This window comes from Mycobacterium sp. shizuoka-1 (assembly GCF_002723835.1).
Lineage (GTDB): Bacteria > Actinomycetota > Actinomycetes > Mycobacteriales > Mycobacteriaceae > Mycobacterium.
Genome location: NZ_BEWG01000029.1, coordinates 7,691 through 65,361 on the forward strand (window position 1 = coordinate 7,691; position 57,671 = coordinate 65,361).

Annotated in this window: 54 protein-coding genes and 1 pseudogene (1 of these 55 cut by a window edge); 27 read left to right on the top strand and 28 right to left on the bottom strand. The window is 64.5% G+C overall.

The features are described 5' to 3' along the window. From MSZK_RS32885 to MSZK_RS10165, 7 genes and pseudogenes are all read left to right on the top strand, one after another. A pseudogene (locus MSZK_RS32885) lies at positions 1–142 on the top strand (ABC transporter ATP-binding protein); the annotation flags it as partial. Further along, positions 123–1,622, top strand: coding sequence for an ABC transporter permease (locus tag MSZK_RS10140; RefSeq protein WP_011767904.1), 1,500 nt, complete (start codon positions 123–125; stop codon positions 1,620–1,622). The pseudogene MSZK_RS32885 and the gene MSZK_RS10140, both read left to right, overlap by 20 nt. Continuing rightward, positions 1,622–2,029: a hypothetical protein gene (locus tag MSZK_RS10145; RefSeq protein ID WP_011767903.1), complete on the top strand. Its 408-nt coding sequence runs from the start codon at positions 1,622–1,624 to the stop codon at positions 2,027–2,029. Before MSZK_RS10140 ends, MSZK_RS10145 begins: the two co-directional genes overlap by 1 nt. A gap of 148 nt (positions 2,030–2,177) precedes the next feature. After that, positions 2,178–2,705, top strand: coding sequence for a pyridoxamine 5'-phosphate oxidase family protein (locus MSZK_RS10150; protein WP_011767902.1), 528 nt, complete (start codon positions 2,178–2,180; stop codon positions 2,703–2,705). Between the two features lie 227 nt (positions 2,706–2,932). Then, on the top strand, positions 2,933–3,226 hold the full coding sequence (locus MSZK_RS10155) for a metal-sensitive transcriptional regulator (protein WP_011767901.1): 294 nt from the start codon (positions 2,933–2,935) through the stop codon (positions 3,224–3,226). 162 nt (positions 3,227–3,388) lie between these two features. Then, positions 3,389–3,631: a heavy-metal-associated domain-containing protein gene (locus tag MSZK_RS10160; protein WP_011767900.1), complete on the top strand. Its 243-nt coding sequence runs from the start codon at positions 3,389–3,391 to the stop codon at positions 3,629–3,631. A gap of 40 nt (positions 3,632–3,671) precedes the next feature. Continuing rightward, on the top strand, positions 3,672–6,020 hold the full coding sequence (locus MSZK_RS10165) for a cation-translocating P-type ATPase (RefSeq protein ID WP_011767899.1): 2,349 nt from the start codon (positions 3,672–3,674) through the stop codon (positions 6,018–6,020). Between the two features lie 81 nt (positions 6,021–6,101). Here MSZK_RS10165 and MSZK_RS10170 read toward each other — a convergent pair whose 3' ends face one another. The 3 genes from MSZK_RS10170 to MSZK_RS10180 form a co-directional block, all read right to left on the bottom strand. Beyond that, positions 6,102–6,356: an SHOCT domain-containing protein gene (locus tag MSZK_RS10170; RefSeq protein ID WP_011767898.1), complete on the bottom strand. Its 255-nt coding sequence runs from the start codon at positions 6,354–6,356 to the stop codon at positions 6,102–6,104. 142 nt (positions 6,357–6,498) lie between these two features. Continuing rightward, complete coding sequence (locus tag MSZK_RS10175; RefSeq protein WP_011767897.1) at positions 6,499–8,055, bottom strand: multicopper oxidase family protein; 1,557 nt, start codon at positions 8,053–8,055, stop codon at positions 6,499–6,501. Further along, positions 8,052–8,279, bottom strand: coding sequence for a hypothetical protein (locus MSZK_RS10180; RefSeq protein ID WP_041322078.1), 228 nt, complete (start codon positions 8,277–8,279; stop codon positions 8,052–8,054). The genes MSZK_RS10175 and MSZK_RS10180 overlap by 4 nt, the downstream gene beginning before the upstream one ends. 126 nt (positions 8,280–8,405) lie before the next feature. On the opposite strand from MSZK_RS10180, the gene MSZK_RS10185 reads away from it, so the two are divergent. After that, positions 8,406–9,146: a response regulator transcription factor gene (locus MSZK_RS10185; RefSeq protein WP_011767895.1), complete on the top strand. Its 741-nt coding sequence runs from the start codon at positions 8,406–8,408 to the stop codon at positions 9,144–9,146. Continuing rightward, positions 9,143–10,288, top strand: a complete 1,146-nt coding sequence (locus MSZK_RS10190; RefSeq protein WP_011767894.1) for a cell wall metabolism sensor histidine kinase WalK — start codon at positions 9,143–9,145, stop codon at positions 10,286–10,288. Before MSZK_RS10185 ends, MSZK_RS10190 begins: the two co-directional genes overlap by 4 nt. A 61-nt stretch (positions 10,289–10,349) precedes the next feature. Here MSZK_RS10190 and MSZK_RS10195 read toward each other — a convergent pair whose 3' ends face one another. Then, a complete protein-coding gene (locus tag MSZK_RS10195) occupies positions 10,350–11,063 on the bottom strand; it encodes a DUF305 domain-containing protein (RefSeq protein WP_011767893.1) in 714 nt (237 codons plus the stop codon). A 219-nt stretch (positions 11,064–11,282) separates the two neighbouring features. Between MSZK_RS10195 and MSZK_RS10200 the strand changes: the two genes are divergently transcribed. Beyond that, a complete protein-coding gene (locus tag MSZK_RS10200) occupies positions 11,283–11,696 on the top strand; it encodes a DUF302 domain-containing protein (RefSeq protein ID WP_011896107.1) in 414 nt (137 codons plus the stop codon). A 36-nt stretch (positions 11,697–11,732) separates the two neighbouring features. Here the strand turns inward: MSZK_RS10200 and MSZK_RS10205 are convergent, their stop codons facing one another. From MSZK_RS10205 to MSZK_RS10245, 9 genes are all read right to left on the bottom strand, one after another. After that, the gene (locus tag MSZK_RS10205; protein WP_011896108.1) at positions 11,733–14,120 is read right to left on the bottom strand and encodes a cation-translocating P-type ATPase; all 2,388 of its coding nucleotides are present in this window, start codon (positions 14,118–14,120) and stop codon (positions 11,733–11,735) included. Between the two features lie 781 nt (positions 14,121–14,901). Next, positions 14,902–15,402, bottom strand: coding sequence for a hypothetical protein (locus MSZK_RS10210; RefSeq protein WP_011767890.1), 501 nt, complete (start codon positions 15,400–15,402; stop codon positions 14,902–14,904). Positions 15,403–15,479: 77 nt separating this feature from the next. After that, the gene (locus MSZK_RS10215) at positions 15,480–15,821 is read right to left on the bottom strand and encodes a DUF3703 domain-containing protein (RefSeq protein WP_011767889.1); all 342 of its coding nucleotides are present in this window, start codon (positions 15,819–15,821) and stop codon (positions 15,480–15,482) included. A gap of 33 nt (positions 15,822–15,854) precedes the next feature. Beyond that, entirely contained in the window at positions 15,855–17,987 is a 2,133-nt protein-coding gene (locus tag MSZK_RS10220) for a cation-translocating P-type ATPase (RefSeq protein WP_011767888.1), read from the bottom strand. Next, positions 17,980–18,363 (bottom strand): metalloregulator ArsR/SmtB family transcription factor, encoded by a 384-nt coding sequence (locus tag MSZK_RS10225; protein WP_011767887.1) that lies wholly within the window; start codon positions 18,361–18,363, stop codon positions 17,980–17,982. The genes MSZK_RS10220 and MSZK_RS10225 overlap by 8 nt, the downstream gene beginning before the upstream one ends. A gap of 155 nt (positions 18,364–18,518) precedes the next feature. Then, a complete protein-coding gene (locus MSZK_RS10230) occupies positions 18,519–19,487 on the bottom strand; it encodes a sterol desaturase family protein (protein WP_011767886.1) in 969 nt (322 codons plus the stop codon). A gap of 47 nt (positions 19,488–19,534) precedes the next feature. After that, positions 19,535–20,317, bottom strand: a complete 783-nt coding sequence (locus MSZK_RS10235) for an AraC family transcriptional regulator (RefSeq protein ID WP_011767885.1) — start codon at positions 20,315–20,317, stop codon at positions 19,535–19,537. A 190-nt stretch (positions 20,318–20,507) separates the two neighbouring features. Then, complete coding sequence (locus tag MSZK_RS10240) at positions 20,508–21,104, bottom strand: isoprenylcysteine carboxylmethyltransferase family protein (RefSeq protein ID WP_011767884.1); 597 nt, start codon at positions 21,102–21,104, stop codon at positions 20,508–20,510. A 46-nt stretch (positions 21,105–21,150) separates the two neighbouring features. Beyond that, a complete protein-coding gene (locus MSZK_RS10245; RefSeq protein ID WP_233211213.1) occupies positions 21,151–21,852 on the bottom strand; it encodes an adenylate cyclase in 702 nt (233 codons plus the stop codon). Between the two features lie 513 nt (positions 21,853–22,365). On the opposite strand from MSZK_RS10245, the gene ripB reads away from it, so the two are divergent. Beyond that, complete coding sequence (ripB, locus tag MSZK_RS10250) at positions 22,366–23,136, top strand: NlpC/P60 family peptidoglycan endopeptidase RipB (protein ID WP_011767882.1); 771 nt, start codon at positions 22,366–22,368, stop codon at positions 23,134–23,136. Between the two features lie 410 nt (positions 23,137–23,546). Here the strand turns inward: ripB and MSZK_RS10255 are convergent, their stop codons facing one another. Further along, a complete protein-coding gene (locus tag MSZK_RS10255; RefSeq protein ID WP_099247459.1) occupies positions 23,547–24,308 on the bottom strand; it encodes a tat pathway signal sequence in 762 nt (253 codons plus the stop codon). A gap of 433 nt (positions 24,309–24,741) precedes the next feature. Between MSZK_RS10255 and MSZK_RS10260 the strand changes: the two genes are divergently transcribed. Then, the gene (locus tag MSZK_RS10260; protein WP_011767880.1) at positions 24,742–25,401 is read left to right on the top strand and encodes a thioredoxin; all 660 of its coding nucleotides are present in this window, start codon (positions 24,742–24,744) and stop codon (positions 25,399–25,401) included. Between the two features lie 70 nt (positions 25,402–25,471). On the opposite strand, the gene MSZK_RS10265 is transcribed toward MSZK_RS10260, so the two are convergent. The 3 genes from MSZK_RS10265 to MSZK_RS10275 form a co-directional block, all read right to left on the bottom strand. Further along, entirely contained in the window at positions 25,472–26,065 is a 594-nt protein-coding gene (locus MSZK_RS10265; protein ID WP_011767879.1) for a DUF305 domain-containing protein, read from the bottom strand. Continuing rightward, positions 26,062–27,987 (bottom strand): bifunctional copper resistance protein CopD/cytochrome c oxidase assembly protein, encoded by a 1,926-nt coding sequence (locus MSZK_RS10270; RefSeq protein WP_011767878.1) that lies wholly within the window; start codon positions 27,985–27,987, stop codon positions 26,062–26,064. Before MSZK_RS10270 ends, MSZK_RS10265 begins: the two co-directional genes overlap by 4 nt. 115 nt (positions 27,988–28,102) lie before the next feature. After that, entirely contained in the window at positions 28,103–28,873 is a 771-nt protein-coding gene (locus MSZK_RS10275) for a cytochrome c biogenesis CcdA family protein (RefSeq protein WP_011896111.1), read from the bottom strand. 174 nt (positions 28,874–29,047) lie between these two features. Here MSZK_RS10275 and MSZK_RS10280 point away from each other — a divergent pair, with 174 nt between their 5' ends. From MSZK_RS10280 to MSZK_RS33565, 6 genes are all read left to right on the top strand, one after another. After that, a complete protein-coding gene (locus MSZK_RS10280; RefSeq protein ID WP_011767876.1) occupies positions 29,048–30,004 on the top strand; it encodes an Ig-like domain-containing protein in 957 nt (318 codons plus the stop codon). Positions 30,005–30,232: 228 nt separating this feature from the next. After that, a complete protein-coding gene (locus MSZK_RS33560; protein WP_371411314.1) occupies positions 30,233–30,376 on the top strand; it encodes a hypothetical protein in 144 nt (47 codons plus the stop codon). A 489-nt stretch (positions 30,377–30,865) separates the two neighbouring features. Next, complete coding sequence (locus tag MSZK_RS10290; RefSeq protein ID WP_011767874.1) at positions 30,866–31,147, top strand: hypothetical protein; 282 nt, start codon at positions 30,866–30,868, stop codon at positions 31,145–31,147. Positions 31,148–31,238: 91 nt separating this feature from the next. After that, positions 31,239–31,580 (top strand): hypothetical protein, encoded by a 342-nt coding sequence (locus MSZK_RS32890; protein ID WP_081437717.1) that lies wholly within the window; start codon positions 31,239–31,241, stop codon positions 31,578–31,580. Between the two features lie 170 nt (positions 31,581–31,750). Next, on the top strand, positions 31,751–32,347 hold the full coding sequence (locus MSZK_RS10300) for a hypothetical protein (RefSeq protein WP_011767872.1): 597 nt from the start codon (positions 31,751–31,753) through the stop codon (positions 32,345–32,347). Between the two features lie 750 nt (positions 32,348–33,097). Then, the gene (locus MSZK_RS33565) at positions 33,098–33,814 is read left to right on the top strand and encodes a hypothetical protein (RefSeq protein ID WP_371411315.1); all 717 of its coding nucleotides are present in this window, start codon (positions 33,098–33,100) and stop codon (positions 33,812–33,814) included. Here the strand turns inward: MSZK_RS33565 and MSZK_RS10310 are convergent. The 3 genes from MSZK_RS10310 to ctaD all read right to left on the bottom strand — a co-directional run bounded on the left by MSZK_RS10310 (position 33,700) and on the right by ctaD (position 38,843). Continuing rightward, positions 33,700–36,258 carry a heavy metal translocating P-type ATPase gene (locus MSZK_RS10310; protein WP_099247461.1) on the bottom strand — a complete coding sequence of 853 codons (2,559 nt, stop codon included), beginning with the start codon at positions 36,256–36,258 and terminating at the stop codon, positions 33,700–33,702. The two genes, MSZK_RS33565 and MSZK_RS10310, sit on opposite strands and share 115 nt — an antisense overlap. A 182-nt stretch (positions 36,259–36,440) precedes the next feature. Then, complete coding sequence (locus MSZK_RS10315; protein ID WP_041801146.1) at positions 36,441–36,935, bottom strand: hypothetical protein; 495 nt, start codon at positions 36,933–36,935, stop codon at positions 36,441–36,443. 162 nt (positions 36,936–37,097) lie between these two features. Then, positions 37,098–38,843, bottom strand: a complete 1,746-nt coding sequence (ctaD, locus tag MSZK_RS10320) for a cytochrome c oxidase subunit I (protein WP_011896139.1) — start codon at positions 38,841–38,843, stop codon at positions 37,098–37,100. 510 nt (positions 38,844–39,353) lie between these two features. On the opposite strand from ctaD, the gene MSZK_RS10325 reads away from it, so the two are divergent. The 3 genes from MSZK_RS10325 to MSZK_RS10335 all read left to right on the top strand — a co-directional run bounded on the left by MSZK_RS10325 (position 39,354) and on the right by MSZK_RS10335 (position 41,940). Further along, a complete protein-coding gene (locus MSZK_RS10325; RefSeq protein ID WP_011896140.1) occupies positions 39,354–40,373 on the top strand; it encodes a M23 family metallopeptidase in 1,020 nt (339 codons plus the stop codon). A gap of 239 nt (positions 40,374–40,612) precedes the next feature. Beyond that, positions 40,613–40,996, top strand: a complete 384-nt coding sequence (locus MSZK_RS10330; RefSeq protein ID WP_041801148.1) for a BlaI/MecI/CopY family transcriptional regulator — start codon at positions 40,613–40,615, stop codon at positions 40,994–40,996. Beyond that, positions 40,996–41,940 (top strand): M56 family metallopeptidase, encoded by a 945-nt coding sequence (locus MSZK_RS10335; protein WP_011896142.1) that lies wholly within the window; start codon positions 40,996–40,998, stop codon positions 41,938–41,940. The genes MSZK_RS10330 and MSZK_RS10335 overlap by 1 nt, the downstream gene beginning before the upstream one ends. A 755-nt stretch (positions 41,941–42,695) precedes the next feature. Here MSZK_RS10335 and MSZK_RS10340 read toward each other — a convergent pair. The 4 genes from MSZK_RS10340 to MSZK_RS10355 form a co-directional block, all read right to left on the bottom strand. Further along, a complete protein-coding gene (locus tag MSZK_RS10340) occupies positions 42,696–43,586 on the bottom strand; it encodes a cytochrome c oxidase assembly protein (RefSeq protein ID WP_233211219.1) in 891 nt (296 codons plus the stop codon). 133 nt (positions 43,587–43,719) lie between these two features. Then, positions 43,720–44,337 (bottom strand): TlpA disulfide reductase family protein, encoded by a 618-nt coding sequence (locus tag MSZK_RS10345; protein ID WP_041801095.1) that lies wholly within the window; start codon positions 44,335–44,337, stop codon positions 43,720–43,722. Positions 44,338–44,718: 381 nt separating this feature from the next. Continuing rightward, positions 44,719–44,988, bottom strand: coding sequence for a hypothetical protein (locus tag MSZK_RS10350; RefSeq protein WP_233211215.1), 270 nt, complete (start codon positions 44,986–44,988; stop codon positions 44,719–44,721). Between the two features lie 71 nt (positions 44,989–45,059). Then, a complete protein-coding gene (locus MSZK_RS10355) occupies positions 45,060–45,653 on the bottom strand; it encodes a heme-copper oxidase subunit III (RefSeq protein ID WP_011896146.1) in 594 nt (197 codons plus the stop codon). Between the two features lie 293 nt (positions 45,654–45,946). On the opposite strand from MSZK_RS10355, the gene ripC reads away from it, so the two are divergent. The 5 genes from ripC to MSZK_RS10380 all read left to right on the top strand — a co-directional run bounded on the left by ripC (position 45,947) and on the right by MSZK_RS10380 (position 51,189). Beyond that, positions 45,947–47,038, top strand: a complete 1,092-nt coding sequence (gene ripC, locus MSZK_RS10360) for a peptidoglycan hydrolase RipC (protein WP_011896147.1) — start codon at positions 45,947–45,949, stop codon at positions 47,036–47,038. Positions 47,039–47,325: 287 nt separating this feature from the next. Next, a complete protein-coding gene (locus MSZK_RS10365) occupies positions 47,326–47,961 on the top strand; it encodes a copper resistance CopC family protein (RefSeq protein ID WP_233211216.1) in 636 nt (211 codons plus the stop codon). 166 nt (positions 47,962–48,127) lie between these two features. After that, a complete protein-coding gene (locus MSZK_RS10370) occupies positions 48,128–48,892 on the top strand; it encodes a CPBP family intramembrane glutamic endopeptidase (RefSeq protein WP_041321994.1) in 765 nt (254 codons plus the stop codon). 580 nt (positions 48,893–49,472) lie between these two features. Then, positions 49,473–50,201, top strand: coding sequence for a lytic transglycosylase domain-containing protein (locus MSZK_RS10375; protein ID WP_011767854.1), 729 nt, complete (start codon positions 49,473–49,475; stop codon positions 50,199–50,201). 196 nt (positions 50,202–50,397) lie between these two features. Then, positions 50,398–51,189, top strand: a complete 792-nt coding sequence (locus MSZK_RS10380) for a CbtA family protein (RefSeq protein WP_011896150.1) — start codon at positions 50,398–50,400, stop codon at positions 51,187–51,189. Between the two features lie 348 nt (positions 51,190–51,537). On the opposite strand, the gene MSZK_RS10385 is transcribed toward MSZK_RS10380, so the two are convergent. Further along, positions 51,538–52,203: a thioredoxin gene (locus tag MSZK_RS10385; RefSeq protein ID WP_011767814.1), complete on the bottom strand. Its 666-nt coding sequence runs from the start codon at positions 52,201–52,203 to the stop codon at positions 51,538–51,540. A 477-nt stretch (positions 52,204–52,680) separates the two neighbouring features. Between MSZK_RS10385 and MSZK_RS10390 the strand changes: the two genes are divergently transcribed. Continuing rightward, positions 52,681–54,225 carry a fused MFS/spermidine synthase gene (locus tag MSZK_RS10390; protein ID WP_011896151.1) on the top strand — a complete coding sequence of 515 codons (1,545 nt, stop codon included), beginning with the start codon at positions 52,681–52,683 and terminating at the stop codon, positions 54,223–54,225. A 31-nt stretch (positions 54,226–54,256) separates the two neighbouring features. Here MSZK_RS10390 and MSZK_RS10395 read toward each other — a convergent pair whose 3' ends face one another. The 3 genes from MSZK_RS10395 to MSZK_RS10405 all read right to left on the bottom strand — a co-directional run. Next, on the bottom strand, positions 54,257–55,528 hold the full coding sequence (locus tag MSZK_RS10395) for an Ig-like domain-containing protein (RefSeq protein WP_371411316.1): 1,272 nt from the start codon (positions 55,526–55,528) through the stop codon (positions 54,257–54,259). Between the two features lie 371 nt (positions 55,529–55,899). Continuing rightward, positions 55,900–57,261 (bottom strand): hypothetical protein, encoded by a 1,362-nt coding sequence (locus tag MSZK_RS10400; RefSeq protein WP_011767811.1) that lies wholly within the window; start codon positions 57,259–57,261, stop codon positions 55,900–55,902. After that, positions 57,258–57,671, bottom strand: partial view of a hypothetical protein gene (locus MSZK_RS10405; RefSeq protein WP_011767810.1) — the 3' portion only. Its footprint extends 36 nt past the window's final position; only the last 414 of its 450 coding nucleotides appear in the window; its start codon lies beyond the right edge, outside the window; its stop codon occupies positions 57,258–57,260. The genes MSZK_RS10400 and MSZK_RS10405 overlap by 4 nt, the downstream gene beginning before the upstream one ends.

Sequence of the window (57,671 nt, forward strand, 5' to 3'; positions counted from 1 at the left end):
CGACGGACGGTCGGTGCTGATCATTAGCCACTTCGTCGCTGACGAGCACCGCTTCGATCGCATCGTCAAGCTGTGTGACGGGCGGCTATGCGAGGGACAGTACGGAGGGCAGGGGGTCCCCAGTGACGACCGCAGCCCATGAGCAGTGGCGGCCGACGCTGCTGCTGACCCGCAGCTTCATCGCCGACTATGTTCGCAACCCGGTGAACCTGATCATGCTGGTCCTGGTGCCGCTCGTGTTCGTGCTGGTCGCGGCCGGTTCGATCGCCGACGCGATGGAACTGTTACGGGGACGACCCGGCATCGCAACCCAAACGGCGACCGCCGGCTGGGCAGCTGGCTTCCTGTCGGGGCTCGCAATGTACTTCCAGATCCGCTCGGCGCGACGCGCGGACAAGCGGTTGCAACTGGTCGGCTTACCAGCGGCGCGGTTGCTCGCTGCCCGGGCCGGCACCGGTCTGCTCATGGCGGGACTCGTCTCGGGAGTGGCGCTCGCCGCGTTGGCCGTGCGTGTCGGTATCGACCATCCGGTCCGGGTGATCGTCGGTACGCTGATGTTCTCGGTCATCTACCTGGCGATCGGTGCGCTAGTAGGGATAGCGGTTGCCAATCCGGTCAACGGTGCGGTGATCATCTTGTTGATCTGGATGATCGACGTGTTCGTCGGGCCTGCCGGCAGCGGCGGCGATTACGTGTTCACTCGCTGGTTTCCCACTCACTTCGTCACGTTGTGGATGGTCGACACGCCCTCGCACCACGCTGGACGGCTCGGCGATCTCGGCCTCGCCTCGGTTTGGATGCTCGGCGCTCTTGCTGTGGCCGGCGCGTTGGTGGCGGCGGGTTCTCGCACCGCGCGACGGCGTCAGCGCACGGCCGGCCAGTTACCGACTGCGCTGAGGTTCGGTCTGGTCGATCTGCGGCGAAACGGCGTGCTGCTGGTGCTGCTAGTTATTGTGCCGGCGGCGTTCGTGCTGCTGGCGAAGGTGACCACGCCGGGGCGATCTCTAATGGTGTCGGTCACCGAGAACGGCGCCGTTTCAAACCAGTCGTTCTGGTTTCCCGAGGTACACGCCGGAGCGATGGCCCCGATCGGCATCGGTGCGCTGGCTGCACTGGTTGGGATGTTCGTAGTGGTCGATGCTGCCGGCGGGGACCGACGCCTGCGGCTGGCCGGCTACCGCACTGGCGTGGTGCTGGCTGCCCGATTGGGCGTGGTCGCCGTAGCCGCCATCGTCATCACGGCGGCCACCATGGGGGTTACCGCGACCGTCTTCGACGCCAGGCAGTGGCCGGGCTACATTGCCGCCAACCTGCTGATCGCCGCCATCTACGCCCTGATCGGTGTAGTCATCGGGCCACTGCTGGGCAAGGTCGCGGGGGTGTTCGTCGCATTCTTGATCCCTTTTCTCGATCTGGGAATCATCCAAAGTCCGATGCTCCGCCCTATACCTCAGGAGTGGGCCCAGTTTCTTCCCGGGTACGGCGTGACCAGGTTGCTATTCGATACCAGTCTCACCTCACGTTTCGACGAAACCTGGCCATTACTAACTGGGTTCGTCTGGCTGGGTGGGCTATTGATCGTGGCCTCAGTGGTCCTCACCCGCGGCGGGAAGTCGACCTGATGATCGCCGCCGCATGGCTGTTCGGCGTCGGTGGCGCGATCCTCGTCGGGATTGGCGGGTTCTTTCTGTTGGCCCGGCCTGCACTGCTGCCCGAGGACTTGCGCTATCTACGCCGCACCGCGGGCGAGATCGATGCTGCCGTACCGAGCCTGCGTGAGTGGCTGCGTCTGGTGTTCATCGTCCTCGGCGGATACGCAGTGGCTACCAGGACACTCACCATCTACCTGGCAGCCACCGACATTCGTAATGCCGAGTCGTCGGCAGTGGCGGTACTGGCGGTCGCCGGCGCATCGTCGAGTGGGGTCATGGCGTTGGTAAATTTCGCGCTGCACTCGACATTTCGGTGGCTGCTTTCCGCTGCGGCGGCACTCTGGATCGTGGCGACGCTGGTGGCGGTGGTGTCGTGACCTTCCGGGAGTGGGCCTGGCAGGTGCCTCGTCCCTGTAAGCACCCCGGCGTCCACGCCACGGGCTCTTTCCAACAAGTCCCGGAACACATGGGTCGGCGGGTGCACATGAATACCGCGCTTCGTCGGTCACCGAGTCGCCGGGCGTCATGGTGAAGGATCACCCTGTCACGTTCGAGCTGGTTCTCGGCCATCTACGGAAGCGAACGTTTGCGGTACTTTCGACGACTGACGAAGAGGGCAAACCGTGCTCAGCGGGAGTCAACTACCGCGTGTCTGAGCTCGGCGGTGCCATCTCCATCTTCGTTATGACCCGCCGGCACCTGAAGAAGGCGCGCAATGTCGTGCGGCATCCGCGGGTCTCGCTCGTGGTTCCGCTGCCGAGGCGGCTCCTGTGGTTCCTCCCACCAGCAACCCTCCAGTTGAGCGGACACGCGAAGATCCTCGACTGGACTGACGACGAAGGGCGGGATGCCTTCCGCCAGTTCTGGATAGGCCGCCGAATCCTCAAGGCTTACGAAGAGTCTTACCGCCGCGGCGAAACGCGAATCTGCTTCTTGAAGATCACACCAGATCCTGCGATCAACACCTACATGGTCGGCTCCAACATCTGGCAGCTCAGGAATCACATGGAATCAGGTGCGGCCAAAGTAATCGACCCGCGCGGGAACCCATGAGCAACGGGGCGGGTCGGCTTGATGATCATGCGGCGGGCTGATGCGCCGCACGCGGGAGGGCCAGTCGGCGCGCTGAATTGCACACCCTCGACGCCCACGCGGGCGGGCCCGGTTATGCAGCTGAGGTATCCGTCGCACTTCTGGTGACGTTGGCCCCTTGACAGATTGATACCCCATAGGGGTATATTGCTTCTTATACCCCTATGGGGTATTAGGGAGGAGGAGTCATGGATACGGCGACACCCGGGTATACAGCCTCGAAGGACGCACATCTCAAGCGACTGCGCAGAATCGAGGGGCAGGTCCGCGGCCTTGCGCGCATGGTCGACGAGGACGCCTACTGCATTGACGTGCTCACCCAGATATCGGCGGCAACCAAAGCGTTGGAGTCGGTGGCGTTGTCGCTTCTAGACGAACATCTGTCCCACTGCGTCCGTGACGCAATCCACCAGGGCGGCGACATGGCCGAGCAGAAGATCAATGAAGCCTCGGCAGCAATCGCGCGGCTCGTCCGCTCCTGAGCACACATCCGAAACCGCCCATCCCGCAAGCGAAAGTGGACAGAAATGACCCGACAGCTCATCGTCACCCTGCCCCTGGTCCCGTCCACCTCCTCGGGCTGCAGTTGCTGCGCACCGAGGTCCTCGGACACACGCCCACCAGCAACGCTCGAGGAGAACGCCATGAGCACCACCACAACCACCAAGTCCTACTCCGTGACCGGCATGACCTGCAGCCACTGCGTCGCCGCGGTGAGCGCAGAACTCGGTGCACTCGCCGGTGTCACCGACGTTCATGTCGATCTGGTTGCCGGCGGCATATCCACAGTGACGGTTTCCAGCGACACACCACTGACCACAGCGCAGATCACCTCCGCACTCGATGAGGCCGGCGACTACCGCCTATCCAACGATCAACCTCGCTAGCGCTTCGACCCTGCGCCGTACCCGAACCAAAGGACAGAGCATGAGCCTGCCGAATCACGTCGTCGGTGTCGATCAACCCCACAGCATCGAGTTGTCGATCGGCGGGATGACCTGTGCATCGTGTGCAGCCCGGATCGAAAAGAAACTGAACAAGATCGATGGGGTCGAGGCCAGCGTCAACTACGCGACCGAAAAGGCCAAGGTGGACTACCCCAACTCCGTCGATCCGGCAGTGTTGATCGCCGCGGTGGAAGCGACCGGCTACACCGCAACCGCCCCCGCGGCGCCGAACGACGCGGCCCCGACCGATTCCGGCCGGGACGCGGGCGAAGCCGACTCCTTGCGGAGCCGATTGCTGATCTCCCTGGTGCTGACGGTGCCCGTGATCGCGATGTCGATGATCCCCGCGCTGCAATTCACCAACTGGCAATGGCTCGCGCTGACCTTGGCCTCTCCCGTCGTGGTGTGGGGCGCCCTGCCGTTTCATCGCGCAGCCTGGGCCAACGCCCGTCACCGCGCCGCCACGATGGACACCCTGATCTCACTGGGCGTCAGCGCCGCGTACCTGTGGTCACTGTGGGCGCTGTTCATCGGACACGCCGGCATGCCGGGGATGAGGATGGCCTTCAGTCTGCTACCCGACGCGGGTTCCGAGACCGAGCACATCTACCTCGAAGTCGCCGCCGCGGTGACGGTGTTCATTCTGGCCGGCCGCTACTTCGAGGCGCGCGCCAAGACACGATCCGGTGCCGCGCTGCGGGCCCTGCTCGACATGGGCGCCAAAGACGTCGCCGTCGTGCGCAACGGTACCGAAATCCGCATTCCAACAGCAGAACTTAGCGTCGGAGACGTGTTCGTGGTGCGACCGGGTGAGAAGATCGCCACCGACGGGGTGGTGACCGACGGCGCATCAGCGGTCGACGCATCGATGCTCACCGGGGAATCCGTGCCCGTCGAGGTCCGTCCCGGCGACCACGTCACCGGTGCCACCGTCAACGCCGGTGGGCGACTGCTCGTCCGCGCCACCCGAATCGGCGCCGACACCCAACTCGCGCAGATGGCGCGCCTGGTCGAAGACGCCCAGAACGGCAAGGCATCGGTACAGCGCCTGGCCGACCGGGTCTCGGCGGTCTTCGTGCCCATCGTCCTGGCGCTGTCGGTGGCAACGCTGGCTGTCTGGCTGCTCACCGGCCATTCGGCGACAGTCGCGTTCACCGCGGCGGTCGCCGTCCTGATCATCGCCTGCCCGTGCGCGCTCGGTCTGGCCACCCCCACGGCCCTCATGGTCGGCACCGGCCGCGGCGCCCAACTGGGCATCCTGATCAAAGGGCCGCAGGTGCTCGAGTCCACCCGCCGGGTCGACACCATCGTGCTCGACAAGACCGGAACCGTCACCACCGGCCGCATGAGTCTCGTGGGGGTGTACCCGGGCGCAGGCCAGAACTCCGACGAGCTCCTCGAGTTCGCGGGAGCCTTGGAGAGCGCGTCTCAACACCCCATCGCGGAAGCGATCGCCGCTTCGGCCTCCGCCGGCGGCGCGTTGCCAGCGGTCGAAGACTTCTCCAACCACAACGGCTACGGCGTCAGCGGCGTCGTCGCCGGCCATGCGGTCCTGGTTGGACGGCTCAGCTGGCTTAATGACGACTGGTCGCTGACAGCCCCCGACGACCTCGCCTCCGCCGCCGAACACGCTGAGTCCCAGGGCCACACCCCAGTGTGGGTGGCGTGGGACGGGGCGGTGCGCGGCGTGATCGTCGTGGCCGACACGGTGAAGCGCACCTCCGCGGACGCCATCGGCCAATTCCGCAAGCTCGGCCTACGTCCGTTTCTGCTGACCGGCGACAATCGGCGCGCCGCCCTCGCAGTCGCCGCAGAGGTCGGTATCGACGCCGACGACGTGATCGCCGAGGTCCTCCCTGCCGGCAAAGTCGACACCATCAAAAGCCTGCAAGCGCAGGGGCGAACCGTCGCCATGGTCGGCGACGGCGTCAACGATGCCGCCGCACTGGTACAGGCCGATCTGGGCCTGGCGATGGGCACCGGATCCGACGTCGCCATCGAGGCATCCGACCTGACACTGGTACGTGGTGATCTGCGCGCAGCCGCCGACGCCATTCGATTGGCCCGGTCAACCCTGCGGACCATCAAGGGAAACCTGTTCTGGGCCTTCGCCTACAACGTCGCCGCACTTCCCTTAGCGGCGCTGGGCCTACTCAATCCGCTGATCGCCGGCGCCGCAATGGCCTTCAGCTCGGTCTTCGTGGTCAGCAACAGCCTGCGGCTTCGCCGGTTCACCAGCAGCGCATCCCCTGGGCAGACGGAAGACGTCCACGTTGCGACAGTGCCGCCAGGGGGCGACGAGTACCGCAGGGCCCACACCGCACCATAACCCCAGGCTGGGCACCTCACGCTCAGCAAATACGCCCGCGGCGCGGGACTCCCCCGCCGCGGGCTTGGGTGCTGGCGTCAGTTATCGGCGGACAGCCTCGCGCAGAATCGCCAATCGTTCGCGGTACTGCGTTTCGTCGATCTCGCCACTGGCGAATCTCGCCGCTAGCAGTTGTTCGGCTGTGGGCGCGTCACCGCGTGGCGCTTGTGAGCTGCCCGTCGTGTATCTGATCAGAGCGACGATACCGACGATGATCAAGCCCCAGAACAGCACCATCCCGACGCCCATCCCCGCGTATCCCCACCAACCCATGTCGTGGTCGTACCAAAACATCATGACCGTTCCTCCTCTTGATGTATCCGTGGCCGATCGGCCACAGTCTTACGGTTTGCGTCTCGTCCCGACAGAGTCAAGAGCACTGCGCTTCAAGGTCTTTGGGCCTCATTGCCGCTGACCGTGCGAAGGGCGCGGCACCGGGCTAGGGCGAGTAGTTCAGGCTCGTCATCATGCCGGCTTCCTGGTGATAGGTGTTGTGGCAGTGCATCATCCAGACGCCCGGGTTGTCGGCGGCGAGCGCCACCGTCAGCTCCTGCATCGGCAGAACGATGACGGTGTCCTTGCGTGGGCCCGGAGTCCCGTCCGGCTTGATCACTTGAAAGGTGTGGCCGTGCAGGTGCATGGGATGCCACATCATGGTGGTATTGGCGAAGGTCAACGTCGCCTTCTGGCCTTGCCTCACAGTCAGTGGGACGGTGTCTTCGAACGGTCTGCCGTTGATCGTCCAGTCGTAGGACGCCATGGAACCGGAAAGCCGGGCCGACAGAGCGACATCGGCCCTGCTGACATCCAATACCGCCTCGGGCGCGGCGGTGAACACGCCGACGGTGCCGACCCGGCGCTGCAGTTCGGGTGGCATGAACGTCGGATCGGGTGCGGCACCGGCACCGGTCGACAGTATGGCTCGCGCGAGCGCGTTCTTCCCTTCGGCCGAAGCGACAAAGGAGAACACGCCGTCACCGGTGGTGATGAGCACGTCATAGCGCTCACCCATGCCGATCAGAAGCGCGTCCACCTCGGTCGGCACCACAGGGAAGCCGTCGGTGTGGGTGACGGTCATCCGATGCCCGGCCAACGCGACCCGAAAAGCGGTATCGGACGCGGCGTTGATGATCCGCATCCTTATCCGCTGCCCAGGGCGAGCGGTGAGAGTGGTCGGTGCCGCCGGAATACGACCGTTCGCCAGGTAGAAGGGGTAGCTGACGTCACCCGCGTCGCCCCCGAGAAGCGGGCTCGCGCCCACGCCGCCGACACCGGGAACCCCTGGCATTCCAGGTGTTCCGCTCATGCCGGGCATGCCGGGCATGCCGGGCATGCCTGGCATGCCACCCGAGTGGCCGCCGACTCCCGAGATGGGACGCAGCCCCTCGTAGAGCTGCTGCGGACTGGAGCCGATGCCGTCGGTCCAGTCATCGAGCACCACGATCCACTCGGCGTCGTAGCCTCCCGGTTCGGCCGGATCGTCGATGATGACCGGCGCGTAGAGTCCGTAGTCGGCGTCGAGGCCGGTGTGCGGATGCGCCCAGTAGGTACCGGGATGAGGCGCAGAAAACCGGTAAGTGAAGTTCGAGGACGGGTCGATGTTCGGGGTCGCCGGCGTTGCCCCATCCATATCGTTGCGCAGCGCGATGCCATGCCAGTGCAGCGAAGACGGGTGGTTCAGACCGTTGGTGACGCTAATCGCCAGTTCGTCGCCGACGTTGGCGCGGATCAACGGTCCGGGAACAATGTTGTTGTACGCCAGTGTGCGGGCGACGGGTCCGCCCAGATCGATGTCCGCCGGCCCAGGTGTCAACGCCGCAGTGACAGTGCGCCCGGTGTGGGGCCGCGCGGCTTCGGCGGCGCCGATCGGATCCGTAGCCGGGTTGACACTTGTGGGCTTTCCGCACGCAGCCATGGCGGCGGTACTGGCAGCGAGGGTGGCCGCGAGAAACGTGCGTCGTGTCAATATCGTCGTGCCGACGCTCTGACCGTTCATGGTCGTTGCGGGGGGTTCGTCGTCGCGACGCAATCGGCGGCGGTGAGGCCGGGCAACGGAGCGTCGCGCTGGATTTCAATGTCCTGGCGGCGCTGCGGTGTCTTCCCCCCGAGCAGTGCCGCCAGCGCGGCGATCACGGCTCCCCAGAACGCAACCAGCATCATCATTGCCAGCAGGCAGCCAGCCCACCCCCACAGAGCGCCGGCTTCGTTCCACCACGTCATCGGGGTCACCTCCTTCGCGTTCCACACTCGTGCGGTCGAGTAGCGAATCGACGATGGTTTTATGAAGATTCGCTCAAGACCTGGGTCGCGGGTTCCTGAATCCCTTCGGGGCGGCACGATGAGGACATGGACAAGCCTGCGGCCACCCCTTCTGCGGGTTATCGAGCGTTGGTGGTCGACGACGAGGTACCGCTGGCCGAAGTCGTGGCGAGCTACCTCCGACGCGAGCAGTTTGACGTCAGCCTCGCCCACAGCGGAGCGGACGCCTTGGCGCAGGCCCGTGAGATCGACCCGGACGTGGTCATCTTGGACCTCGCGTTGCCGGGCATCGACGGCGTGGAGGTATGCCGCCAACTTCGCACGTTCTCCGATGCCTACGTGGTGATGCTGACCGCACGCGATACCGAAATGGACACCATCGTGGGCCTGTCGGTCGGTGCCGACGACTATGTCACCAAACCTTTCAGTCCCCGCGAACTGGTCGCGCGGATCCGCGCCATGTTGCGCCGGCCTCGCACCGTCGCAACGCCGACCAGTGCTGCGACCGCGGCCGACGAACCCCCGCCGCGGGCCTTCGGGCCGTTGTCCATCGACGTTGCGGGCCGACAGGTATTCATCGACGACGAACCAGTTCTGCTCACCCGCACCGAGTTCGACATCTTGGCCGCGTTATCGTCGCGACCGGCCGTGGTCTTCAGCCGCCGCCAACTCCTCGAGGCCGTCTGGGGAGACTCCTGGGGCGGAAACAAACATCTAGTCGACGTCCACATCGGACATCTGCGCCGCAAATTGTCGGATGACCCCGCCGGTCCCCGCTACGTGATCACCGTCCGCGGAGTCGGATACCGAATGGGAAGCGGCCAATGAGGACAGACACGAGCATTCAACCCAGGTCGCGGCGCAGTCCTGGAGTCGGGGCGCGACTCCTGCTGGCGCAAGCCTTGGTGCTCCTCGCCGGCGGCGCAACCACCGGGGTCGTCGCCGTCATCGTCGGTCCACCGCTGTTCCGAGAACACCTGAACCGCGCCGGACTTCCTCACTCATCCAATGAACAGTTCCACGCCGAGGAGGCCTACCGGTACGCCACCGCAATCTCCATCGCGGTGGCGATCGGCGTAGCCGCATTGACCGCCCTGTTTGTGACCTGGTACTTCAGCCGTCGCCTGCAGCACTCCATCGCCGAGGTCGCATCGGCCGCCACTGCAGTCGCCGACGGCCGCTATGACATCCGTGTGTCGCCGCTGCGCTTGGGGGAGGATTTCGCGAACCTGTCCCGCGCGTTCAATCGGATGTCCGAACGGCTCGAATCGGTCGAGACCACCCGGCGCCAACTCTTCGGTGACCTCGCCCACGAGATTAGGACACCCGTCTCGGTACTCAAGGCCTACATCGAGGCCGTCGAGGACGGAGTGAAAACCCTTGACCCCGAGACGGTTGCCGTGCTCAACGATCAAGCCAGCCGGCTGGTGCGCTTCTCCGATGACTTCGCCGCGCTCGCTCAAGCCGAGGAAGGTCCCGGCGCGGTCACACCGCAGTGGATCGACCCCCAGGCCGCGATCGTCACCACCGTGTCTGCCGCAGCCGACCGATACGCCCAGAAGGATGTCGCGCTGACCTTCGATGCCGCGAACCCGCTGCCCGAGGTGTGGGTAGACCCTCTGCGCCTCGCACAGGTGATCGGGAACCTTCTCGACAACGCTCTGCGCCACACCCCCGCGCGAGGCCGCGTCGAGGTCGACGCGGCGGCAAAGCCCGGCGAAGTGATCATCACCGTGCGCGACAATGGTGATGGCATCGCTGCCGAGCACCTCCCGCACGTGTTCGAACGCTTCTACCGCGCCGATGTGGCCCGCGATCGAAGCCACGGCGGCGCGGGGATCGGGTTGGCCATCGCCAAAGCACTCACCGAAGCCCACAGCGGCCGCATCACTGCGGCCAGCCGCGGACCAGGCCTGGGCAGCACCTTCACCATCGAGCTACCCGCACGCACGGACCGCCATGACCACTAATCGAACTCGACAACGCTGTCATGAAACATGACTCGCGCGACACGCAGCCATGCCCTGACTTCTACAACGAGGCCAGGATCTTGTTCATGGTGTCGATCTCCTGCTGCTGGCTGGTGACGATCGAGCGTGCCAACGCGACCGTATCGGGGAACTGGCCGTCCTTGATCTCATTCTGCGCCATAGTAATTGCACCCTCGTGATGCTTGACCATCTGCGTCAGGTACAACTTGGAGGCTTCCACCCCCTGGGCGTTTTGCAATGCGGCCATGTCCTCCTCGGACATCATGCCCTCCATCCCCGGCATATCACCCATACCGGGCATGCCCGGCATTCCAGGCATCATCGATTGAGTCGGCGTACCGGATTCGCTGGGCGCGGCACTGGCGCTGGGCATCCCACTGTGACCGGGCATGCCGTCCATCCCGGGCATCATCGGCATCGTGGACATGCCCCACTGCGTGAGCCAGGCCTGCATCTGTTCGATCTCGGGCCCCTGAGCAGCTTTGATCTGCTTGGCCAGGTCCACCACTCGCGGGTCGATTCCCTGCTTACCCAGCAGCATGTCGCTCATCTCGATGGCCTGTTGGTGATGCGGGATCATGTGCTGGGTGAACATGGCATCAGCCTGATTGTGGGCTTCGGTGGCCGATGTCGACGAGGGCGCCGACACCGACGACGACGAATCTCCCTGCGTAGTGCTGGTATCACTACATGCACCAACGGTGACCAGCGCCGCCAAGGTGGCCGCACCGACGGCCAGCGTCTTCCTCTTCATCACAACAAGTCCCTTCCTGGGTCTCACGGTCGATGCGGCTGCAGCGCGCCCAGTTGACGCGCGGGTATCCCGACCTGTCTTCGAGCATTCGCGGCGCCGGTATGGCCCGACTAGTCGTTCTATGAAGATTCGATAAAGAACGGCAACCGCCCTTGGCGTCGGGAGGTCCGCGGCGCAGCCTTGGCTGTGTTCGCCCCACAGGACCATTGAGAGGACCGCATGACCATCGCACTGTCGACAGCGCTGCACACGTCGTTCGCCGACGCCGTTGCGCGCACCCGAGCCGCCCTGACAGAGCAGGGTTTTGGCGTCCTGACCGAGATCGATATGAAGGCGACTCTCAAGGCGAAGCTGGGCGAGGACGTGGAGGAGTACCTCATTCTGGGTGCCTGCAACCCACCATTGGCTCACCGGGCAGTGAATGTGGACCGTCAAATCGGCCTGCTGCTGCCCTGCAACGTCGTTGTCCGAGCCGACCGTGCAGACGACACCTCCGTCATCGTCGAGGCGATGAACCCGCAGATACTGGTCGAGGTGACCGGAGAGCCGGCTTTGCGTGACGTCGCCGACGAAGTGACGCGAAAGATGCAGGCCGCCATCGACTCACTTCAGACTGCGGCCGCACCCGCCTAGTCCCTCAAACACAGAACAGCGACGGCACGCGGAGCGTCACGACTTGGCGCCCGCCTCCGCTGACGCCGGTACGGGAAGCTTCAATCTCTTCAGCATCAACGCATTGACGGCCACGATGAAGCTGGAACCTGACATCGAGAGGGCAGCGATCTCGGGCCGCAGCACCAAGCCGAGCGAAGGTACGAAAACCCCAGCCGCGATGGGCAATGCGATCACGTTGTAGCCGACCGCCCATCCAAGGTTCTGCCGCATCTTTCGTAGCGTGCCCCGTCCAATCCGCAGCGCGATCGCGACGTCGAGCGGGTCTGATCGCATCAACACCAGATCTGCGGTTTCGATGGCGACGTCGGTGCCTGCACCGATCGCCACGCCGAGATCAGCTTGGGCGAGCGCCGGTGCGTCGTTGACGCCGTCGCCGACCATGGCGACCTTCTTGCCCTGTCGTTGCAATTCAGCGACCTTGGCTGCCTTATCACCTGGCAGCACCTCGGCGATGACCGTGTCGATTCCCAGTTGCGCGGCGATGCGATCGGCAGTGGCCTGATTGTCGCCACTGAGCATGACCACCTCGACACCGAGGTCGTGCAGCGCGGACACCGCTTCGGCAGACGTCTCGCGCACAGCGTCCGCCAAGGCGATGACACCGACTCCCCGGCCGTCGACGCTTACCAAGACCGCCGTGCGTCCGCTGGCGGCGAGTTCGTCGCGGCGTTGCATCAACACGCCGAACTCGACGTCCTCCTCGACCATCAGCTTGCGATTGCCGACGGCAACGCGGCGCCCATCTACCGTCGCGACAGCTCCGTGACCGGGCACGTTACGGAAACCAGTCAGTGACGCCGAAGCGATCCCGTGCGCGGCCGCGTAACGCACGATCGCCCCCGCCAGCGGATGCTCGGACTCAGTTTCGACCGCAGCCACCATGGCGAGTACTTGATCCTCTGGAATGCCGTCGACGACGACGTCGGTCACTTCAGGCTCGCCCTTGGTCAACGTGCCGGTCTTGTCCATGACGACGGTATCGATGCGCGCCGACGTCTCCAGCGCGGTCGCATTCTTGAACAACACTCCCCGCTTGGCGCCCAACCCGGTGCCCACCATGATCGCGGTCGGAGTCGCGAGTCCCAGCGCATCGGGACAGGTGATGACCACGACGGTGATGGCGAACAGCAACGCGGTCTGGACACCGGCGCCGACCGCCCACCACACTAGGAAGGTGGCAGTGCCGCCGATCAGCGCCACCAGAACCAGCCAGAACGCTGCCCGGTCGGCGAACCGCTGCCCTGGGGCTTTGGAGTTCTGCGCTTCCTGAACCATCGCGACGATCTGAGCCAAGACCGTGTCGGAGCCGACCTTCGTAGCCAGGACCCGCAACGTGCCGGTGGTGTTGATCGAGGCGCCAATCACCTTCGAGTCCGGCGCCTTTGACACCGGCAGGCTTTCCCCGGTGACCATCGACTCGTCGACGTCTGACGTTCCCTCGGCCACCGTGCCGTCGACGGGAATCTTGGCACCTGGGCGGATGAGCAGGAGGTCACCCACTGCCACCTCGGCGGTGGGAGTTTCCACCGGCTCACCGTCGCGCAGCACAACTGCCACCGGGGGCGCCAGCTCGAGCAGGGTGCGAATTGCATCGTTCGCGCCACCGCGAGCTCGCATCTCGAACCAGTGGCCCAACAGGACGAACGCCGTCAGCACCGAGGCGGCCTCATAGAACACCTCACCGCCGCCGGTCAGCGTCACCCCGAGGCTGTAGAGCCAGCCTGCGCCGACCGCCACGGCAACGAGCACCATCATGTCCAAGGTGCGGGCCCGTAGCGCTCGCCAGGCACCGTCGAAGAAGATCCACGCCGAGTAGAAGACGACCGGCAGGCTCAGCAACAGGGTGAACACGTCATCGCGGAGCCCGAACGGCGCAGGCACGGTGAACCCGAACATGTCGCGGCCCATCGGCGACCACAGCATGATCGGGATCGACAACGCGAGCGCTACTAGGAATCGGTTGCGCATATCGCGGACCATGTGATCCATCGACATGCCGGCGTGTCCGCCGCCGTGACCCATCGCTTCTTGCGGAGTTCGTGCCGGCGCGGCCTCATGCGCATGCACCTCCCCGGCTGTCGGCGACGGAGCCGACGTTGGCTGCTCGTCCAGGGTGGCCGATGGGTGGTGATGGGGCTCGGACGGATCGCAGACGTGGTCCGGCACCGACCGCCCCGCGCAGTGGAAGCCGCAGTCACGTATCCACCCGGCCAGGTCAGCGACCGAGGTCGTCGTCGGGTCGTAAACAACTGTCGCCGTTTGATTTACCGCATTGGCTTCGACCGACGTCACGCCCGGACGTCTAAGCAGAGTGGCCTCCACCACCGCCGTCGAACTTGCCCAGTTCAATCCGTGTACGTCGAGAATCGTCGACTTCGTCATAGCGTCTCTCGTTCAGTGTTACCGGAGCGGCTCCGATGTCCTGCGACCTGCGCTGTCCTCGCCATCCCCATCCCGCATCCGTCAGGCTAGTCATCTCAATCACTCACCCTTCCGGTGATCGATAAGCCTGCAGTGCTGGTTCGACAAAGATTCGATGAAGATTGCGCGCAACACGCAACGAAAATTTCCTGTGGCCGAGACGAAAGCCAGCATGACGGCCCACATGGCCGCGCGGGCTAGGAGACTCAGGTGCGCTCGGCGACGTTCAGATGTGCTGCCCGCCGTGCTTCACCACTACAGCGAAACTCGCCCCCAGCCGGAGGATGTCCCAAAGTAGCCAGCATCGCCGCCGGTGCCTGCGGTGTCGCCTCTCTGTCATGAGCCCCCACGCCATCGAGACTACGCGCGCTGCCAGCCGCCGCAGCGTCGGGAAAGTTCGTAAACAACGTGTTGCGACACCGCCCGCTACGGCCACGTACCGCCGCCCAGCCTGCCCCCAGCCGACACACCAGCCACGCCCCTCCAGGTGAGGGCCAGACTCACCACGGCGTGGGCTGGTCGCCAAGCAGCGCTGCCTGCACCGCGGCGGATCCCAGCCGTGCCGCACCGCGTCGCGTTATGGCACCGATCGTTCGCGCCGCACGCCGCGACTATCGAAGCGCCGCAACGCATAGCGGCCACCGGGGCGCATCCGCTCCTTCTGTCGCTCTGGCGGCCGACCTTATCTGGGATGACGCCAGCCTCGGCATGTCGCTTTCGGGGTTGTCAAGACGCCCGTCCCTCAGCCGCGAACAAGTCGCCACATGCCCCACCATGCGACGGGAGCAAGAGCGAGGACTGTCCACATTCCAGGGACGTAGGCAGTGATTCCGCTGGGGTTCAGCCAGGGAAAGACGGCGAAGTGAGCGAGTTCAGTCAGACCCATGGAGGCGAAGAATGTCCAGGCCAGGTAACGACCTAGGGGGTGGTTGCGGCGCATCAGGATGGGTGTCAGCAGCCAAGCGCCAACCGACACCGCGACGAGCAGCAGGACTGGCAGGGATGTCGCGGAGGGTTTGGAGGTTCCGGTAACCGTCGCCAGAAACGCGAAGAACTCCATCTGCTTTTCTTCGACGCGGTGAAGTAGGAAGAGGCTCAACGCAATCCAGAATGGCATTCGGACATCTGCCCAGAGCCCGCCGGCGGGGAAGAACAGCCACAGCAGGAGGCCGCCGGCAAATCCGGCGGTGAAGATCGTCATTGTCAGTAGGTCGAAGGCCCACCATCCCAGGCCCAGCGTCACAGCGGTGATCCCCGTTGCGGCCGCGACAGCCCAGCGGGGTCGTTCCGGCAGGCGTTTGGTAAGCGGCGCCGTCGGTTTCATCTGTTGGTGAGGGCGGCGAGGTCGTCGGGAATGGGCATGGGTGTCATGAGGCCGGCCGTCACGCGGCCGGTGTTGCCGACGGGATAGCGGCCGGTCAGTGAGCCAGGGGCGGCGACCATCAGGCGTAGGACCTGGCCGATGGCTTCGCGGCGGTCGTGCTGGCCTAGCGCCAACCTCAGCATCGCGGCGTGGCTGCAGGTGTGTAGCCACGGATCCGGTTGCGAGACAATGTGTGCGCGCTCCAGATGTCGCCACCTGGCCGCGGGGCTGGTCGCATATTTCGCAGCGGTCATCTCACCTCGATAGACCCGCCGGGCACGCTCGCCAATTCGTGGCATCGAGTCGACTCCTGTCGTGCGGAAAGTGGTGGGCTATCGGTGGTTGGCCCTTATGGATGCGGTCGGGTCGTCGGCCAGTGGAGGTCCGGCGGGAGCGCAGCAGTCACATCCGTGGTCGTTTGGTGCAACATCTGCCGCGACCAATGGGGAGTTGAGTTTGGTGGCTGAGGGCGGCGTCGACCGTTGGGGACCACAGCAGGGGTCGTCGAGGGTGGGTGCCGGGCCGATGTCGATGGCATGAGTCGTTGATCGTGGCGACGACGTTGTCACGCCAGGGAGGGCGGCGATGCGCGCGGCGCGGATGGCGTTGAGGATGACCAGTACTTCGGCGGTTTCGTGGATCAGGACCACGGTGGCCAAGCCCAGGACACCGAATGCGGCTAGCGGTATCAGGACGGCGATGATGGCCAGCGAGAATGCGATGTTCTGCACCATGATTCCCCGGGCACGCCGCGAGTGGGCCAGTACCTGGGGTAGGTGGCGAAGGTCTTCACCCATCAGGGCGACGTCGGCGGTTTCGATGGCGACGTCGGTGCCCATGGCGCCCATGGCGATGCCGATGTCGGCGGTGGCCAGCGCGGGGGCGTCGTTGATGCCGTCGCCGACCATGGCGATGGGGCGGCCTTGTGCAATGGTTCGCAGTAGAGCTGCTTTGTCCTCGGGAAGCAGCTCGGAGTGCACGTTCGTGATGCCGGCCTCGGCGGCCACTGCTTCGGCGGTGCGGGCGTTGTCACCGGTGAGCATCGCCACCGTGAGGCCCAGGCGTGTAAGCAGCCGCACGGTGTCGGCGGCTTCGGGGCGAAGTTCATCGCGCACCGCGATGGCGGCGACCGGCTGTTCGTCTCGGGCCAGCACCACCACGGTCGCGCCGGCTGCCTGCAACCGCTCGATGTCGTCGGCGAGTGGTCCAGGCGTTACCCAGGAGGGCTTACCGAGGCGCAGCCGGTAGCCGTCGAGCTCACCATGCAGACCATGGCCGGGCACTGCGGTCACGTCGCTGGCGATCGGCGGATCACCGGCGGCAGTCAGAATCGCTTGTGCGAGTGGGTGTTCACTGCGTGTCTCCAACGCAGCTGCCCACCTCAAGGCATCATCGTCGCTGAAGTCGTCGGTGGTGATGACGTCGATGACGCGGGGCTGGTTGCGCGTGAGGGTGCCGGTCTTGTCCAGGGCGACGACCTTGATGCGGCCGAGTTCTTCGACTGCGGCGCCGCCCTTGATCAGGGCGCCATGGCGGCTGGCGGCCCCGATGGCCGCGACCACGGTCAGCGGGACGGCGATCGCCAGCGCGCACGGTGAGGCAGCCACCAGCACCACCAGCGCCCGCTCCAGCCACAGCATCGGGTCACCGAACACCGCGCCAACCGCGGCGATGGCCGCGGCCAACGCCATGATCGCCGGCACCAGCGGACGGGCGATCCTGTCGGCCAGTCGTTGACCGGCGCCTTTACGTTCTTGGGCTTCTTCGACGATGTGCACGATGCGCGCTAATGAGCTGTCGGCGGCCAGGGCGGTGACTTCCACCTCGATCGCTCCACCGCCGTTGATGGCACCGGCGAACACGTCGCTGCCGGGGCCGGCTTCGACGGGCAGCGACTCGCCCGTGATCGCCGACAGATCCAGGCTCGTCTGACCGGACCGAATGGTGCCATCAGTGGCGGCCCGTTCACCAGGCCGGATCACCATGACGTCACCGACGACGAGTTCGCCGGGGGCCACGGTTGTTTCGGTGCCGTGCCGTAGCACCGAGGCTTTCGGCGGCACAAGAGACAACAGGGAGCGAAGCCCGCGGCGGGTGCGGCTGACGGCGTAGTGCTCCAGCCCTTCGGCGATTGAGAACAGGATGCCGAGCAGTGCTGCCTCGGCGAATTGGCCCAGAGCGACTGCGCCGATCGCGGCGATCGTCATCAACGTGCCAACCCCGATGCGACCGTGTCGCAGGTTACGGGCCGCATCCGGCACGAACGTGATGGCGCCGGCGGCTACAGCCGCCAGCTCGACGGCTTCTACGACACCCTCATAGCCGCCGAACCGCCCCACGATCCAGCCCACGCTCAACAGGACCGCCGCGAGCACCGCGAACTGCAACTCTCTTACTTGCCAAAGCTTCTCGGGACCTGCGTCGAGTTCGGCGTCGTCGCGCGGCCCGCAGCACGCATCAGACACAATCGGATTCCTTCCCCGTAAGCGCGACCGCACTGGCGAGCACCGAGTCGGTCAGCTGGCGGCCACGCTCGGTCAGCTGGTACATCACCAACTTGCCCTGACGCCGCGAGGACACCAGCGACGCGTTCTTGAGTTGGCGCAGGTGGTGTGAGACCAAGCCCTGCGGCAGTCCGACCACCCAGGCCATGTCGCAAACGCACAGCTCGTCACCGGCGGCGAGTGCGGCCGCAATGGACAACCGGGTCGCATCGCTCAGGCCGCGCGCCGCCGCGGCGGCGGCTTGAATGGTGGCGGGGTCTGGAACCGTGGCCCGGATGGACTCCGCGCGCGGCAGGTCCAAACAGAGGAGATCGCAAGTGTCCACCGGCTCCGTCATATCCACATACTAAAGTACGTTGATATGTCCGTGGAAGGGCTTGCGCAATCCTGATCAACACGGGGCCGAGTCGGAGAATCTGCAGTGCCACCGCACGTCGCCGGGGCGCTGCCAGCGAGGCAGCCTTCTTCTTGTCGCCGCACGCGATGAGCCGGTCAGCAGCGATTCTTCGAGGCCGGGTCGGGGGTCGACGTCTGAGTGGCGCCGTTCGGCGTCGTGGTGGCCTCCGACGCACACCCGCCGCGTCCAGTGAATGGGTAGATCATTTGGCGCAGATAGCTGTTGGGGTAATCAGGCTTGGCAGCCATACCCAGCTGGGTGGAATCGAATCGTCGGGCGGGGTCATAGGAGAAGGTCCGCATGAGGTGATCCCACACCAGGGTGAACAGCCCGAAGTTGACGTCACCGATGCCGGCCCATTTGAGGTGGTGGAATCGGTGGCCTTCGTTGAGGGCCAGGACGTACTTGGCGGGGCCGATGCGGTACTCGGCGTTGGAGTGTTGCAGCAGCAGTTGAATCGCGACGGCCAGGGCGAGGGCTGATGCGACATCGACGGGCAGCCCGATCAGGATCAGGGGAACGACGCCGGCGGTCATCTCCACGGTTTGGTGCAGCGGGTGTTTCATCAGGCCGTTGAGGCCGTAGAAGCGGGTGACGCTGTGGTGCACCGCGTGGAAGCGCCACAGCACGCCGACCTTGTGGCTGGCCAGATGTACCACGGTAATGCCAAAGTCGGCGACCAGGATCGCGGTAAGAACCTGCGCGACGAATGGCCAACTGTGTGGCCACAACCGGGGCGCGGGGACGATGGCCGCGAGCAGCGGGATCGCGGCGACGCTGGCCAGAATGAGGGTCTCGTTGACCGCCACGTGGATGCGGTCCCGTGTGCCATCGGCTCGATCGTGGTTCCACTCCGGGTCATACGGAATGATCCGCTCCACCAGGAACCCCGTGGCGATCGCAACCGCCAGAATCGCGACCAGCCAAAATTTTGGGGCGCCCGCGGCGGCCACGGCGATGCCCGCGCCGTTGAGGCCGATCAGCATGAACGGCACGTAGCCGTAGCGGGCCACTGCCTGGAGCGCGGTGGTGGACGTCGAAGCCGTAGGGGAAGTTGTACTCATGCCTTGATCGTCGCGGTAGCCGCCGGGCCAGGGCTTGAATGATTCGGCTAGCTGCTGGGGTCGAGGTCCCAGGACACGTGCCGACTCAGCACCGAGGGCGGCAGACCGAACATCTCGCGGGTGGTGCGAGTGAGGTGGGCACTGTCAGCGAAGCCTGCACCGTGCGCGGCGCCAGTCAGGTCGTCCCCGCCTTGGACCAGGGTGATCGCAACCCTCAGCCGTGACCACAACACGTAGCGCCACAGCGGGATTCCGACCTGCGCGGTGAACAGGTGAGTGAAGCGGCTCGCCGAAAGGCCCACCCGTGCCGCGAGTTCGGCCCCCCTCACGGGGCCGGCTGCTACAAGAGCTGGCAGCAACCGCAATGCATGATCGACCGAGGAGTGTCGCGCCGGCACATCGTGTTCGAACGTGACGGGTGATAGGTCTGCCACCAGTTCGGCGACCACTGTGGCAAGCGGTCGGCGCGCAGTAGAGGCGAGCGCCGAGCTGATGGCCCATCCGGAGTCGATCGCGCGTAGGTGCGCAGCTCGTCCCGGCGCTGATTCGGGCTCCAGGAACACCACCGTGCCGTCCTGGGCGCCGGCCCGGATTCGATGGGCCGCGTCGGCAGGCACTACCACTTTCGTGCCCGTGTGTGACGCCCCCTGCTCATCGGTGACCGTCAATGGCGTAGCCGCCGTGATGATTTGCACGGCGTGGTGAGCGTGGGTATCGGTGGCGCCGATGGATCCGGCGAACGCCAGCACTCCGGGCCGGAGGAGCGCCGCACCGCCCCATCGCGGTTGGGCGTCGTCGTCTGCGGACCTACCCGGGTGCGGGTGGCTCATCGTTCGAGGTTTCCTTGCGTCGGTGTCGTCATGATCGCCGGACGCGACTCCTGAGAAACGGGCTTCGATGGCGTGTCGCTCCACATGGAACGGGTCACCGTTGTGTGCCGTCGCTCACGACGACAACCGCGCAGCGATGTGGCTTTCACGGGCACAGGCGCCATCAAGCCGACGGTCCCCCGGCCGGTGATCATCCGATGCGCGGAACGAAGCGTCCTACGCGGCTGACGTAATCGCGGTAGCGCTCGCTGTGCGTGCGATGCAGATACGGTTCCTCCACGAAGCGGACCTGCAACTCGATCGACGTCAGCAACAGGACGAAGCCAATGAGCGCCAATGGATTTGGTGCCATCAGCGCTACGCCGGCGCCGAATACCAGCATGGCGGTGAAGATGGGGTTGCGCACCCACCCAAACATCCCACCCTCGACGAGTCGGGTGGTTTCGCCGGCGTCGACGCCGATGCGCCACGAGTCACCCATCGACTCTTGCGCCCACAATGTCGCGGCGATACCCACCACCGCCGCCACCGTCCCGAGCGCCGCAAATAAGGGGGCGTCGAGCGTGACGACAGGCGACAGCAGACCGGCTACCTGGAGCATCGGCGCGAGCGCACCCGCCACAATTGCCACCACGAAGCCGGCACCGGCAAGCCACTCTAACGACCCCGGCCGTCCATGGAAGCCACGCATACCCGTGGACCCAGTGCGGCGCCACTGCCGATAGCTACGCCACCCGAACCCCAAAACGATAAACATTCCGTAGAACACCAGTGCCGCCGTTGCCATCCTGGCCCCTCCATTCATTTCGTAACCGTTGTGTGACAAACAGTGACTACTGCGCGACCGAAGACTCGCTTGCAGATCCGGCCCGTGTGTCGAATCGGTCGGCGCAATCCGTCGAGCAGAGACGGTAGGCTCGGCCGTCACGGCTTCGGGTGACAGTGGCGGACGCGGCGGTGACATGTAGCCGGCACACCGGGTCGAAGTGCTGCTGGTGTTCCCCGCCGATGTCCACTGCGAACAGTTCCATCGGGTTGGCCATGTTTCTGACGCTCACCAGCCCGAGTGCTGCGAGGGGAAGGCCGAGATCGGCGGCGGCCGTGGCGACGTCGCGACCGATAACGATCAGCCCAGGTGCGGCGAGTGCGGCCAACCTCGCCGCGGCGTTCACAGTCGTCCCGTAGACGTCGCCGCGCCGTCTCACCACCGTTCCCGCGCTGACCCCTGCACAAAGCATCGGAAAGCCCATGGCAAGCCCCGCTGCAACGCCCAATCGGTGCAGGAAGGCCAGCGCGGCAGGCGCGTCCGCACTGGCGACCATGACGGCATCACCCATCGTCTTGATCAGCTCGTCGCCGGGCCCCAGCGCTACATTGACCATGACTGCGAAGTGGGCGGCGACGTGATCGCCGTGGATCTCGATGAGTGCCGTGTCGCCAGACATGTCGGCGAACAAGATGGCCCCACTGGTGTCGGCATGGTCGAAAGTCGTTTCAGCACTTGCATTGGCCATCATCGTCCTGAGCTGTGTCACCGTCCGCGAACCCGGTAGGCCGGGCCGTGCGGTTCGGCGCAGTGACCGTCGTCAGTGTCGCCGCTTTCGTCATGAGTTCACAATACATAGTTATATGCGCATGTGTCTATGCGTAGGTAATGCGGCGCGGTGGAGGCGAACCATGAAGGCCGGGGATGCCAACCGCTAAGCAACCGCAGTTCTCGACACCGAGCCGACATGGCTCCCGGCCCAACGCCGCTGACACCTGTTGCTGCGCAGTCCATTCGGCGCTCTTCCCTTCAACCCCGGCAACCTTCCCGCACGCATTCTTCCCCGGCCGTAGAAACGGTCTTCGTCCAGCGGTCGCCCCGCCGAAGCGAACCGCGCGGCAAATTCCACCTCTGTAATTATGTGACTGCTGTTACTGACGGGGCTAATGTGAGTTATCTTTCCTACGTAGTAGGTACGTATTTGTGCCGCGCTCACGTTCGCGATTCAGCCCGCTATTGGCGCGTGGGAGTAGCTCGCCGCGCGGCGCACCGAGGAGAAGACATGGAATCACACGCCCGGGGCAAGGGTGAAGCACCTGCCGGCGCTGACCGTTCCGACCCGGCGATCCGCATTGCGAGACTCGCTCGACGGCTCCCCGCAGTTATCGCGACCGTTATCTTGCTTTTGCTCGCATGTGCACCGGTCGCGTCGGCCCAACCTGCTGCCGGTCCCTGGGACCCCCTCCTTCCAAAGCTGCCGAGCGCAGGCGCTCCCGGTGATCCGGTCGCCATCGCGAACGCATCGCTTCAGGCCACGGCTTTGGCGACGCAGACGGCGATGAATATGGGTCGCAACTTCCTCAGCAGCCTGGGAATCGTCAGTCCTGCCGCAGATCCGTCGACGAGCGTGCGCGGAAATCGCGTTAATGGTCCCCAAGCGATCGAGTACGTCATCCGCCGAGCGGGAACACAAATCGGTGTCCCCTACTCCTGGGGTGGGGGAAGCCTCACAGGCCCAACCCGCGGCGTCGACCAGGGAGCGGACACCGTCGGCTTTGACTGTTCAGGCCTTACGCGGTTCGCCTTCGCCGGCGTCGGAGTGCTGCTGCCGCGATGGTCCGGCGACCAGTACGACGCCGGCCGAAAGGTTCCTCCCTCTCAGGCTAAACGCGGCGACCTGTTGTTCTGGGGGCCCGGCGGAAGTCAACACGAAGCGATCTACTTGGGCGGAGGACAGATGATCGAGGCGCAACGAACTGGCGTTCCCATCAAAGTCTCACCAGTGCGCCACGCTGGGATGACACCGTACGTCGTACGGATTATCGAGAGCTGACCGAGATCGCCCAATCAGCAAGCGCGCCAAGCCGTTCACCTTCGCGCGTGACCGCATCACCCGACGAGACGGTAGCCAACGCGGACGGTGCGGAGGTAGCGCAGACGGGTCGAGTCACCATCGAGCTCGCGACGAAGATTGCGACATGCACGCCGAATGCAGGCCGAGGTCCGGAATGCCAAGTCCCCCATGACGCTTCTGAAGTCGCCGGCACGTCGCTGGTTCTCCCAGACTGTCGGGTAGTGCCCGCTCAATTACGAACTCCGTCCGCGTGAGCTGTAACGAATTTCCTCGCTGGTACACCTGTCGGGCCGACAGCATCGACCACTAGGTCGTCGATTTGCCGCCGCCGCGTACCGTCGGCCGGACCGTCCCTCGTCTCGGACATCACCTAGGTCCGCTGGTGGTGACTAAGCTGGGGCAAGCAGGATTTGCGCCAGGCGGGTGGTCGTTTCCACACCATCGCCGTAGCCGCCTTCCCCGTTGAGCGAGTTCATGATCGCCAACGTGTAGCGCTGTCGAGGGCCGGCGAAACCGACGCTATTGACGACCCAGCCGCCCTGCTCTTGAGACCACCCGTTCTTGTTGCCGGGAATCATGGCCGCGCCCGCTCCCCAGACTCCCCATTGTTGGTTGGCATCGAGGTGTTGCATCTCCGACACGATCGCCGCGGTTTCGGCCGCAGGCAAGCTCGTGAGGGTGTAATTCATCAGCCGGTCGAGGTCCTCGCTCGTGGCCTTCTGAAAGCCCCAGTACGGGTGCGTGCTGCTGAACCCAGGCTGCGGTTGCAGGCTAGTGAGTCCGTACGTGGCGAAATTGCGGTTGAACGCCATGTTGTCCGGTCCGCTATAGCGTTCCCAAAGCGTATCCGCAGCGCCGCTGTCCGATGAGTGCATCATGTCGGCCATGAGTTGGCGGTCGGCCGGGGTCAAGGTGATCTGGCCGGCGCGTGCCCTAGTCAACAGATCGACCACCATCGCCAGCTTGATGGTGGATGCGGTCCACATCATCGTGTTGGCCACCTCGTTGCGGTGAGTCTCTCCGGTTGTCCGGTCGCGAAGCACATAGCCCACTACGCCGGGACGGGTGGCGAGGTAGGCGTCTGCCTGCGCGACGCGCTGTCCGATCTCAGCGGCGGCCATGGGCGTCGGCGCGAAGAGCAAGACGGTCATAGCGACAAGTCCGGAGACGACGGCTTTCACGTGCGTAGCTTGTCAGCCCCACGGACATCAGGGCCGACGGCACGCCGGGTAAGCACCGGCTCCTACTATCCGCCTACGTACATGCCCGCGGATGGCAAGTGTGCCGTCACGGGCTAGGTGTCGTGACCTGACAGGTTGTTGACGGCGTGCCTGCTTGAAACAGGGAGGGTGGGGACATCATCAGAAGAGAACTAGAACCGAGAAATGAGACCGGCAGGCCAGAGCCTCGCCGCCCACAGAGCCTCGCACCGCCAACCGAGGGCATAACAGATCTACGGTCTTCCTCCGTATATAGTCGGACACGCGATGCTCAACCGCGGGCACGGTCCGAGTCGGAGCTGCGGTAGACGGCTGCTCCGGCGCATCATAGACGTTCGGTGAAACTCAAGAAGGACGCATTCGAATGGCACCTCTCACACGCATTCTGCTGACCGTCTTCGCGGTCATCACCATGATCATCGGGGTTGGCGTCTATCTCTCGGCACAGGACAAGGACACACCCGGCTCCGCGCAAGCCCAGGGTGGAGACGTCGGTCAGCTGGTCCGGGAAAACAGTCGCCGCCTCACCAACGTGCCAAATAGCGATGTCACCTTCGTCGAGTTCCTCGACTTCGAATGCGAAGCGTGCCGCGCGGCCTTCCCGATGGTCGAACAGCTGCGCGCCGAGTACGGGGACCGCGTCAACTTCGTCATCCGCTACTTCCCCATTCAGTCGCACTTCAATGCAGAGCGGGCGGCGCGTGCGGTCGAGGCGGCCGCTCAGCAGGACAAGTTCGAGCCCATGTACAAGAAGATGTATGAGACGCAAAGTGAGTGGGGCGAACAGCAAACTCCGGCGGACTCCCGATTCCGCGGGTTCGCCGCCGAACTTGGGCTGGACATGGCGGCGTTCGACGCTGCCTACAACGACCCCGCCACACTCGATCGTGTCAATGTCGATGTGGCTGACGGTAAGGCCCTCGGTGTCCAGGGCACACCGACCTTCTTCCTCGACGGAACCGAAGTGGAGTTCAGGAGCTACGACGACTTGAAGACCGCAGTCGAACAGGCCTTGAACGGATAGCCGCGGTGATTGATGGCGGCCCCAGGGCGCAGCGGTTCGACACCTCGGCACGTGGATGGCGCCATCGGCGCTAACATGCCGGCGCCGCCTCGTCGACGGCGATGCCGGGGGTCGACATCGACCGCATCACGTCGATCTCGCGTTGCTGCGAGGAAATGATTCCCTGTGCGAAGTAGGTTGCGTAGCGGCTATGTCCCGCATCGACCTCGGTACGCGCCATCTTGATCGCCCCTGCGTGGTGCGCGATCATCAGTTCCAGATACAGGCGGTTGGCTGCGGCATCACCGGCGTTCTGCAACGCCGTGAGATCCGCGGACGAGACCATGCCGCACTGGTTCGGATGATGCTGCTGCGCGGCGGCCGGGCCCACACCCCACAGCGCCAGCCAGCCCCGCATCATCTCGATCTCGGATGCCTGCCGGCTGCTGATGGACACGGCTTGAGCGGCGACCTGTGGGTCGGCGTCTGACTTCGTCACCACGAGATCGGACATCTCGATGGCCTGAGCATGGTGAGGAATCATCTGCTGGAGAAAGGCGACATCGGCGTCGTTGTGAGTGACGGCGATGTCACGCCGCGATACGGGGGCGGTGTCACTGCACGCGCTCAGCCCCAGGACCAGGGCGATGCAGGCCGTTATGCCGACGGTGCGGTACCTCGTCATGAGCCGAGGCTAGCCGTGGTCGTCATCTGCTCGATCGCAGTCGAGCGGCGGCGCGGCACGATCTGCACCGCGATCACCGCCATCACCGCCACAAGCCCGCCGGCAGCGATGACTTGGCCTCCCAACCGCTGGTCGCTCAGCAAGTCTGCATGCCAGCTCAGTTTCAAGGAGCGGTAGAAGGCGCCACCGAGAACCTCACGCATGTTCATCACCACGACCCCAGCAATGACGAACTGCGACAGCGCGAACAACAGCATCGCGATCCGGCCCCGCTTGGGCATCAACCGTGGCACCGGCTCCACACCGCCAACAGCGGTGAAGAACAGTGCTCCACTGAGCAGGAAGTACCCGATCATCAGCATGTGCGAGGCGTGTTCGCTCACGGCGGCATCGAAGACGACCTTGAGGCAGAGCCCGTAGACGCCCACCACCAGAAGCGTGAGCGCCGTCCACGGATGAGCGATGAAACGCAACAATGATGAATTCAGCGCGCTGACAAGCCATTCGCGGGGACCAGGCACCCCGTTGGGATCGACTGCCTGCAATGCCTTCAGCGCGAGGGTCACCGGTGCGCCCTGCACGAGCAACACCGGCACCACTATCGTGAGCATCAATTGAGCGACGGCGTGCATGCTGAACGTTGCCGCCATGTACATGCCAAGTCCTGATGAAGTGGCGAATAGCAAAGCGAGGCAACCGATCAGCCACGACACGGTGCGCCGCGTTGACCACGGGGCGCCGCGGCGAGACAGCCGATACACCGCAACAAGGTAGATACCGGCGATGACGAACGCCGCCGTGCCGAAGATCAGGTCGAATCGCCATTCCACGAACACCCGGGCGATCGTCGGCGGCTCGGCGAGATCGAAGCCGAGCGCAGCCTCAGCCGGAAGCGGTTCGCGCGTCGCGGGCGGCGGTGGCGTGCGACCCAACCCGACCGCCACTCCAATTGCGACGCCGAACAGGGCGGCTTCTGTGAGTGCGAGCCGAAGAAGGGGTCGGCGCGACGTCGGATCACGCTGCAGCGCAACGATCGACGTCTGTCGCTGTCGCCAGCCGATCACACCGAGGCCGACCAGCGCCGTCACCTTCGCCACGAGGAGGAGCCCGTAGCTGCTGTCCAGCATGGTTGACACGTCGATCCGGACCGCCGCGTTGACGATTCCGCTCACGGCCATCGCCGCGAAGCACCACAGCGCCAGACCCGAGAACCGCCGGGCGGCTATGTCGGTGTGGCTGCCATCTCGCAGCGTGTGCACGAGCAGCGCCAGCAATCCGCCCGCCCACAATGTCCCGGCCACCAGGTGAATGATCAGACTGTTGGTCGCGATGTCGTGTGAGCCGCCCGATGAGGAATGCCCCGTCACGGCCAGCGGCATCAACGTCATCAGGCCGCCCGCCAGTAGTGCGGGAGTCCACGACCAGCGCAGCACCGTCAGGCTCGCTACGGCGACGAACGCCGCCAGAATCGAGGTGGTGCGCCATGCCGCGCTGGTTTCGACCAGGTCGGCCGCCGACCATATGTCCAGCGGGGTGAGCTCGGTCAACGGTACCCCCGACACGTCGGAGATCGTCAGCGCCACCAACAGCGCAGCGCACACAGCCCATACCGCACAAGCGGCACCGCCCACCCTAAGCGCCCGGTAACCGTCGACGTCGAGTACTCCACTGGGCTGCGGCGGCACGAGGAACGCCGCGAACAAGAAGTGTCCGATCGCCACCACCGCAGCGATCTCTCCGGCGGCGCGCACGAACGACAGCCCGTAGGTAGTGAAGGGCCCCGGATCGCTGAGCCCGGTCACCGCAAGAACCTCAGGCAACGCTAAAGCGCCGATCGCCGCGGCGGTAACGCCCGAAATCGTTGCCACACCCAGCAACACAACCCGCACCACCCAGCGTCGGGGAGCGGCAGACGTCGCCATCACCGCCCCCACTCCGATCCCGCGATGTTTTCACCGTCACGGCTCCGGCCCTTCACGAACAACACAATTTGTCCCCGGAAAGAGCGACGGCGCGGTGCGCTCGAACGCGACTGCGTCATATCGGAAGTGTGGTGTTGGTGACGAACGCATCGCGCACCCACGACACCACCTCGTTCCACAGCCCGGTCAGCAGGGCGATGCCGACCGCGACGAGGAGCACGCCGCCGAAGACCTGAATACGCCGGGTGTTTCGGCGCAGCCAGCCCAGTGCCCGCATCGCCCGTCCGGATGCCAACGCGAATAGCACGAACGGAGCGCCCAGGCCCACACAGTAGGCGACGACGAGTGCGATTCCGCGAGCGACGTTGGGCCCCTCGGTAGCAGATGCGACAGCGATGACCCCCGTCAGCGTCGGGCCCAAACACGGGGTCCAGCCCAGCCCGAACACCGCCCCAAGTACCGGCGCACCCCACAGGGTGGACAACGACGTGGGAGTAAAGCGTGCGTCGCGTTGCAGCGCAGGGAAAAAACCCATGAACACCAGACCCATCACGATCGTGACGACTCCGCCGATGCGCTGCAACAACACTCCATTGGTGATGATCGTCGTCGTCAGACCCAGAATCGCGACGGTTCCCATCAGGAACACCGCCGTGAACCCGGCAACGAACAACCCTGCGGCCCCTGCCAACCGCAGACGTGCCCTGCCCAGCGGCTGGGCACGCGCCTGGTCATCCACGCCGACCACCGCTGCAAGGTAGGACAGATACCCGGGTACGAGAGGTACCACGCAGGGCGATGCGAACGACACCAACCCAGCCAACGCCGACACGAACACCGCGAGGAGCACGTGACCAGACGTAGCGATAGCGGTGACACCATCCACGACGTCCGACACCCTCCGCATCCACCGTGTCCGAACCTACTCATCTACCACGCAGGTCCGCACCCATGCTGCCGCACCCGACGCCACATCATCTACTATGAAACTACGTAGCAACAAATCGTCGTCAGCCGCCGCGAGCATCGGCCGGCGACCAGTGGAAGGGAGAAGGCCCGCATGCGGTGCCCGCCACCCAGGCCATTAATGGCCATGATGACGGCCGCACTAGCGGCTGTGACCGTGCTGACCGCGCCGTCGGCCTCCGCCGAGCCACAAATACCCGTGCCCACACCCGGCGACCCCCTCACGGTCCCCGACTCGACAGCGCCGAATCCCTTCCTCCCTCCGCTATCCGGCCCATTTCCCGGCCCGTCGTCAACGGCCGCCGAGGAGACACCCGCCGGCCAGAACCCAGCGCCGTACCTCGGCCCACCGGTCTTCGCTCCCCCCACGTTCAACCCGACGAACGGCTCGACGGTCGGCGTCGCCAAACCCATCATCATCAATTTCCAACGGCCGATCGCCGACCGCGCGCTGGCCGAGCGAGCCGTCCACATCTCCTCCACCCCCGCAGTCCCCGGGAAGTTCTACTGGATGAGCGCAAACCAACTCAGATGGCGGCCCATCGACTTCTGGCCCGCCAACACCACGGTCAGCATCGATGCCAGCGGCACGAAATCGAGTTTCCGCACCGGCGACTCGTTGGTGGCGACCATCGACAACGCCACCCTCCAAATGGAGGTCATGCGCAACGGCACACTCGAGAAGACGATGCCGGTATCTTTGGGGAAGCCCGGATACGAAACGCCCAACGGCACCTACTACGTGCTCGAGAAGTTCGCCGACATGGTGATGGACTCCTCCACCTACGGTGTGCCGGTCGACTCAGCTGAGGGTTACAAGCTCAAGGTCCAGGACGCGGTGCGCATCAACAACGCTGGCATCTTCGTTCACGGTGCGCCATGGTCGGTGGCTGATCAGGGTAAACGCAACGTCAGCCACGGCTGCCCTAACCTGAGCCCGGCGAATGCGCAGTGGTTCTACGACAATTTCGGCAGCGGGGACCCGGTCGTCGTCAAGAACTCCGTCGGCATCTACGACGAAAACGACGGAGCCCAGGACTGGCAGATCTGACGTCTAAGCGGGCCTAAGATTGGCCTAAGACGCCTCCGCGTCGGCGCCAGCGACACCACTAGCCGCCCGAATGGCGAGTCGATCTGCCTCGTCGATCCCGAGCGCCGGGGAACGCATGGCGCCGGCGGATCTGATCAGCGTGTCGGGCATTGCACAGTGGACTGTGTCTGCGCATCTGGCCTGCCTATTCCATGCGGCCTGATCACCGGGCGCCGGGATGGCCAGCAGATGTTCTACTCCCTGAATCGCCCAGAGCCGATGGACCTGTTCGCGTCGGCGGAATCGCTGCTGGCCGCCACCGGCAACCAGGTGGTGCTTTGCCCTGCGTGCGGAGCCAACGCGACAAAGAATGCAACGGTGACCAAGCTGTGACCGTCACCTGCGGTTGCGGGGTCAACGATGGGGCCGACATCGACAGACGGGCCGAGGAGCACGAAACCGAATATCCCTATGGCAGGTTCGCGATTCGCGTCCGTCGCGGGCGTGTTCTCGCTGCGCTGATCGCCCGGCGTCAGGTGCAGCGCCGACGGTCCTTCTCACGTTTGGAACCGGTCCAGCGCATTGCTCGCCCGGGCCGTGCTGTTGCCGCCGCCCACGGATGACCAAAGCCTTGTTTGGGTCCGGCCCTAGACTATCGCCGCGATACCGGTGGGGGTATTGTAGATTGGGGCCGAGGCAAAAGCCTGCAAGGAAAGTGATCGTTGGTCGATGCCGTTCCACGGAGCCAGGAACTTCACGGGTTTCCGCACTTTTGGCGGGCATATTGAGGCACATCGGCCCTACCGTCGGGGCACCCTGCCAGTTCATCGTGGTGCCAGGTAAGACATTTCCCGGCCAGTCAAGTGAAAGGGTTTCGCAACCATGATGTACGGCACGGACGGCTGCATGTGGGGCGGTTGGGGGTGGAGCGGCTGGATCCTCATGAGCGCGGTGATGGTGCTGTTCTCGGCCGCCCTGATCACCGCGGTCGTGCTAACCGTCCGGTATCTCGCCGGTAGCGATACAGAGCGCAACCGTGCTGATTCAGCAGCCTCATTCCGGTCCGAAGATGCTTTGGCACAACGGTTTGCGCAGGGTGACATCGACGCGGATGAGTTTCGGCGGCGAATGACGCTGCTGCGCGAAAGCCAGGAATCACGATGACTCAAGTGCCGCGGGCTCGCCGACGGCGGATCGTGCGGTGCCGGTCGACCGTGCACCTCAAGAATCGGATACAGCGAAGGAGATTGGAAGCATGACCGATACACCTGAATCGACAAGTGAACGAATCGCCGGGGCCGGAGAGCGCAGAGGGGTGAACCACGCCTTGGCGTGGAGTGGCATCGCCGCCGCAGCAGTGTTCATCGTTGCAGTTGTGTTCTTTTCCGGGTTCTTCATCGGCAGGGCCACCGACGGTTTCGGCGGTAATCGGGGGCAATGTCAAGGAACGCCCGGCATGATGGGGCCCGGCATGATGGGCCCGGGCATGATGGGACCGCAGGGCTCGTGGTCACCGGGGAACATGGGGCCTTCAGGCCCTTGGGGTCCCGGCCAGTGGCAGCCGCCGACAACCACGCCGACTACACCCCGTCCGTAGCGCACAAGAGCCTATTCACGCTGCGGTAGGAGCAATCTCAGACTGTCTCGTTAAGTCGGCGATCGTCGGGCACGAAGCCGCCAATGCCTTAAGACGGAAGCAACTTGCACCAAGCGTTCGCCGACAACGCGAATTCCCACGACATGTAGAGCACGAGGAGATCATCGGATATGACCGGAATGAGCAGGCGAGCGGCGCTGAGAATGCTGGCCACCGGTGGGGCCCTCTTCGGCCTGGGGTATGTCTTGCGCAACATTATCGACATACCTGTCAGCCGTGCCCAACCCGGGATGGGTGGCGCGACCGGTATGGATATGCGCGCTTACATGAACATGTTCATGCGGCATCAGGAGCTTCGACGCACCGTCGAAGAGATTCCCGGCGGGGTGCGCACCACCACCGAATCCGACGCCGCCGACCTCGTCGCCGAACTGCAGGCCCACGTCTCGTCGATGTATACCCACCTCGATCAGGGCAGTGAAGTCACCTGCATGAGCTCAAGCCTGCCCACCCTGTTCCGCCGTGCTGCCGATTATCAACGTCAGATCACGCTCACAGCCAGCGGCGTGGTGGTGGTCGAAACCTCCAGCGACCCCGAGCTGACCAGCGCCATTCGCGAACATGCCCGCGAAGTCACCGGATTCGTCGTCGAAGGGATGCCGGCGATGATGAGCGGAATGATGGACGGCGGGATGATGGGACCTGGCATGGGTCACGGAATGATGGGTCCCGGCATGGGTCACGGCATGATGGGACCGGGCCGCTGAACCGAAGCACGCACACCCATCAGAGACGGATCCGCCACAGGCACTGGTAGTCGCCGCAGCACGGCACAGCGGGAGAGCAAGCCAAGGCTCGTACCGAAATTGGCCTCCCCCCGCGAGTGAACGCTTACACACCGTGTCCGGGCTCCTCCGCCGCCTCGTTGCGGCCCTCCTCCTAGGCCAGCGCAGCCGATTCCCGGCGTCAAGAACAGCCAGGCGTACGCGGGGGACGGCGGGCTCGCCAGCGCGCCCCCGACCAGTCAGCGCGCGATGTGGACACTTCCCCGTACTCAGTCCCTCCACTAGTTAGTTAGTCAGTTGGTAGTACAGGACGTCGAGAAGCTGGCGGTCGTCGTGCAGAAGCTCGTGAAGGTGCTCGCCGGTCATGTCCGCTCCTAACCGGGACGGTACGTTTATGCGTCGATAGATATCGATAGGCAAGGCGTCCGATACTTGCGACGGCCCGACCGGTCTCGTCTCGCGCGAATAGTATTGATGGCGAACACCATTCGGGAGCATGTGGTGAACTTCGGCCCTTAGCAGGAGGTTGAACGAGTCGACATCGGTGCAGCCCCCCGCCCGCTCGTCGGGGACCTCAGCGTGCCCAAAGGGACCGCGACCTCACCCAAGAACGACTGAATGGACGCCGAATCCCCGTCACCAGATGATGTGCTCATATCGCCAACGCGGTCTGCGAATTGGCGTAGACAGGCCGTCGAACAGAAGTAGAACCGGTAAGTGTCCTCCTCATGCGTGATCGTCAGCGATTGTGCATCTGTCGAGACGTGCATCCGACATATCGGATCGACGTGCTCCTGGTGGCGGGTTCCGACGTCGAGGGCGAACGCTTCCACCAGCGCACCGACATTCCGCAACCGAAGCGAGCCCAACGACGTCGTCGCGAGAAGATCCGTTCCCCGAAGCGCGGAAGCGGCGTCGGCGTTGCCGACGATTTGGCCTGGCCGGGGCGACGGCGGCCAGTCTGGCTGCGGTGTTGACCGTCGACCCGAAGACGTCTCCGCGGCGCTTCACCACCGCCCCGGCACAGATGCCTGCGCGCAACAACGGAAAGCCGTCGATACGCCGGGTTTCGTCGTGGAGTCGCCGAAGGAAAGCCAACGCCGCGGCGGGGTCCGAACTGGTGATCATCACGGCATCGCCGAGGGTCTTGATCATCTCGTCGCCGGGCCCGAGGACCCTCGCGGCTATGGTGGCGAACCGGTCCGCCAGTTCGGCAGCACGATGATCACCGTGGGCCTCGGTGAACGCCGTGAACCCCGCGATGTCGACGAAGATGACCACAGTGTCGACGTCGGCATGCTCGAATTCATCTGCAGCGCTGAACGGGTCGATCGTCATGGCGTCTCTTCTGCACGCTCAACGCGCGGCGCTGCTGGGTTTATCGACTGCATCGGCATCCCGAGGAGGCGCAACGCATTGGCGACGACGATAAGAGTAGAGCCTTCGTGAATGAGCACGGCGGGACCGATGCCCAGACCAAAGACCGTCGCCGGGATGAGGACCGCGACGATTCCGAGACTGGCCCACAGATTCTGCTTGATGACGCGCGAGCAGCGGCGGCTCAGGCTCACCGCAAACGGCAACGCGCGCAGGTCGTCGGCCATTAACGCAACGTCAGCGGTCTCCAACGCCACGTCGGAGCCCGCCGCCCCCATCGCAATACCCACATTCGCGCCAGCCATCGCGGGCGCATCGTTGACACCGTCACCGACCATCCCAACGCGGCCGCCGCGTTCCCGGAGGGCGGCGATCTGAGCCACCTTGTCCTCGGGCATCAGATCGCCGCGAGCGTCGGCGACACCGACCTCGGCGGCGACGGCATCGGCCACACGCTGGTTGTCCCCCGACAGCATCACGGTGTTCTTCACGCCGAGTGCGGCAAGACGTGCTACGACCGCCGACGCCTCCGGCCGAGGAAGGTCCATCAATCCGATCGCGCCCAACCATCGGTCGCCCGCGCGGACGAGCATCGTTGTGCGCCCCGCCTGTTCGAGTCGATCCACCTCTGCCGCCAACTCAAGCGGCGGGGGCTGAGCGGCGTCGGTGAACAACTCCGTCTTGCCGATCCAGACCTCAATCCCATCGACGGACGCGACGATGCCGCGGCCGATCACCGCACGGACGTCGGACGCGCGGGGTGTCACCGCACCGGCCAGGCGCTCGCGGCCATCGCGGACGATAGCGCGGGCGAGCGGATGGTCGCTTTGCTCCTCCACGGCCACGGCGATCCTCAACAGTTCGGCGTCGTCGCTGTCTGCTGTGGCGCAGACATCGGCGATCCTGGGCCGCCCCTCGGTGAGGGTGCCGGTCTTGTCAAAGGCCAGCACATCGACCCGGCCAAGTTCCTCCAATGCGGCACCGCCCTTCATCAGGATGCCGGCCCGCGCCGCCCGCGCCACCGCCGACAACACCGCGCTGGGCGTGGCGATCGCCAGCGCACACGGACTGGCCGCCACCAGAACGGCAAGCGCCCGGTACACCGTGTCAGTAAACGGCTCGTCGACCACGAACCCGGCGAAGAGCAGCAGGACCACACCGACCAGGATCACGGGCACGAAAACGCGCTGGAACCGGTCGGTGAAGCGCTGCGTGGAGGTGGTCTTGGTTTGCGCCTCGGCCACCAGACGCACCACGCGGGCCAGGGTGGAGTCACCCGCGAGCCGGGTCACCTGAACCTCGATGGCGCCGGCACCGTTGATGGTGCCGGCGAACACCCGCGATGCCGCGTCGATGAGCTCGGGTGACGCGGCGGCTGCCGCCACGTCCGGGACCGGACTCTTGTCGACGGGGACGCTCTCCCCGGTCACCGGGGCTTGGTCGATGCTGCTGCTGCCTGCCACGACGAAGCCGTCTGCGGCCAGACGCATGTTGGGGCGCACGACGACGATGTCGCCAATGCGCAGGTCCGCAACGGATACTTCGACGGTGTCGCCTGTGCCGCCGCGCCGCACCAGCGCCGTCTTCGGGGCGAGTTCGGCGAGCGCTTCGATCGCCCGGCGAGCCCGGCCCATCGCATAGCCCTCGAGTGCGTGTCCGACGCTGAAGAGGAACAGAAGGAGCGCGCCTTCGGCGATTTCGCCGAGCGCCGCCGCACCCGCGGCAGAGACGAGCATGAGGAAGTCGATCTCAAACCGGCCCTGCCGCACACTGGCAAAGGCTTCCTGCACGGTGAAGAACGCGCCGAAGAAGAACGCCAGGCCGTAGACCACCACCTCGGCCGAGCGCGGCGTATCGGCGAAGGCAGCCAGTAACCAGCCCGTGAGCAGCAGCGAGCCCGCCAGTCCCGCGAAGACCAGTTCGGTGCGCTCGCCGAAGATCCCGCCGTGACCGTGTTGATGGTCGGCGCCGTCTTTCTCGTGCGCGACGGCGGCTTCAACCGCGGCGGCACTCCTCGACGGCGCCACCTGCGCAGCAATGACGTCTACAAGCTCTTGGGCCGTCACCGTCGCCCGCTCGAACTCCAGCTCGATGGAATCGGGTGTCGCTACTGCTGCGACCACGCCAGGCATCGTCGAGAGCGTGTCGGCGAGCGCAGTTCGTATCGTCTCGTCGTCATGAGTGCCTGTAGTCAACCAGCGAAGGTGCCCGTACGTCGACGTGATCGTGTCGGCCGCCTGCAGAGCCCGCCGCTGCACTTCTGTTGCGGACGCAGCCTCGGCGTCGTAGTGCACGCACAGGCGGGGTTTGGTCGTGTCGCCATCGATGACGTGGGCCACTTCGATGATCCCGTCATCCACTAGGCCGCGCGTCAGGCGGTCAGCACAACGCTCGTCGCTACCGGGAAGCAGGTCTGTCAGGTCGAGAGCCAGGGTCCTATTCGTGGGCGTTCCGTCGTGGCCGAGCCGGCTCACCCTCTCGCCGTTGCGATCTGCCATACATGCGATAATACGCATGTGTGCATATGAACCGTCAACCCTCGTCCACGAAGTCAGCCACGTCGGCACGATGCGTCACACCGATGTCGATTGAGCGGATGCATCGACCAGAAAGATTCGATGGCGAGCGCGGCGCCGCCGAGAGACAATCGCCGCCGCCCACGTCCGGCGTGCGGGCGGCTGCCACGACCCGTGAACGTTCACGGCGTGTCTAGCCCATCGCATGACGGAGGGTGGGGGTCATCAAGGAGATATCCGAAGCCATTGAGCCGCATATCCGTTCGGAGCGGTGGGCTCGGTCGATTAGCTGATAGCCATTTCCTGAGCGCGGCGGCTTGGTGCTCGCGGGAGGCATCGACCACGCCGGCGTCGTCGAGAACGAAGTAACAGAGGGTTGCTTCGCCGTAACGACCGTCGATCATGCCCACGTCGGCAGTTGCCCTAACGTCGGCTGCCGCGACGCGAATTTCGAGGAGCGTCCAATCGGCGGGCGATCCTGAACCTGGACGCCGGCGCAACCATTCCTGGAACTCCACGTGTAACGCGGACGGCAGGGGGTGCCCGCTGCGGGATAGGGCTGTGACCACCACCAGTAGGGCCTGGCTCGGCTCACCAACATGTAGCGCCGTGAGCGCGGCCAAACGCTGCTCTTCTGATAGGCAGGGTTCGGCGGCCTCCCACATCACCTCAGCCATCTCGAAGTCTCCCCTGATCACTTCGACGGCCCAGGCGATTCGCCGACCCACCTTGGCTTCGACCGCGGGCGCATCTGCCTCAGAATCCGAACGTCCTGCGAATGGCGTTGCATCAGAATGGAATGGCGTACTTTCTCGCTTTTCGGCATCATGGCGGGCCGTTTAGGTGCGCACTTCGACGTCGTCGATCCTGGTGACGTCGCCGTCCTCGGGACCGTGCGCGCGACCCACGTGGGCTTCGGCGCGCATCCGCTCGACCATGTGCGGGTAGTGCAGCTCGAAGGCTGGACGCTCCGACCGGATGCGGGGCAGCTCGGTGAAGTTGTGCCGCGGCGGCGGGCAGCTGGTGGCCCACTCGAGCGAATTGCCATAGCCCCACGGATCGTCGACGGTGACGACCTCGCCGTAGCGCCAGCTCTTGAAGATGTTCCACAGGAACGGCAGCGTCGAGGCGCCCAGGATGAATGCACCGATGGTGGACACGATGTTCAGCGTGGTGAAGCCGTCGCTGGGCAGGTAGTCGGCGTAGCGGCGCGGCATGCCCTCGTTGCCCAGCCAGTGCTGCACCAGGAACGTGGTGTGGAAGCCGATGAAGGTTAGCCAAAAGTGCAGTTTGCCGAGGCGCTCGTCGAGCAGGCGGCCCGTCATCTTCGGGAACCAGAAGTAGATGCCCGCGTAGGTGGCGAACACGATGGTGCCGAAGAGGACGTAGTGGAAGTGCGCGATCACGAAATAGCTGTCGGTGACCTGGAAGTCGATCGGTGGGCTGGCCAGCAGCACACCGGACAGGCCACCGAGCAGGAACGTGACGATGAAGCCGATGGAGAACAGCATCGGTGTCTCGAACGTCAACTGCCCCTTCCACATCGTGCCGATCCAGTTGAAGAACTTGATGCCCGTCGGTACCGCGATCAGGAATGTCATGAACGAGAAGAAGGGCAACAGCACCGCACCGGTGGCGTACATGTGGTGCGCCCACACCGCCACCGACAGCGCCGCGATACCGAGCGTCGCGTAGATCAGGGTCGTGTAGCCGAAGATCGGCTTACGGCTGAACACCGGGAAGATCTCCGACACGATGCCGAAGAACGGCAGCGCAATGATGTACACCTCTGGATGGCCGAAGAACCAGAACAAGTGCTGCCACAGCAGAACACCGCCGTTGGCCGGGTCGTAGACGTGCGCGCCCAGGTGGCGGTCAGCGGCCAACGCGAACAATGCCGCGGTCAGGAGCGGAAACGCCAGCAGCACCAGGATCGAGGTCACCAGGATGTTCCAGGTGAAGATCGGCATCCGAAACATCGTCATGCCCGGCGCACGCATACACACCACGGTGGTAATCATGTTGACCGCGCCTAAGATTGTGCCCAGCCCACCGACGATCAGGCCGAGAATCCAGAGGTCGGCGCCGGCGCCTGGTGAATAAATGGCACTCGACAAGGGTGTGTAGGCGGTCCAGCCGAAATCCGCAGCACCACCGGGGGTGATGAACCCGGCAGTGGCGATCAGCGCGCCGAAGAGGAAGAGCCAGAACGAGAAGGCGTTCAGTCGCGGGAACGCGACATCGGGGGCGCCGATCTGCAGCGGCAGCACCAGATTCGCGAAGCCGAACACGATCGGGGTGGCGTAGAACAGCAGCATCACGGTGCCGTGCATCGTGAACAGCTGGTTGTACTGCTCGTTGGACAGGAACTGCAGCCCCGGCACCGCCAATTCGGTGCGAATGAACAACGCCATCAACCCACCGATGAGGAAGAAGGCGAAACACGCGACGCAATACATCATGCCGATCAGCTTGTGATCGGTGGTCGTGATCAACCGGTAGATCAGGTTGCCTTTCGGGCCCATCCGGGCAGGAAAAGGACGGCGTGCCTCCAGTTCCGCGATCGGTGGCGCATCGGCAACCATTGAATCCCTTCCGCCACGCGCCGGAACGCGCTCCCATTATCTACTGACTAGATACGTAGGATACTCTACGGCGGAGCTTAGTACTACCTTGCGTAGCTGCGCCATCCCGGATCCGGGCGTGAGCCACATCGCCCGGTGACGGGTGCCCCGCCGGGGCGGGTGCAGAGCACTCGCGCCCGCTCCGGCCAGCGCTGAAGGGTCGTTTTCTGCGCGCGCGGCGTTGCGCTATCCGGCGACGACGGGAGTTGTTTCGAGGTGGGTCGCCGAACGACATCCATCCTTGGCGATCGTCCGTAACTCGCAATCTACTACGTACGTACCAAGGATCGAGATTGTGTGCAGCGCTGCGTTCTGACGTAACCAAACTGATTGCGCCTCAACCCTTTGCGCGAAGCATGTTGCCATGCCGGGGGGACCTCGCTACGGTCGGCGGCTTGCCCAATCGCGGGCATTGGGTTAGCGTCTCGCCAACCAGATAACGAATTGGTAACGGCAAAGGATCGTCTCGAAGTGGTGCATCACCGGATCGCGCAACCAAACGCGCCGGCCGATCTCGCCAACGACGTCACCGAGATCATCGCCCTCGGCGAGTTCGGCGCGATGCTGGATATGCCCAACTATTGCACTGATCCCCTTGCCATCGAGCTCGCGGTGTTGAACGCACCTGAACTCGACGACCTCAACGATGTGGTCGACGAGTCTCCGCGGCTGCTCCTCTCACCGAGAGATGCTTCGAAGTCAGAACCGCCGACCGTGCCAATCCCCGTCGGCGGGGCAAGGCTTCCGGGAAGCCCACTTCCGTCTCACCGGGCGCTGTCGGGCGCTACCGTCCGCGCTTCTTGTGGGGCGCATCGAAAAATCCCCCCGGCCACCGGCGCGGCGCACAGCAGGCTGGTCGTCACGGCTATCGCCGTTGGCGCGATCGCTGCCGCAGCGAATACAGCGGTCAACGCAGCCGATGCGCAGCAGCCGGTTTTGGTCGCAGACACTGCGGCGTCCCCGGCTGCCCTGCCCGACCCTTCGGGGATGCAGATCATCCCAGTGGCGAACAGCTTTGATGCCGGGATCCATCGACAGGAGTTGGCCAACGGGGCGGCCTACGCTCAGGAGCGGGCACAGCGGGAGGCACGACTTCGGCGCCCACAGTTCGTTTTTCCTTCCCGAGGCATCTTGACATCGGGCTTCGGAGCCCGGTGGGGCACCCTGCACGCCGGTCTCGACATCGCCAACGCCGTCGGTACTCCGATATACGCCGCATCAGATGGCGAGGTCATAGCTTCCGGTCCGACACCGGGTTTCGGCATGTGGGTCAAGATTCGTGCCGGGGACGGCACCGTGACGCTCTACGGGCACATTGACACCACCATGGTGCAAACCGGCCAGCGGGTGATGGCCGGCGACCAGATCGCCACCATGGGCAACCGAGGCAATTCGACAGGACCGCATCTGCACTTCGAGGTGCATCGCAATGGAACTGACAAGATCGACCCGATGGCGTGGTTGGGGGAACGGGGAGTACCCGACGGCTAGGCGCCCTGGAGAGGCCGGGCGATCCGAGGGGTCGAAGGCCCGGCCTCATGGCCGGCAGCATTCGCGAAGTGCATGCCCGCCGCTGAAGGCTACCAGCTCAATTACTGACTTCCTCAGTAGGATCCTGCCTGGCCCGGCTGGCCGCTGCGAGGTTGCAGTCGGTGCCGCGCGCTCACTTCAGCGTCGGCACGCCGATCGACACCGTAAGCTACCTACTGACCAATTCAGGAGGTTCGATCATGGCTCGGGTGCGTGGCTTCGGAGAACTCGAGGCGTCGATCATGGATCGCCTCTGGAACCGTGACCCTGACGCCGACACCACGGTACGGGACATCTTCGACGAGTTGAGCACCGAACGCCACATTGCGTACACCACAGTGATGTCGACGATGGACAACTTGCACAGCAAAGGCTGGCTGTCGCGTGAACGCGACGGCAAGGCTTATCGCTATCGGCCAACGCTGACTCGCGAGGAGCACAGTGCACGACTCATGCTGGAGGCACTGAGCGGCGGCGGTCGATCCGAGGCGATCCTGAGTCATTTTGTGGCGCAGATCGACGCGGAGGAATCCGCTGATTTGCGTGCTGCGCTGCGGCGTCTGGCCCGCAAGTCGGGTCGCTGATGACCGTCGCGGCGGCGTTGCTGCTGTACGTCGCGGCAGTCCTGTACACCGGACCGAAGGTGCTGGTTCACATCACGGCCGACGGCGGGGCTCCGCGCCTGGCGATAGCCGCGTGGATCACAGCTGTCGTGACGGTGATCGGCTGCGCGGTCGCCGCCGTCGCGCTGCTGCTCATCGAGGCCGCTGGGCATTGGGACAGCCCCGACGCGCTGCTCGTCACGTGCCTGGAACGTCTGCGCGCCATTCTCGTCGGCCACGCCGGGTGGCCGGCCCGAACCGTCGCAACCGTCGCGGTAGCCATCGCCGTCGGTAGTCTGATCGCCGTCGTCTTTCGAATCGGCCGCGCTCTGGGGCGCATGCGCTCCCACACTTTCGCGCATGCCGACGCCGTACGCCTGGTGGGCAGGTCGTACGGCAGCGATGTCGTGGTCATCGAAGCATCCGAGCCTGCGGCGTATTGCGTGGCGGGCCGCCCACCGGCGATTGTGGTGACCTCCGCAGCTCTTGCCGCACTCAATGAAGACCAACTGGCTGCCGTTGTCGCCCACGAGCGTGCTCACCTAGATGGCCGGCACGCCTACGTCGTCGCCGCGACCCGCGGCCTGACCGCCGCGCTGCCCACCTGCGGCCTCTTCGCGAGCGCCGCCAGCCATATCAGTTCTCTATTAGAGATGTGCGCCGACGACGCGGCCGCTCGTCGCCACGGCCGTCAGCCGCTGCTCGCTGGCTTGTTGACCCTCTCGGGCGCCACCACCCCGGCGCACGGTCTGGCCGCCGCCGGTATCGCCGTGCTCGCTCGTGCCGAACGCTTATTGAAGCCACCACGAAGGTTTGCCCGCATCCGCACCCAAGTCACGCTCAGCGGTGCAGTAGCAGCGATGGCCACTACACCGTTGGCGATCGTCGCTCTGTCCCTAGCGGGCGTGTTGATCTGCTTCGCGTAGACGGCTCACGCGCCAAACGACTTCCCGACCGACCGTTGGCGCGTCCTAATACGGTGCTGGACGGCGTCCTTGTTGAACTTGCAGCTACGCAAGGGGCTTGGTGCTTGTACTGATAGCTAGACGCCCATGAGGTGAGCGGCGGCCGGGTCGGCTACGAGCAAGGCCAGCACCGCCAAACTCAGCGCCAGCAATAGCGCAGTCGCGATCCATCGGCGAGCTAGCCGACCCGCCGACCGCGCGTGATGCTGGTGTGGCCAAGTCGACCGCGGTCCCTGGCAGGACACGGCCAGTGCACTCTTCACACCACTAACCTACTATGTGACTACGTATATGACCATTGCTTGACTGTCACGCGGCACCAGGTGCGGCGATGGTCCCCTAGCGCCGGATAGTCGAGCCTGCGCCCGGGCGCCTAAGGCATTCATCGTCTCCTCCTCTTCTATGCCAGTGAATTCGGAATAGACTGCGTCAGTGAGGATTCCGTAAAGACCCGATTACCGATCCATGCGGTATGGGCGGCTCTCGCAGCCGTTGCAACCATCGTTGCGCGAATGCGCTGATACACAAAGCCCTCGTCGCCAGGTCGCGGGCCAGTATCTCGAATTGATGATCAGCAGCACGGTTTACGATTCCGGCCGCACCACCGGATGCAGTTAGGGCGGTTCTCCGGGGATGGCGATGTGCGGCGACCTAGGTCCGGCGCCAGGATATTGCCCACGTCTCGTCGTGGCGGTGTTCGGCAGATGGGCAGCTGGTCAGCGCTGTTGGTGCAGTTGGCGCAGAAATGCGTTGTAGGCAGCCAATTCCGCGTCGTCGCGTTCGACGTCGGCCTCCCTCTTCACCGACTCCAACTCCTCGTCACGGCGCCATCGGATGGCGAAGATCACCGTGGTCAGCAGGGCGACCGGCTCGCCGTAGGACCACGCCAAGGCGCCGGCGACCCCCTGGTCGGCGACGGGGTCGACGTTCCAGTCCGGCGGAGGTTGGGCGAAGGTCTCGGTGAGCGTCCGAGGCGCCATCATCAGGATGACGCCGATGAAGACGTGCAGCGGCATCTCGACGAAGATGTCGAAGAAGCGTCCGAGGTTGCTCTGCCGGACCGGCAAGGGACCGGTCGACAGGATCGGCACGATGAACAACAGGCCGCTGACTAGGAAGAACACTTGCAGTGTGACGTGTCCGGCCACGCTGGCCGCCGCCGCGTCGAACAGGTCGGAGAGGTACAGGCCGTAGTAGCTCAACAGGAACACCGGAATGGTGAAGCCGGGGTGCAACACGATTCTGCTTGCCCGGCAGCGCAGTCCGCCGAGCGCGGAGATGACGACGTAGCGTCCGAGTCCACGATGGGGCGTGGACCTCAGTAGCAGCCTGCCGGGCGCACCCAGCACCAGCAGCGGCGGGACGAGGATCGAGAGCGTGAGGTGCTGGAACATGAAGGCACTGAACAGTCGGTAGCCGTAGCCGTCGATGGCCAGGCCCGTCACCGCCGCCAGGGCGATACAGCCCGCCAGGAAGCTCGCCGTCCGTTTCCACGCCCACTGGCGGCCCCGCGATCTGACGACGCGAACGGCGAGCAGGTACCAGACCGCCAAAACAATTGCTAATACGGGCAATAAAGGAACCGGTGGTACTAGCCAACCGAGCATCGCCCAGAGCGACGGCGGCGAGGTGGGGAGCACCACCTGACCAATCACGGTGCCGCCTTCCGTCGAGTCGCACCGTTGCGCCTGAGCCTCGGCCGGGCCCCGCGGTGACGTGCGGCCGGGGCGGGGTCACCGTTCACCGCGGTGGTCCGGAGCCGGTTGCGGTCTCGGCGGCGAGCCGACGGACCACCGGTTCGAGATCCTCGGCGAGCAGCGCCCTCAGGAACACCGCGGCGACGCGATGTGACCGGTCCAAGACGATGGTGGATGGAATAGCGGTCGTGGGATACCTCGCGCCCAAAGCGATCATCGTGCGCATCGGTGGGTCGTAGATCGATGAAAAGGTGACCTTGCGATCGACGATGAAGTCAACCGCCGCTTCGCGATTGTTGTCGCGGACGTCGATGCCCAGGAAGGCGACTCCCTCGTTGCGGGTCGCGTCGTACACCCTTTGTAGTTCTGGCATCTCGGTTCGACAAGGACCACACCACTGACCCCACACGTTGATCACAACCACCTTCTCGGAGAAGTCATCAAGTGACAACGTGCGGTCAGGGTCCATCAGGTCGGGTCCGCTTATCGGCCCCGGCCGACCACGACTCAGCGGCGGGTCATAGAAGATGTCGACCTGCCCGCCCGGCGACACGAACTCGAATGTGCCACCCTGCGCGACGGCATCGGCTCCGCTGGAGCATCCGGACACTGCGGCACCGAGCAGTACCGCGCTCAGGCCTGCAGCGATGCCGCGCCGCATCAACGGTGACCAACGTGTCGGGGGTCGCCGCCGGCACCAACGCTCAACACCCATGTCCAGCCGCGACCGCGACATTCGAGGCGCATCGGTCAGTCGATGAGTCATTTGAGCGCCTCTCACGTTCGCTCGTTGAGATATAGGCCTGCCGACTCGAAGCTGCGCAACGTAGGGCGTGAACTTTGGCGACGACACAACGACCTCCGTTACGGGACGTTCGGCGGCGACCCTGGTGCAAGAGCCCGCTGCGCACGCCACATCCTACGTAGGGACTACGTAGGATGTTAGTGCACCGGCTTCACCCGAATGACCGGACTGGCATGGTGGGCCGGATCGACCATGCTCGCGATCCATCGGCGCAGAAGCGTTCACTCGCCGTTGAGGTCACGGCCCCCGGTTGAGGTGATGGCGTGCAGGTCTGCCCGCTCTCAACATGATGACGGCGATCGCGACCAGTCCCGCGACGGCGCCACCCAGGATCCACAGCGCCGGGTTCGCGACTTCGGGTTGGTCGGGGTGCGTGTCGTCGTAGGAGTGTTTGGTCGGCGTTGAGCCCACGGGTCGTGGCGGAGCTGTCGAGGTGGCCTGCGCCGACGTCGGCTCCGCGGCGACGTTCGCCGCGACCGTCGAGGCGAGTCCGAGGAGGGTAGCCACGACTGCGACGACAACGGCCGCCCGCGCCGGCCACCTTCGGGATCGTCGACACCTGCGCGGCGTGCCCCCCGTCATCTCACGAAGTAGATGACGGCAAAGAGCGCGATCCACACGATATCAACGAAGTGCCAGTAGTAAGACACCACGATGGCGGCGGTCGCCTGGGCGGGAGTGAACTTACTCATGCGCGTGCGCACAAGCAGCAGGATGAACGCGACGAGACCGCCGATCACGTGCAACCCGTGGAAACCCGTCGTGAGGTAGAAGACCGACCCATAAGCGCTGCCAGCGATCGTGGTTCCCTCACGCACCAAGCTGAGGTACTCGTACCCCTGGCCGAGCACGAAGAACAACCCCATGACGAACGTGACGACGTACCACCGGCGCAGGCCGAACACGTCGCCGCGCTCGGCGGCAAATACACCCATCTGACAAGTGAACGAGGACGCAATGAGGACCAGGGTCACCGGCACTGCGAGCGCGAGGTTTAACTCGGTGGGTGGTGGCGGCCACTCCTCGGCCTGAGCGCGAGCGGTGAAGTACATCGCGAACAGACCGGCGAAGAACATCAGCTCACTGGACAACCACACGATCGTCCCCACGGCGACCATGTTGGGCCGATTCAGGGAATGAACCCGTGCCGTGATGGCGGTGCCACTTGTCATGTCGTTCCTCGTCGAGCCAAGTCCGCAGACGGTCTACTGAGTTCCTACCTACTATTGCACATAGTAAATATGTGATAGTAGCGGCGTCAGGTCCATGGTTCGCCTGCCCGAAACATGCTGCGGAAAGGCGGTTTTGAGCGGTTCCTCATGCGATGGAGCGCGCGCGATCGAAGTGTACGGCCGCTGAGCGATGCCGCGCGCGTGGACATTGGACGCAGTTACTCGTAATCTTTCCGTGACCTACGTAGCTAGACCATAGATGTCCCTGCGGGGTGAGGACTGGTGTTTTGAGGATGAACCGCCATGGCGCGGTATGCCGATCGGCGGGTGCTCTCGTCGTGGCGATCGTGCTGGCACTGACACTCGGCGACTCGGCCGGCGTCGGGTGGGCCGACCCGGCTGCCGATGCCTTGGCCCGCTTGACGGAGCTCTCTCGGGAGGCCGAGCGGACCACGGAAGCGGTCTATTCGGCCGAACTCGACCTCGCGGCGAAACTCACGGCGCAGCGCAGGGCTGAGGATCGTCAACGCGCCGAACTGGCGGCGATGACCGCGGCGCGAGCCGACCTCGGTGAGTACCAGACCGCCGTGAACCAGGTGGCAGCTGCGTCTTACATGGGCGGTTCCACCAGCACAATCAGCGCGGCGCTGACCGCGGAGTCTCCGCAACGCCTCCTCGACGAACTCTCGGCGAGCAAGGTGATGGCCACTCAGATGTCGGACCGTATCGAGGCTTTCCGCGCCGCATCGACCCGTGCCGACGACGCAGCGCGTGCGGCGCAGTCGTCGGCGCTGGCAGCTCGTACTGCCACGGAGCAGGCGTCCGCGGTCAGCGCAAGCCTGCAATCCAAGCAGAGCCGGCTGCGAACACAGATCGCCGAAGTAGAGGCGCTATATCGCGCACTCACTCCCGACCAACGTGCAGCGCTTGCCGATCCCGGTCCCGTGCCGCCCACGCCGCCGGCCCCCCCAGCGGCAAACCCGGCCATCATGGCGATGCCCGAGGCGATAGCGCCGGCGGGGCCGGGTCCGTCCAACTCAGCCGACGGGGCCGCCGTCGTGCAGGCGGCGTTGACCCGTGTGGGTGCGCCCTACTCGTGGGGCGCGACAGGACCAGATGCCTTCGACTGCTCGGGGCTCATCAAGTGGGCATTTCTGCAGAACGGCAAATCGCTCCCCCGATCCAGTCAGGCGCTCGCGGCGGGCGGACAACCCGTGGCGACGACCGCGGTACAGCCTGGCGACATCGTCACCTTCTACTCGGACGCCTCACACGCGGGCATCTACATCGGCGACGGGAACATGGTGCACGCCTCGACGTACGGCACTCCGGTGAAGGTGGCGCCGATCTCGTCGGCCCCGATCTACAACGTGCGCCGCTACTAGCCGGCTAGCGTTGTGTTGCCCGCCCCCACGGTTCCCAGGGAATGTTCCATCGCCGAGTCCGTCGGTCGGTACCGGACAGGGTGGTCCCACCGTGTTGACGGCTTCGACGACTATGCGGCGTTTGGTGTTGTCGTACGTTTGGTGTTGTCGTAGAAGCCCTTGCCTGCAAGGGTGCCGGTGTTGAGGCACGCGTGACTGGCGTTGGCGTTGGCGTTGCCAGACCAGAACATACACTCAGGTGCGCGGACCCCGTGTTGGCGCGACGGACGCGAAGCTCAAGGAGGACCGTGAACCTGGCCACTCGCACCGTCATGACCACACTGGCGGCGCTGGCCTTCTGGCTGTCCGGGGTCGGGGTTGCCGCCGCGCACACCTCACTCGTTGGTTCTGACCCGGCCAAGGACGCGAGCGTGACGTCCCCATTAGCCGCCGTCGTGCTGAACTTCTCCGAGGAGATCAATCCGGCGTTCGCTGACGTCGCCGTCACCAGCGCCGATGGTCGCAACTGGGTGTCCGGGTCGGCAAGCGTCGAAGGGCCGCGCCTCACCGTCGCCGTCGGACCCGACCGACTCACAACGGGCCTATACACCGTCAGCTACCGCGTGGTTTCAGCAGACGGCCACCCTGTCTCCGGCGCTTACACCTTCACCATCGCCAGCGTCCCCGAACAGACTTCACCCACAACCGCGCCAGCCCGTGCAGCACCCATCACCGCTGACCCGTCTCCCCCGGCGCCCGCCGGTTCGGACACCAAGGCGTCTGTACTCACAGCGGCCGGCGTCGGTCTCGCGCTCGGAGGTGCGATCGCGTTCTGGCAACATAGGCGAAACCGCCGGAAGAAGGCAGCAAAACACCCCGGATCTGAAACCGGGCCCTCACGTGGAGAACAAGACACATCACCTCCTTCTGGTCGGAGAGACTGAATGGGCTATGAGCAGTGGACCTGACGCTGGGCCAGTGATGTCTTGATAGGGGTATGGGCAATCAAGAAATGATGCGCCCCAGACGATCACGGGCGCTGACGGCTGCCCTTCCTCGACAGGTTATGTGATTAGCAGGTCTGAACCTGGCAGGCTACCGTGGCTTTTAGTGACTGCCCCAGACGCCTTCACGGACGACCAGCGGCGGCCGCTGCGGATCGAGATCGTCGTTGTGTTGATGGTGACATTCGCTCTGAGCGCCTATACCGCGATCCTGGATCTGATCGAGGCGGTGCTGCTCGGCCTGGCGGGGCAGACCATAGCGCTCAACCCGCGCCGCTCCGCGTTCGACCTCATTGATCTCGGCCTTAATCTGGCGACTGTTTTCCAATTGGTCGCTTGGGGTCTTCTAGCGGTATACCTTTTGTGGCGCAGTGGTTTTGGGCCGGCAGCAATCGGGTTGGGCCGACCACGGTGCCGGGTCGACCTGCTCGGTGGCATCGGGCTCGCGGCCCTTATCGGGCTGCCCGGCCTGGCGCTGTATCTTGCCGCCCGCGCATTGGGTCTCAGCGCATCGGTAGTGCCCTCGGAACTGAACGACACGTGGTGGCGCATCCCCGTCCTTATTTTGGTGTCGTTCGCCAACGCCTGGGCCGAAGAGATCATCGTGGTGGGTTTTCTGCTCACCCGGCTGCACCAACTGCGGGTGCGCCCGGTCACCGCGCTCGTGCTGTCAAGCCTTTTGCGCGGCACCTACCACCTGTATCAAGGGTTCAGCGCCGGGCTGGGCAACGTCGTAATGGGTCTGGTATTCGGCTACACGTGGCGGCGCACCGGTCGGCTGTGGCCACTGATCATCGCACACGGTGTCATCAACACGGTGGCCTACGTCGGCTATGCGCTGGTCGCGGATCAACTGAACTGGCTGTATTGAGTTCACCGCAACCCTCCTGGGACCTAGCCCAGACCGACCACCCGCGGCGCGGGCCTAGAGCTGGCAGTCACAACGCGATGCCGAGATCCCAACGCGGATCCGTCACCGCCGGCGGTGATGCAGAGCACCGGCGATGCCCTCACCGTCACGCTGCCGCGGTCTAGACGGGCGTGGTGGCCATCAACACCGACTGAGCCGCCGACTATTGCCTACGTAGCCGTTGTTGCTCAAAGAACATTGGCGTCCCGACGTGCACACGATCTCGAAGGACGGCGTCGGCTCAGGCTCTGCGAGAAGGCCTTGCATGATCGTGATCTCCCGCTGCTGGGTAACCCCAATCGATCGGGGCAGCGCGACGGCCGCTGCCCATGTCCTCGAAACGCGCGATCACGCGGGATTAGACATCCCACCGTCGAGCCTCGGCTCTGGTATTCCAAGATTGCGCGTTGCCCGCTTGAGGTCGAGCGGGGCGATGGGCTCTGCCACCGCTCGGACGTCTGCGCCCACAACACGCAAGGTGAACCCCCGGCTTCAGGCCCGTGGCACAATGGCTTCGACCAGAATGGCTTGAGGGAGTCCAGTGTCGCTGGTGCGTGTGCGGGTTGTCGCCGTTGTGGGCGTGACCGCGATGCTGGTGGCGTCCAGCTGTTCGTGCCAGATCGGCACCTCGATGCCCGAAGGTATTCCGCCACCCTCGGGCGCCCCGGTGCCCTACATTGACTATCCTGCCCGCGGCCGACCCGCCGACCAGTTGCGCGTCTGGGCTGCCCAGCGGGCGCCGGCGCTGAATATGCCGGCTACCGCGCTGGAGGCATATGCCTATGCGGCCAGAGTCGCCCACGTCGAGAACCCCGACTGCCAGCTGGCTTGGACGACGCTGGCGGGGATTGGCATGGTCGAGAGCCGCAACGGCACCTTTCGCGGCGCTACCATCGCCCCGAACGGGGATGTCACTCCGCCGATTCGTGGTGTACGCCTTGATGGCTCGAACGGCAATATGCGCATCATCGACAACGGCGGCGGCTCGCCCGACGGTGAGCCCGGATTCGCCCAGGCGATGGGTCCGATGCAGTTCATCCCGGAGACTTGGCGGCTGTATGGGGTCGATGCCAACAACGACGGCGTCGTCAGTCCCGACAATGTCGACGATGCTGCGCTGTCGGCCGCCGGCTATCTCTGCAATCGCGGCGGCGACCTGGCGACGCCACAGGGGTGGATGAAAGCGCTGCGGGCTTACAACCAGTCTGATCCGTACGCCCGCAGCGTGCGAGACTGGGCCACAGCCTATGCTTCCGGCCACTCTCTGTAGCCACTTCGAGGTCGCCGAATCTATGCGGTCGCGCGCATTATCGACACATAGATGTGGCGCGGCGGCGGGTCGCGCATAGGATCGAACTGCCATCTGATGAGGCACTCGTAAGGTCCAGTCGATGGACCCGACCGCCAGTCTGAACCACTCTGCTGATGTTTCCTTGTTATGCCGAAACCGAAAGGGAACGAACACGATGGAGAAGCACATCATCTGGCGCGGCCTGTTGGCTGGCGCCGGCGCGGGAGTACTGGCGTTCGTGTTCGCGCGATTATTCGCTGCGCCGCAAACTGCACGGGCAATCGAGTACGAAGATGGCGTGGGTGCCGCCCGGGAGGCCATGGATTCGGCGGGGGGACACGCCGGCCACGGAGAGAACGTCGAGCTGTTCACCCGCACGGTGCAAATGAACATCGGCATGGGACTCGGTCTACTCGCGTTCAGCGTCGCCATTGGCGCCTTGTTCGCGGTGGTGTTTGCGGTGGCATACGGCCGTGTCGGCGGTGTGTCGGCACGACTGCTCTCGCTCTACATCGCGGGCGGCATGCTGCTGAGTTTGTACGTCGTACCCAACTTGAAATACCCCGCCAACCCACCAGCGTTGAGTCTTGACCAGACCGTCCGTGAACGCACGCTGCTGTACGTGTTGATGGTGGTGCTCTCGGGGGCGCTTCTGATCGGCGCGGTGGTACTGGCTCGCCGATGGGTGACCAGGTTGGGTGCCTTTAATGGGGTGTTGGCCGCCGCTGGGGCCTACGCGGCGGCGATGGCAATCGTCATGTTCGCACTGCCGACCATCAACGAAACACCGGCACCGCTGCGCGACGCTACAGGCGCGATCGTCTATGAGGGCTTTCCCGCCGATGTCCTCTACTATTTCCGGCTTTACGCGCTCGGCACCCAGGTTGTCATCTATACGACGATCGGCCTCGTGTTCGGCGCGATGACGTCGCGGCTAGTCGCGGATCGCCAAAAAACGAGCAACTAACTGTGGCGCCCGATTCCCGGCCATGCAGGCGCCAGCGTCAGGGCAACAAGTCCAACCGCAGTGACTTCGCGGTACCTCGCGCTGAGATCTTCCACAAGAAGGCGAACTGGCGGCGTCGGCCAGGCAAGCAGGCCGCTCCCTCGTCGCGGCCTACAGGTCTATCAGCTGAGCCGGGTTGAACGGTGAGCGGGTAATCAGCCCGCGCGACCGCGCTTCGTGAGCCGGGTCAATGGGTTAGCGAAACGCCCTTCGCTGTCCGCGAGCGTTGTGCCGGGTGGTCAGGACGGCATAGCCCGTTACGGTCTCGGTTCGCCACGCCGAAGCGGGTTGGGGCCCGCCAGGCGCTGACTACTGCTGCTCACCGAGAGCGTTCTTGATCGCAGCGCCCAGGTCTGCGTAGGTCTTGATCTCTATTTGCTTTCCGTTGACGAAGAATGTGGGCGTGCCCTGCACGCCGAGGGCGGTGCCGTCGGCGACGTCCTCTTCGATTCGATCGAGGGTGGCTGGAGCGTTGTACGCCTCCTCCCACGCGGCCACGTCGAGACCTAATTCCGTTGCAAATCCGCGGAATACCTCGTCTGCGGGTACCTGCTTTTCGCCCCACTGACTCTGCGTCTCGAACATCTTCTTGTACATGGGTTCGAACTGGCCTTGCTGCGCTGCCGCTTCTACCGCGCGCGCCGCGCGTTCTCCGTTGAAGTGGCCAGGCATCGGAAAGTACCGGGCGACGAAGGTGACTTGCTGGCCGTACTGGGCGCGCAGCTGCTCAACGGCGGGGAACGCCGCGCGGCACCCTTCGCACTCGAAATCGAGAAACTCGACAAAGGTCACATCGCTGTCGGGCGCGGAACTGAGGCGATGACTGTTCTCGCGGACTACCTGGGCTTCGCCATCAGCCTGTGTTCCACCTGATCCTGCGGTTCCGCCATCTCGGGTCGAGAAGTACACACCGGCACCGATGGCGACAGTGATGACTATGAAGAAAGTCAGCAGAATTCGAGTCAGTGGATTCACGCCGGCAGTTCCTTTCGCTCCGTAGCGCTCTGTGAGCCTGAGCAATCTACGGTGTATCTACGTAAATATTTCTACCACGATAGCTCTCCCCCACGTTCAAGCGTTCCGCACTTGCCCTTCCCACTCCGTTTCAAGGCTCAGAGTGCGTCGCGAATCAACCATGCATAACGCCATGGCTCCTAGCTTTGCAAGGAGGCTCTAGAGCCCCCGTATCGCCACAGCGGAGTTCATCCGCATATCCACCAAATCATATTATTTTTCAACAGGTTTCGAGACTCATCGGTCTTGAACACTGTCCAACTCAACGTCGGCAGACACAGACCTCTCGCGACGACATCAGTGCTGAGCCCTCGCCCGCCGATGCTTGCTGACCACCTTCCGTCCCGCCGCAGCGCACCGCTACCGCTGGCACTGGCACACCCCCCTTTCTCAGTTGTTGTCCGCAGACGCTGGCGACCTGCTGCCAGGATTGAGACTGTGACCGGCACCCCTCCAGTACCCGACGAGCATCCGTCGCCTCAAACGCTGCCCGAAGTTGGAGCCCGCACCGCGACGGTCCTTGTGTTCACTTCTTCGGCTGCGGTGCTGGTGGTAGAAATCACCGCGCTGCGGTTGCTTGCGCCGTACCTCGGGCTGACCCTGGAAACCAGCACCCTGGTCATCGGAATCGCCTTGGCCGCAATTGCCCTTGGGTCCTGGGCGGGCGGCCGGCTTGCCGACCGCGATGATCCGCGCCGCTGGCTGGGGACATCGCTAGGGGTATCAGGGGTAGTCGTGGCCTTCACGCCTTCCGCCGTCCGCGCGGCGGCCGAATGGGCACCTGCGACGCTGTTGCTAGTCGCGACGCTCACGATTCTGGCACCCGGAGCGTTACTATCGGCGGTCACACCGATGGTGACCAAGCTGCGCCTGATCAAGCTCGCCCAGACCGGCACCGTTGTCGGTCAGTTGTCTGGTGTAGGCACCATGGGTGCCATCGCCGGCACCGTGCTTACCGGATTTGTCCTCGTGTCGCGGATACCAGTGAGCGTGATACTCATCGGACTCGGATCGATACTGGTACTCGGCGGCATCGTTGTGCAGTGGCGCATGCGCCGACGGAACACCGTAAGCGCCACCGTACTAACGCTTACAACCGTCGGCGCCGGCCTGGCTGGCTACGTCGCACCCGGCGGTTGCGACGTGGAAACCAAATACCATTGCGCCCAAGTCATCGCCGACCCGGAGCGAGACAGCGGCCGAATCCTCATGCTCGATGGCGCGCGCCACTCGTACATAGACCTCCAAGATCCGGCTCTCCTGCAATTCACCTACGTGCGCGCCTTTGCTTCGGTCGTCGACGCATCCTTCCCCTCCGAGAAGGCATTGGAGGCATACCACCTTGGTGGGGGCGGCCTCACCTTCCCGCGGTACCTTGCTGCTACGCGGCCAGGAACACGCAACGTGGTGTCCGAAATCGACGGCGGCGTGGTGCGCATAGACCGAGACAAACTCGGATCGGCTTCCAACGCTGGGACACAGGTGCGCGTCGAGGACGGCCGCCTGGGCCTTGCGCGGCTCGATGACGACAGCCGTGATCTGATCGTCGGCGACGCCTTTGGCGGCGTGAGCGTGCCATGGCACCTGACGACGGTGGAAGCGTTGACAGACGTACGCCGAGTCCTCAAAGACGACGGTATGTACATTGCCAATCTCATCGATTACGGCGAGCTGGCGTTTGCGCGTGCCGAAGTCTCAACACTCACAGAGATTTTCGATCACGTCATAGTCGCCGCCGAGGCCGGCGACGTCGGCGTCGATACCGCTGCGACACCCGATGGTGGCAACCTGGTCGTGCTCGCTTCCGATCGACCAGTTGACCCGGACACGCTTCAGCGCGTTCTGAACACCCGCAAAACCGGGTGGACGATCACTGCCGGCAAAGAACTCAGCAGGTGGATCGGCGACGCGCGAGTTCTGACAGACGACTACGCGCCCGTCGATCAACTTCTCGATCCCTACCGTCGACAGACCGGCGAGTGACTTGTCACGCTCAGCCTCGATCGAACACTGATCAGGGACGCAAAGCGCTGCCACTCACCCATTCATCCCAGGGCACAGACCAATCTCCGTTCTGCCACTGTTCCAGCGGTGCGCCGCCGGTATTGCGGACCTCGACAACATCGCCCGGATTGGCGAACTCGTAATACCACTCGGCGTTTTCCGCGCTCAGATTCAAACAGCCCGCCGACACGTTGGTGTTTCCCTGCGCCCACACCGTCGCCTCGCGCTCATGCAGGTAGATGCCGTCAGGACTGATCCGCACCGCGTGCGGGACGCTGATCTTGTACCCCGACGCAGAATCGACGGGCAATCCGTAGGTCGACGAGTCCATCAAGACGGGATTCTGCTTCTCCATCACCGTATAAACGCCAGGCTGGGTCCAAAAGGCAATCGTCTTGCCCCCGACAGTCTGCGTCCCGCCCCGGCCCATCGACGTCGGCATCGTGCGGACCAAACGGCTGTTTTCGTACACACTGACCTGTTTGGTCGTGTCATCGGCGACCGCGACACGAGACGGTCCGATCCGGAAACTGACCTGCTTGTCCTGTTCTCCGAATAATCCACCACCCAGATCAGTGCCGTAGAGATCGGCTTTGACCGTGACCTCAGTACCGGAAGGAAAATACTCACGGGGCCGCCAGTGCGCCTTGCGATCGTTGACCCACATCCAGGAACCGGCTAGGTGGGGTGACGTTTTGACCTCAAGCCGCGATTCGGCCGCAGCCCGGTCCGGGATGTCGGCGTCGAAGGTTGCCACGATCACGGTTCCGACACCGTAGACGCCGCCCTCCGACAGCGACGCTCCGTTAGTCATGCCCAGCCTGACCCCGACCTGGGATTGCGGCGCGACGGTGGAGAACTCCGAAACGGACGTGACGGTACGGGAGTCAGCCCCCTGGCCCGTCGCGCTGAGCCTGTAGGACCGCCCGTATCCGAGTGGCTCGGCGGGCTCCCAGGCGCGTCCGCCCCCCACCATTCGGCCGGCAACGACCCTGCCCTGTTCGTTCTGCATACGCACATCGGTCAGGGTCCCAACAGTCGCGGTCACCTTCACTGCTCCGACAGGGACCACATCGCTCGCGCCTGTGCGGGGGAGAATCTCGATTGCGGGAGGCCCGGGTGCGGCCTGCGGCGTCTGCTCAACCTCCACAGCACCGGGCGCAACCACCGTATTCGACAGCCGAGAGTTGAGCGCACTCGTCTGCGATGCCGTCACGAGTACCGCGACAGCCGACAACACGCTCAGCGCCACTACCTGTCGTCGTTCACTCAACACTTTCATCACAACAATCCGTCGGGTCCCGCTCCTGCTACTACGTACCCACATAGTAGTTGGTGGGACGACCAACCGCCGTTCCGGCGCGGTGGGATAGCAGAAGGGCGGCGCCCAAATCCCAAGCGGCTGACCAACCGGTGTCGGCGATATGGGTATTACGCCGTCGGCGGGACCCACCTAAAAATAGGCTCACCCTCCGGCTTAGACGCCAGCTGGACGGCCGCTTCGGGAGCTCGCTCGAAGTAACACTGTGGCGGAATCCCCCGACAGGATTCCGCCACAGTGCTTAGTCGGGATCGGTCCCACCTCACCTGACGGGTCCACAATCTACTATGCCACTCAGTAGGACGTTGAGAAATCTGCGAGAGAGGCTGTTATCAGCCTCCGAACAGAAGGTAGAGACCGGTGAAGGTGTAGCCGACCATCGTCAGCATCATCGCCACCTGACCGGTGATCTGATGCTGTTGCGGCAACAACCGCAAAGCGCGATCGTGCGCAGAGATCACCGCCACGATGTGCCCCACGACCACACAGGCAACCTTGATCGTCCAGAGCACTGACGGATGTTGAGACAAGACGTAACTGACGTCATCCGGCGCCAATCCGAACAGTCGCCAACCCAGGCCGAACGGATCAGCCAAGCGCACGACAGTTTCCTGTCCGCGTTCGACGAGGTAAGACAAGTAGTGGGCGAATATGTAGCCGACCACGATGGGTATCAGCGAGTGCGCTAACTGGCCGGGAAGTCGTTGGCGCTCCTGAGGGCTGATGCCGCCGGTTGCTCGTGCCGCACCCCAGAAAGTCGTACCGACAACCGCGACGAACACGACCAATGCCGTTGTCCGCAGCACGGTCGCACCGCCGGCGTCTCCGAAGAACGGAACTCCTGTTGCGGTGCGATCAACGAAGTTTCGGAATGCCGGAGCCTGGGAGAAACTGTCGAACGCAGTAGAGCCCAGCAGCACCGCCAGAACGGCGACGGTTCCAGGACGCACCGGCAGCGTCGGTAGATGATCGAGGGGATTGATGAGTTCTATTCGTCCCGATGCCGGCGCACGCCGAAAAGGTGATAGCCGCGATACCGCCATGCTGTAGACCTCGAACGGGTCTGCCCGCGCGAACCACCGTGCGCCAAAAGCCCACGCACCCAACCCCATAGCCAGTGCGTAAATTAATAGCCATGTCTTGATGGCAGCCAGGGAGCCCGGGTCAGGGCTGGCCAACTCCAGCCAGACAAAGGCGAAAAGCCCGAAGGCCGCCGGCCAGTAACCCCAGTGTTGCGGGTAGGAGCGGCCCGAGCTATCGGGACCCTTTCGTCGAACGATGCCGTAAATGCGATAAACAGTGCGTGGCGGCGACAGTAATCGCCAGACTGGGCCGACGCAGACCGAGAGAGCAACGAGCCCGACCCAAAGTAGGACGTAGAACGCGCCGGGCAGAGCGTTGTCGCTTCCGGCGGGGCCCCATATGGCGGCCACCAGAACCCATAGCGCAAACAGCAGTGCCAATATCGCGATGATCCAGCGCGCCGTCGGAGAGTCGACGGCACGGCTGACCCAGGCAGGTAATTCGCGGCCGGGCTTTGCGGGGTCGAAGCGCGGGTGCTTCCAAGCGAGGGCAACGATCGCGAAAGTTGCCGTCAGGGCCCATGCCGCACCGATGAGGGCGAACGACAGCGGTACAGGAAGGTCAGTGGAACCTCCTACGCCGTGCGCGAAGATTTCGACGTGCGGAGTCACGGCCGAACTTGGATGGTGACGACAGTGCGATTGAGGTCGTGGAGCTCGATGTCGACTTGTCCGGGCACATCGACAGTGAACTCGAAAGTCTGATCTGGGCGCGGTTCGATGCTGAAGGTGTGCTCAGGTATTGAGTGGACGTGCAGTTGGTCGGCGTCGTCGCTGGTCACCTGCAGCACAATCGGCTTTCCGACTGTGGCTTGCGCTTGGCCGTTCGTCGGAGTGACCGTCCCCCCGGCGATCGAGACCACAACGAGGGTGACGTCAGTCGCTGGTGACGCCTGTTGGGGCCGAGGCGGCTCCGTGGAGATCGTCGTGGCGGCTGTCGACGCAGCCTGGCTGGTCGACGATGTTGAATCCGTCGTCGTGGATCCGCAGCCGACTAGGGCAGATAGCGTCGCCGCAGCTGC

Coding starts and splice junctions, on each gene's coding strand:
- MSZK_RS10160 (WP_011767900.1), top strand. CDS start 3,389: ATGAGCACCACCACAACCACCAAGTCCTACTCCGTGACCGGCATGACC.
- MSZK_RS10380 (WP_011896150.1), top strand. CDS start 50,398: ATGGAGAAGCACATCATCTGGCGCGGCCTGTTGGCTGGCGCCGGCGCG.
- MSZK_RS10335 (WP_011896142.1), top strand. CDS start 40,996: ATGACCGTCGCGGCGGCGTTGCTGCTGTACGTCGCGGCAGTCCTGTAC.
- MSZK_RS10280 (WP_011767876.1), top strand. CDS start 29,048: ATGCGGTGCCCGCCACCCAGGCCATTAATGGCCATGATGACGGCCGCA.
- ripC (WP_011896147.1), top strand. CDS start 45,947: ATGAACCGCCATGGCGCGGTATGCCGATCGGCGGGTGCTCTCGTCGTG.
- MSZK_RS10395 (WP_371411316.1), bottom strand. CDS start 55,528: ATGAAAGTGTTGAGTGAACGACGACAGGTAGTGGCGCTGAGCGTGTTG.
- MSZK_RS32890 (WP_081437717.1), top strand. CDS start 31,239: ATGACCGATACACCTGAATCGACAAGTGAACGAATCGCCGGGGCCGGA.
- MSZK_RS10310 (WP_099247461.1), bottom strand. CDS start 36,258: ATGCGTATTATCGCATGTATGGCAGATCGCAACGGCGAGAGGGTGAGC.
- MSZK_RS10165 (WP_011767899.1), top strand. CDS start 3,672: ATGAGCCTGCCGAATCACGTCGTCGGTGTCGATCAACCCCACAGCATC.
- MSZK_RS10195 (WP_011767893.1), bottom strand. CDS start 11,063: ATGAAGAGGAAGACGCTGGCCGTCGGTGCGGCCACCTTGGCGGCGCTG.
- MSZK_RS10175 (WP_011767897.1), bottom strand. CDS start 8,055: ATGAACGGTCAGAGCGTCGGCACGACGATATTGACACGACGCACGTTT.
- MSZK_RS10180 (WP_041322078.1), bottom strand. CDS start 8,279: ATGACGTGGTGGAACGAAGCCGGCGCTCTGTGGGGGTGGGCTGGCTGC.
- MSZK_RS10205 (WP_011896108.1), bottom strand. CDS start 14,120: ATGACGAAGTCGACGATTCTCGACGTACACGGATTGAACTGGGCAAGT.
- MSZK_RS10270 (WP_011767878.1), bottom strand. CDS start 27,987: ATGGCGACGTCTGCCGCTCCCCGACGCTGGGTGGTGCGGGTTGTGTTG.
- MSZK_RS10260 (WP_011767880.1), top strand. CDS start 24,742: ATGGCACCTCTCACACGCATTCTGCTGACCGTCTTCGCGGTCATCACC.
- MSZK_RS10240 (WP_011767884.1), bottom strand. CDS start 21,104: ATGGCAACGGCGGCACTGGTGTTCTACGGAATGTTTATCGTTTTGGGG.
- MSZK_RS10150 (WP_011767902.1), top strand. CDS start 2,178: ATGGTGAAGGATCACCCTGTCACGTTCGAGCTGGTTCTCGGCCATCTA.
- MSZK_RS10190 (WP_011767894.1), top strand. CDS start 9,143: ATGAGGACAGACACGAGCATTCAACCCAGGTCGCGGCGCAGTCCTGGA.
- MSZK_RS10265 (WP_011767879.1), bottom strand. CDS start 26,065: ATGACGAGGTACCGCACCGTCGGCATAACGGCCTGCATCGCCCTGGTC.
- MSZK_RS10200 (WP_011896107.1), top strand. CDS start 11,283: ATGACCATCGCACTGTCGACAGCGCTGCACACGTCGTTCGCCGACGCC.
- MSZK_RS10170 (WP_011767898.1), bottom strand. CDS start 6,356: ATGATGTTTTGGTACGACCACGACATGGGTTGGTGGGGATACGCGGGG.
- MSZK_RS10300 (WP_011767872.1), top strand. CDS start 31,751: ATGACCGGAATGAGCAGGCGAGCGGCGCTGAGAATGCTGGCCACCGGT.
- MSZK_RS10315 (WP_041801146.1), bottom strand. CDS start 36,935: ATGGCTGAGGTGATGTGGGAGGCCGCCGAACCCTGCCTATCAGAAGAG.
- MSZK_RS10290 (WP_011767874.1), top strand. CDS start 30,866: ATGATGTACGGCACGGACGGCTGCATGTGGGGCGGTTGGGGGTGGAGC.
- MSZK_RS10355 (WP_011896146.1), bottom strand. CDS start 45,653: ATGACAAGTGGCACCGCCATCACGGCACGGGTTCATTCCCTGAATCGG.
- MSZK_RS10185 (WP_011767895.1), top strand. CDS start 8,406: ATGGACAAGCCTGCGGCCACCCCTTCTGCGGGTTATCGAGCGTTGGTG.
- MSZK_RS10330 (WP_041801148.1), top strand. CDS start 40,613: ATGGCTCGGGTGCGTGGCTTCGGAGAACTCGAGGCGTCGATCATGGAT.
- MSZK_RS10340 (WP_233211219.1), bottom strand. CDS start 43,586: ATGCTCGGTTGGCTAGTACCACCGGTTCCTTTATTGCCCGTATTAGCA.
- MSZK_RS10215 (WP_011767889.1), bottom strand. CDS start 15,821: ATGCCACGAATTGGCGAGCGTGCCCGGCGGGTCTATCGAGGTGAGATG.
- ripB (WP_011767882.1), top strand. CDS start 22,366: ATGGAATCACACGCCCGGGGCAAGGGTGAAGCACCTGCCGGCGCTGAC.
- MSZK_RS10155 (WP_011767901.1), top strand. CDS start 2,933: ATGGATACGGCGACACCCGGGTATACAGCCTCGAAGGACGCACATCTC.
- MSZK_RS10235 (WP_011767885.1), bottom strand. CDS start 20,317: ATGAGCCACCCGCACCCGGGTAGGTCCGCAGACGACGACGCCCAACCG.
- ctaD (WP_011896139.1), bottom strand. CDS start 38,843: ATGGTTGCCGATGCGCCACCGATCGCGGAACTGGAGGCACGCCGTCCT.
- MSZK_RS10230 (WP_011767886.1), bottom strand. CDS start 19,487: ATGAGTACAACTTCCCCTACGGCTTCGACGTCCACCACCGCGCTCCAG.
- MSZK_RS10255 (WP_099247459.1), bottom strand. CDS start 24,308: ATGACCGTCTTGCTCTTCGCGCCGACGCCCATGGCCGCCGCTGAGATC.
- MSZK_RS10145 (WP_011767903.1), top strand. CDS start 1,622: ATGATCGCCGCCGCATGGCTGTTCGGCGTCGGTGGCGCGATCCTCGTC.
- MSZK_RS33560 (WP_371411314.1), top strand. CDS start 30,233: ATGTTCTACTCCCTGAATCGCCCAGAGCCGATGGACCTGTTCGCGTCG.
- MSZK_RS10225 (WP_011767887.1), bottom strand. CDS start 18,363: ATGACGGAGCCGGTGGACACTTGCGATCTCCTCTGTTTGGACCTGCCG.
- MSZK_RS10345 (WP_041801095.1), bottom strand. CDS start 44,337: ATGCGGCGCGGCATCGCTGCAGGCCTGAGCGCGGTACTGCTCGGTGCC.